Source organism: Achromobacter mucicolens, from assembly GCF_902859725.1.
GTDB classification, from domain to species: domain Bacteria; phylum Pseudomonadota; class Gammaproteobacteria; order Burkholderiales; family Burkholderiaceae_B; genus Achromobacter; species Achromobacter mucicolens.
Map to the genome: position 1 here is coordinate 57,672 of NZ_CADIJP010000020.1, position 55,816 is coordinate 113,487.

Consider the following 55,816-nt stretch of genomic DNA (forward strand, 5'->3'; position numbering starts at 1 on the left):
TACCAGCAGCAGCGTGGGGATCATGCCCAAAAGACGTTTGACGATGTAGGTCAGCATTGAAATTCCTGCAACATCGGCGGGGACACCGCGTCCCCGCCGTATGTGGCCTTACAAGGGCCCGAAGGCCCCGAGAGTTACTGCTTGGTTTACTGCTTCAGGTCGATGTCGCCGAACCAGAACGAGGTGTCCGGCTCCACGTACACGCCCGACAGGTTCTTCGACTTGACGTACAGGTTGTTCTGGGTCACCAGGAAGGCCCACGGGGCGTCCTTCCAGATGGTTTCCTGAACGTTCTTGTAGATCTCGGTCTTCTTCTCGCGGTCGGTCGTGGCCAGCGCTTGCTGGACGCCTTCGTCAACCGACTTGTTCGAGTAGTACGACACGTTGTTCAGCACCGGCGGGAACGCGGCGGTGGTCAGCAGCGGACGCAGGCCCCAGTCGGCTTCACCGGTCGAGGACGACCAGCCGGCGTAGTACATGCGGACCTTGGCGTCTTCAGGCTTTTGCACCTGTTGGACGCGCTGCACGCGCTGGCCGGATTCCAGAACTTCCACGGAAACCTTGATGCCGACCTGGGCGAGCTGCTGCTGCAGGAACTGAACGACCTTCACCGAGGTGCCGTCGTTATAGGCGGACCACAGCGTGCTTTCGAAGCCGTTGGGGTAGCCGGCTTCGGCCAGCAGGGCCTTGGCCTTCTTGATGTCGTAGGGCCATGCGCCGATCTTGTGCGCGTAGTCCACGCCTTGCGGCACGACGCCGTCGATGACGGTGGCGTAGCCCGAGAACGCGACCTTGGCCAGGGCGTCCTTGTTGATGGCGTAGTTGATGGCTTCACGCACCTTGACGTTGTCGAAAGGCTTTTGCTGCGTGTTCATCGACAGGTAGCGGGCCATGATCGAGTTCTTGTGATCGACCACGTCCAGCTTTTCGTTCTTCTTCAGCACGGCGGCCTGCTCGAACGGCACCGGGAAGGCGAAGTGCGCTTCACCCGTCTGCACCACGGCGGCGCGGGTGTTGTTGTCGGTGACGGTGCGGAAGGTCAGCGTGTCGACCTTCGGGTAGCCCTTCTTCCAGTAACCGTCGAACTTCTTGACCTTCAGGTATTCAGCCGGCTTCCATTCGACGAATTCGAACGGGCCCGTGCCGACCGGGTGAAAGCCGATTTCCTTGCCGTACTTGGCCAGAGCAGCGGGCGAGATCATCATGGCGGCCGGGTGGGCCAGCGCGTTGATGAAGGCCGAGAACGGCTTCTTCAGCGTGATCTTGACGGTCATCGGATCGACCACTTCGGTCTTCTCGATGACGCTGAACTGGATGTAACGCGACAGGCGGTTGTCCGGGTTGGCCGGACGATCGAAGTTGATCTTGACCGCTTCGGCGTTGAAGTCGGTGCCGTCGTGGAACTTCACGCCGGGACGCAGCTTGAACGTGTAGACCAGGCCGTCTTCGCTGACCGTGTAGTCGGTCGCCAGGACCTTCTGCACCTTCAGGTCCTTGTCGAACTCGAACAGGCCTTCGTAGTAGGCCTTGCCAGCCGCCTGGTTCAGCGTGCTGTTGGTGTTGTAGGGATCAAGCGTTTCCAGCGCGATGGAAACGGCGAACGTCACGTCCTTGGCGGCATGGGCCATCGGCGCGGCGAGCACGCCGAAGGCCAGCGCGGCAGCGGCCATCAGCTTGGTGGGGCGCAGAACTTTCATCATTGCAACTCCTGGTTCCAAAAAAAGGTCAACTACTGAGTCAATACGCGCCGCCGACGGGATGGCGGGCTACAAAATGATCCGTACCGACCTGCACCAGCGGCTGCACCACCGGTTCGTCGTTCAGTTTGCGGATCGGGCTGGGGATTTCATCGGACAGCAAGGTGCGCTTCATGTGACGGCGCGCCGGATCGGCGATCGGCACGGCCGACATCAGCTTCTTGGTGTAGGGATGCTGGGGATTCTCGAAGATCGCGCGGCGCGGACCGATCTCGACGATCTGGCCCAGGTACATCACCGCCACGCGGTGGCTGACGCGTTCGACCACGGCCATGTCGTGCGAGATGAACAGGAACGAGATGCCCATGTCGCGCTGCAGGTCGATCAGCAGGTTCACGATCTGCGCCTGGATCGACACGTCCAGCGCCGACACGGATTCGTCCGCGATCACGACCTTCGGATTCAGGGCCAGGGCGCGCGCAATGCAGATGCGCTGGCGCTGGCCGCCCGAGAACTCGTGCGGATAGCGCTGCGCCATTTCCGGCGGCATGCCCACGCGCTCGAGCAGTTCGGCGACGCGGCGCTCGGCATCCTTTCCCTTGGCCACGCCGTGCACCAGCAGCGGCTCCATGATCGAGAAGCCCACGGTCACGCGCGGATCGAGCGACGCGAATGGGTCCTGGAACACGAACTGGATGTCGCGGCGCAGGGACTGCAATTCGCTGTTCTTCAGGCGCACGATGTCGCGGCCGCCGAAGCGGATTTCGCCGCCCTGGCTTTCCACCAGGCGCAGCAGCGAGCGGCCGGTCGTGGACTTGCCGCAACCGGACTCGCCGACCAGCGACAGGGTCTCGCCCGGGTACAGATCGAAGCTGACCTTTTCCACGGCGTGCACGCGGCGCTGGACGCGGCTCATGATGCCGCCGCGCAAGTCAAAGCGCGTCACCAGGTTGCGCACGCTCAGGATGGGCTCGCGCTTGCCGGCGGGCACTTCCTGCGTGCTGACGGCGCCGGCCTCGGCCACGGGCTGGGCCTTGCCATCGACCTGCAGCAGCGGGAAGCGCGCGGGCAGGTCCGTGCCCTGCATTGCGCCCAGCTTGGGCACCGCCGACAGCAGCGCCTTGGTGTAGCTGTGCTGGGGCGCGGCAAACACGCGGTCCGACGGGCCTTCCTCGACCTTGTCGCCGCGGAACATGACCAGCACGCGGTCGGCCACTTCGGCCACCACGCCCATGTCGTGGGTGATGAACACCACGCCCATGTGCATTTCATCTTGAAGCTGACGGATGAGCTGCAGGATCTGGGCCTGGATCGTCACGTCCAGCGCGGTGGTCGGTTCGTCGGCGATCAGCAGCGCCGGCTTGCAGGCCAGCGCCATGGCGATCATGACGCGCTGGCGCATGCCGCCCGACAGTTGATGGGGATAGCGGTCCAGCACCGACTTGGCTTCGGGAATGCGGACCTGTTCCAGCATGCGCAGCGCTTCGGCGCGCGCCGAGGCGCCATCCATGCCCTGGTGCTCGCGGATCGATTCGGCGATCTGGTCGCCGGCCGTGAACACCGGATTCAAGGAGGTCATCGGCTCCTGGAAAATCATGGCCATGTCGGCGCCGCGCACATCGCGCATCACGCGCTGGCTGGCATTGGCCAGGTCGATCACGGAGCCGTTGCGCCGGCGCAAGGCCATGCAGCCCTGGGCGATGCGGCCACCGCCATGTTCCACCAGACGCATCAGCGCCAGCGACGTCACTGACTTGCCCGAACCCGATTCGCCCACGATGGCCAGGGTCTCGCCCCGGTCCACATGAAACGACAGATTGCGCACGGCTTCGACCGTGCGCTCGGAACCCACGAAGCGCACCGTCAGGTCGTCGACCTGGACCACGCGGTTATCCGGCAGCGCCAGGCTGTTTGCGCGATCAACCATCTCTTCTCATTCCCAAAATAAACCTACTGATCCAAACCGCCGCCGCTCATCGGTAGATGGCGGTTACCGGCTTCTCGCCTACGCGGGCGTAACCCCGGTACATGCCTTCCGTGTTGAACGGCAAGGCCACATTGCCCTGGGCGTCGACGGCCACCAGGCCGCCTTTGCCGCCGATGGTGGGCAGTTTTTCCATTACGACGCGGTCCGCCGCCGCTTCCAGCGAGGCGCCGCAGTATTCCATCTGGGCGGCCACGTCGTACGCGGCAACCATGCGGATGAACATTTCGCCCGTGCCCGTGGTGGACACGGCGCAGGTCTTGTTGCTGGCATAGGTGCCGGCCCCGATCAGAGGCGCATCGCCCACACGGCCGACCTGCTTGTTGGTGATGCCGCCGGTGGAGGTGGCGGCGGCCAGGTTGCCCTGCGCATCGACGGCCACTGCGCCCACGGTGCCGAACTTCTTGTCGGCGTCCAGCGGATCGGCGGGCGCGGGCTGGCCGCGCGCGACCATGGCCTGGCCGTCGTGATCCAGCACGGCGGCGTCCGGCGTTTCGCGCTGCACGCGCAGCAGCTGCTCGCGGCGGGCTTCGGTCGAGAAGTACGACGGGTCGACGAGTTCCACGCCTTCCTGGGTGGCGAACGCTTCAGCGCCCTCGCCCACGAAGAACACGTGCTTGCTGTTTTCCATGACCTTGCGCGCGGCAAAGATCGGATTGCGCACGCGGTTCACGTTGGCGATGGCGCCGGAACGCAGCGTGGCGCCGTCCATGATGGCGGCGTCCAGTTCATGAGTGCCGGCACTGGTGAACACAGCGCCGTGGCCGGCGTTGAACAGGGGGCAATCTTCGAGCAGGCGCACGGCCTCGGTGACGGCGTCCAGGGCGCTGCCGCCCTTGGCCAGCACGGCCTGGCCGGCGGTCAGGATCGACTCCAGCGCCGCGAGGTATTCCTGTTCTTTCTCGGCAGACATGGCCGCGCGGGACATCGCGCCGGCGCCACCGTGAATGGCAATCACGGGTTGAATCATCGTTTACCTACTCCATGGATGAGCCACGGCATCACGGACTGGGTCACCCCAGCGGCGGCCGCAACGGAATTCTTGGCCCGATAGGCCACCGCCGCGGACAGGGCTTCAATGAGCCCCAACGCGGCGGTTTCGGAATTGGGAATGAGCTGGCGCGCCGAAAAGGCGTACAGCACGACGGACGCCGTGGGCGCCAGCGGCGAGGTGGGCTTGTCCGTCAGCACCAGCACCGGCACCCCGGCCTGCTTGGCCGCGCCGGCCAGCGTCACGGTATCGGCCAGGTAACGCGGAAAACCGATGGCGATCACCAGATCGTTGCTGGTCATGCGCGACATCTGACGCGCCGCGTGCGACACGCCGCCGGGACCGGCCAGCGATTCGACCGAATGCAGGTGCATGCACAGGCCGCGCTGCAAGAGGCCTGCGAGAAACCCGCTGGCGCCGAAACCGATGATGAAGACGCGCTCGGCGGCCAGGATGGCGTCGACCGCCTGTTCACAGGCAGCGGAATCCAACGCCTGCAGGTTGCGCTGCGCGTTGCGGATGTCTTCTTCGAGGGTTGCGGCAAAGATCTGGACGGCGCTGGCCGAGTGCGCCAGCTCGGTGCGCAGCTTCTCGACGGGCTCAAGCGCCGCTTCGAAGCCGCGGGCCAGTTCGGCGCGGAACTGCGGATAGCCCGGCAGGTCCAGGGCGCGCGCAAACCGGTTGGCCGTGGCGACCGACACGCCCACCGCCGCCGCGAACTCATCGATGGTCATGGTGGCGACGCGGAACTGGTGCGCCAGCACGTACTCGGCCATCTTGTGCTGGGTCCGGCTCAGCGCGGGCTGGGCCCGGGCGATCCGATCAGCGATCGTAATGGCGGACTTGGTCATCGAACAGCGTGGTGGAAATCAGGCGGCGGGTTTATGTAAATCTGTTTACACACAAATTTTAGTTAAGAAAATAGATTTTCATACTAAGGGTATACCCGTGAATAGATGTAACAATCGAGCCTGAAAATCGGGGCCGGTTTGCGTTACGCTTGTTGCCCTGATTTCTGTCCCGCTATCTGGAATGACCCGAATGACGCCCGTTTGGACCTGCAAGCCCCACGCAAACCTGACCCCTGACGAGCTCTACGCCATCCTGCGGCTGCGCTCGGAGGTATTCGTGGTGGAACAGAACTGCGTGTTTCTCGACATGGACGGCAAGGACCTGCAAGGGCAGACCGAGCATCTGATGGCCTGGCACGATGGCGAACTGGTGGCGTATTGCCGCCTGCTGGAGCCGGCCCTGAACGACGGCCGCGCCGTCATCGGCCGCGTGATCACCGCCCCCGCCGCCCGCGGCACGGGCCTGGGCCACGAACTCATGCGCCGCGCCAAGGAAGAAGTGCAGCGTTTGTGGCCGGATCAGCCGGTGTACCTGGGCGCGCAGGCGCGATTGAAGGGTTATTACGGCGGCCACGGCTTCGTGCCGGTCACCGAGGAATACATGGAAGACGGCATCCCGCATGTGGGGATGCTGTTGCAGGAGACGGCGTAGCGCGCGGCGCCCTCCTCTGCGTCAAGCAGGAACAAAAAAAGCGCCCGTCTTGAACGGGCGCTTTGATTTTGGCTGCCGGCGGCCGGCATCATCAGCCGGCCTGACCAGCCTGGCGTTCAGCAAGCGTTACTGCACCGCAGACACGTCCAGCTTCGCCGCCGTCTTGGACTTGATCTCGTCCACCGTCACGCCGGGCGCCGTTTCCAGCAGCTTCAGGCCGTTTTCGGTGACTTCCATCACCCCCAGGTCGGTGATGATGAGATCGACCACACCCACACCGGTCAGCGGCAGGTTGCACTCGGGCAGCAGCTTGATGTCCTCGGTGCCGTCCTTTTTCTTGGCCACGTGTTCCATCAGCACGACCACGCGGCCGACGCCGGCCACCAGGTCCATCGCGCCGCCCATGCCCTTGACCATCTTGCCCGGGATCATCCAGTTGGCCAGATCGCCCTTCTCGGAGACCTGCATCGCGCCCAGGATCGCCAGGTTGATCTTGCCGCCGCGGATCATCGCGAACGAGTCGGCCGACGAGAAGATCGAGGAGCCGGGCAGCGTCGTGACGGTCTGCTTGCCGGCGTTGATGAGGTCTGCGTCGACCTGATCGTCGGTGGGGAACGGGCCGATGCCCAGCAGGCCGTTTTCGGATTGGAGCCACACTTCCACGCCCGCGGGGACGTGGTTGGCAACCAGCGTGGGCAGGCCGATGCCCAGGTTCACATAAAAGCCGTCTTGCAGCTCGCGCGCGGCGCGCGCCGCCATTTCATCGCGGGACCATGCCATGTCGTCTTCTCCTTAGGCCGGGCGAGTGGTGCGTTGTTCGATGCGCTTTTCGGGCGTGGCGTTCAGCACGATCCGTTGCACATAGATGCCGGGCAGGTGGATCTGATCCGGGTCCAGGCTGCCGGTGTCGACGATTTCCTCGACTTCGACCACCGTGAACTTGCCCGCCATGGCGACGTTCGGATTGAAATTGCGGGCCGTCTTGCGAAACACCAGGTTGCCGCTGCGGTCGGCGATGTGCGCCTTGACCAGCGACACGTCCGGCACCAGCGAGCGTTCCATCACGTACTGCTGGCCGTCGAACTCACGGATTTCCTTGCCCTCGGCCACGATGGTGCCCACGCCGGTCCGGGTGAAGAACGCCGGAATGCCAGCGCCGCCGGCACGCAGCTTTTCGGCCAGCGTGCCCTGCGGCGTGAATTCAAGCTCGAGTTCGCCCGACAGGTATTGGCGTTCGAATTCCTTGTTCTCGCCCACATAGGACGCGATCATCTTGCGCACCTGGCGCGTGTTGAGCAACTGGCCCAGGCCAAACCCATCGACGCCCGCGTTGTTGCTGATGCAGGTGAGATCCTTGACGCCCGAATCGCGCAGCGCGGCGATCAGCGCCTCGGGAATACCGCACAGGCCGAAACCGCCCACGGCGATCATCTGACCGTCCTTGACGATGCCTGCCAGCGCCTCCTGGGCGCTTGCATAAACCTTGTCCATCGCTCCAACTCCTAGTTAAGGTCTAACCAAAGTGAGCCCGCCCCGCCGCTACCCGCGCACGGGTCCCGGAAAAATTGGGGAATCGGGACAAGCCCAGTCGTTCCTTGGGGCGCGGCTGTTGGCGCCCGCTACCCGGGCATCGCGGCGAGGCCCGATTTCCGTGAAGCGGCGGCGCCGAGGGTGGCGCGCCCTCATTGCTTTTCTGATTTTGCGCTAGATTTTACCGGCATGACCGGCCAAAGCACGCGCTATTTTGGCCGGTGCGCGGCCCGCGGCCGCGCGCGCTTACTCAGCCGGCGTGAACTGCGTGGCCATCTGCGCCAGGACTTCGGGCGGCCACGGTGCGGACGCATTGGCCACGTAATCCATCCAGACCAGCACATTGCGGCCGCGCGCATAGGGGCCTGCGTCGTCGCCGACCTTCTCGAGCAGCAGTTCGAATTCGGCGCTGGAGCGGCCGATGCGCGTTACCTTGTGCGTCACGCGCACGGTGGCAGGATAGGTCAGCGGACGCAGGAAATCGCACGACGCATGCGCCAGGATCGCGCCATCGTCGGCCGGCAGCTTGAAGCCCGCGTTATACAGAATCTGCATGCGGGCCTCTTCCATGAGGCGGAAATACAGCGTGTTGTTCAGATGGTTCAAGGCGTCTGAATCGCCCCAGCGCAAAGGCAATTCGAGCTGATGGGTGTCGCCCACCGATAGCAGCCGCGCAGACAGATTGTCCGGGTTCACCAATAACTCCTGAAGGCTGAAAGAAATGCGAAGGCATACAGGACCCTCGCCTGCAATACAATCGCCGATAATACTTCCAGCCATATATGGAATACATACGGGGAGCTTTGCAAATGTCTGAACGCGAGTCGATGGAATATGACGTGGTCGTGGTTGGCGGTGGTCCCGCCGGCCTGGCCACAGCAATCCGTCTGAAGCAGCTGGCCGCTGAGAAGAATCAGGAGATTGGCGTCTGCGTACTTGAGAAGGGTGCGGAACTGGGCGCGCACATCCTGTCCGGCGCCGTGATGGACCCGCTGGCGCTGACCGAGCTCATTCCCGACTGGAAGGAAAAGGGCGCGCCGCTGAACGTGGCCGTCACGCAGGACAAGTTCCTGTTCCTGTCCGAGACCGGCGCGCGCGCCACGCCCAACTGGCTGCTGCCCCCCTGCTTTCACAACGAAGGCAACTACATCGTCCGACTGGGCGACGTCGTCAAGTGGATGGGCGAGCAGGCCGAAGCGCTGGGCGTGGACATCTTCCCCGGCTTTGCGGCCGTCGAAGTGCTGTACGACGAGAACGGCGCCGTCCGCGGCGTGGCCACGGGCGACATGGGCGTGGCACGCGACGGCAGCCACACCGACCACTATCAGCCGGGCATGGAATTGCACGCCCGCTACACCGTGTTCAGCGAAGGCTCGCGCGGCCAGCTCGGCCGCCAGCTCATCGAGCGCTTCAAGCTGGATGACGGCCGCAATCCGCAGTCGTACGGCATCGGCATCAAGGAAATGTGGGAAGTCGATCCGGCCCAGTCCAAGCCCGGCCTGGTGATCCACACTGCCGGCTGGCCGCTGGATTCGGACACGTACGGCGGCTCTTTCCTCTATCACCTGGACAACAACCTCGTCGCCGTGGGCATGATCGTCGGCCTGGATTACGCCAATCCGTGGCTGTCGCCCTTCGATGAGTTCCAGCGCTACAAGACGCACCCCGCCATCCGCGGCACGTTCGAAGGCGGCAAGCGCATCGCCTACGGCGCCCGCGCCATCACGGCGGGCGGCCTGCTGGCGCTGCCCAAGCTCACGTTCCCGGGCGGCGTGCTGGTCGGCTGCGAAGCTGGTTTCCTGAATGCCTCGCGCATCAAGGGCAGCCACGCCGCCATCAAGTCGGGCAAGCTGGCCGCCGAGGCCGCGTTCGACGCCCTGGTTGCGGACCGCCGCCAGGACGAACTGACCGCATACCCCAAGGCCTTCGAGGCCTCGTGGCTGCACGCGGAATTGAACAAGGCGCGCAATTTCAAGCAGTGGTTCAAGAAGGGCCGCACGGTCGCCACGCTGATGACCGGCATCGAGCAACTGCTGCTCAAGGGCAAGATGCCCTGGACGCTGCGCCATAACAAGCCCGACCACGCCTGTCTGCAGCCCGCGTCGCAATGCGCGCGTATCGACTATCCCAAGCCCGACGGCAAGCTCACGTTCGACAAGCTGAGTTCGGTGTTCATCTCCAACACCAACCACGACGAGAACGAACCCGTCCACCTGACCCTCAAGGATCCGTCCGTGCCGGTGAAGGTGAACCTGGCCAAGTACGGCGGTCCCGAGTCGCGCTATTGTCCGGCCGGCGTGTACGAGTTCGTCAAGGACGACCACGGCGACGACCGTCTGCAGATCAACGCGCAGAACTGTGTGCATTGCAAGACCTGCGACATCAAGGACCCCACGCAGAACATCGTCTGGGTGGCGCCGCAAGGCGGCGAAGGGCCGGTCTACAGCGGCATGTGATACCCCGGGCGCATTGCGCCCACCCGAAAGGCGCCCCGCGGGGCGCCTTTTTTCCGACTGCCTGGAGCGACACCATGCGCGAACGCGTACTTCTCATCGGCTGCGGCGACCTGGGCCAGCGCGCGGCGCAACGCTTTCTGGCGCGCGGCGACGAGGTCCATGCCCTGCGCCGCCATCCCCCCGCCGGCGACACAAGCGGCATCCAGTGGCTGCAGGGCGACATCACCCGCCCCGACACGCTGAACGCGCTGCCGCAAGGCGTGACCCGGCTCATCCACCTGCCCTCGCCCGGCGCGCGCGATCCGCAAGCCTACCGCGGCGTGTTCGTCGATGGGCTGGCTAACGTGCTGAACGCGCTGGATCGATCGCAGCTCAAGCGCATCGTGTTCGTCTCGTCCAGCGCGGTGTATGGCGAGCATCATGGCGCCTGGGTGGACGAGGACACGCCGCCCGCTCCGCAAGGCTTCAACGGCCGCGTGCTGCTCGAAGCCGAAGCTGCGCTGGCGGCGCAGCCGGTCTCGTCAACGGCATTGCGGCTGGCGGGCCTGTATGGGCCCGGCCGCATGCAGCTCATCGAGCGGCTGCGCAGCGGCGCGGCCGGCGCGCCGGTCCAGCCCGAACATTGGGCCAACCGCATCCACATCGACGACGCGGCAGCCGCGGTGGTGCATCTGGCGCTGCTGCCGCAGGTCGCGCCGGTGTACGTGGGCTGCGACGACACGCCCCTGCCGCTGCACACGCTGTATGCCGAACTGGCCGCGCTGATTGGCGCCCCCGCGCCGCGCGAGGCGCCCGCGCCGGCCAACGTGGGCAGCAAGAAGCTCAGCAATGCCCGGTTGCGCGCCAGCGGCCTGTCGCTGCAATGGCCGGACTCGCGTCAAGGCTACGCCGCCCTGCTGGCTGAGGACGGCGCTTCGCAGGCATAGTTCGGCCCTCGCCGAATCGTTGCCGACGGCGCGGGCGGATACTGGTGGCCGTCTCCACTGCCCGCCGTCACCATGCCGCCCGCCCACCCCCTGGCCGCCATCACACACCCCGATCCGTATCCCTACTATGCCGAGCTGACGCGCAAGCGTCCGCTGTACCGGGATACGGCACTGGGCATGTGGATCGCCTCGCATCCCGACACCATCGCGACCATCCTGCGGCATCCCGGCGCACAGGTGCGTCCCGCGGATGAGCCCGTGCCGCGCGGCTTGTGCCCAGGTCCTGCAGGAGACCTGTTCGGCCGGTTCGTGCGCATGAACGACGGCGCGGCGCATGCGCGCCTGAAGCCGTTGCTGACGGCGTTCATCGCGCGCCGGGCGTCGGAACAGTTGAAAGCGCATCACGACGGACCATCGCCCCGCCTGCCGCAGCAACCAGCCGTCCTGGCCTCGCAGGATTGGCTGGCCGCCGCGCCGCGCGACCCCGCCGCCGTCGACCGCTATCTGTACACGGCCCCCGTGCACGCGCAGGCGGCGTTCCTGGGACTATCCAAAGCCGTCCATGCGGATTGCGCGGCCGATATCGCCGCTTTCCTTTCCGCCCTGCCCGCCGATGCGGGCGCAGACCGGACCTCGGCGGGCCACGCCGCCGCCGCGCGCCTGCAAGCCCGCATGCAGGCACATCTGGCGGGACCCGAGGCCTCACCGGCGCTAAGCGCATTGCATGCAGACGCGCTGCAAGCGGGCATCGCGCCCGAACAGCTGGCCGCCAACCTGGCGGGCCTGCTGTTCCAATCTTGCGAAGCGGGCGCGGGACTGCTGGGCAATGCGCTCATCATGGCCGGCCGGCGCGGCGCGGCGTGCGTGCAGACACGCGAGGATGCCCTGTGCCTGATCGACGACACCGTGCGCCGCGATCCGCCCGTGCACAACACGCGGCGGTTCATGGCCGCGCCGCTTGATGTTGGCGGACAGCGCATCGAAGCCGGCCAGACCGTCCTGCTGGTGCTCGCCGCCGCCGCCATGATCGAACCCGAGGCGGGATGGATCTTTGGCGCGCACCGCCATGCCTGCCCGGGCGCGTCGCTGGCGCGACGCCATGCAGCCGATGCGCTGCTGCACGTGTTGCGGCAGGGCATGGACACTGCCGCGCTGGCGGCGCGCTTTCGCTATCGTCCGCGGCCCAACGCCCGCGTGCCCCAATTTGATTTTCCCGAGGACCACAACCGATGATTGCCGTGATATTCGAAGTCGAGCCCGCCCATGGCGACCCCGTCCCATACCTGGACATCGCCGCCGGCCTGATCGATGAACTGCGCACCGTGGACGGATTCATTTCCGTCGAACGCTTTCAGAGCCTGTCCACGCCAGGCAAGCTGCTGTCGCTGTCATTCTGGCGCGACGAGGCGGCAGTCAAGCGCTGGCGCTCGCTGGAATCGCACCGTCGCGCCCAGCAGGCCGGGCGCGGCGGGGTGTTTCAGAACTACCGCCTGCGCGTTGCGCAGGTGCTGCGCGACTACGGCATGCAGGAGCGGGACGAGGCGCCCGCCGACAGCCGCCAGCGCCACGGCTAAATACTGCCGGGACGCCATCCCTTTGCCCCCGACCGCCTACCGCAGCAGACGGCCCACCGTCTCGACCACGCGCCGCACGTCCTCGGCCGACACGTCCAGGTGCGTCACCAGGCGGGTCGGACCGCCGTAGACGGCGCGCATCAGGATGCCTTCCTTGCCCAGCGCTTCGGTCAGCGCGTCGCAGCGCGACGGCTCGAACCGCGCGAACACCATGTTGGTGTCCTGGCTCAGCACGTCCACGCCCGGGATGGCGCGCAGGCCTTCGGCCAACAGGCGCGCATTGTCGTGATCCTGGGCCAGCCGTTGCACGTTGTGCTCCAGCGCGTACAGGCACGCGGCAGCCAGCACGCCCGCCTGGCGCAGCCCGCCGCCCAGCATCTTGCGCCAGCGATGGGCGCGTTCGATCAGTTCCTTGCTGCCGACCAGCACAGACCCGATCGGCGCGCCCAATCCCTTGGAAAAGCAGATGGACACCGTATCGAAGGGCGCGCAAAGCTCAGCCACGGGCTTGCCGCTTGCGACCGCCGCATTGAACACGCGCGCGCCGTCCAGGTGCGTGCCAAGCCCTTGCTCGCGCGCCCACGACGTGGCGGCCTGGATGTAGGCGGCCGGGATCAGCTTGCCGTGAAAGGTGTTCTCCAGCGCCAGCAGACGCGTGCGCGCAAAGTGCGGATCGCCTTTGGGCTTGACGGCCGCGGCCAGCTTTTCCAGCGGCAGCGATCCGTCGGGCGCGTGCTCGATGGGTTGCGGCTGGATGCTGCCCAGCACCGCCGCGCCGCCGCCTTCGTATTTGTAGGTGTGCGCCAGTTGGCCGACCAGATACTCGTCGCCCCGCTCGCAATGCGCCATGAGCGCGGCCAGGTTGCTTTGCGTGCCCGACGGAAAGAACAGGCCGGCAGCCTTGCCGGTGCGCTCGGCCAGGGTTTTTTGCAGGCGGATCACGGTGGGGTCGTCGCCCATCACGTCGTCGCCCACGGGGGCAGTGGCCATCGCCTGCAACATGGCGGCGCCGGGGCGGGTGACGGTATCGCTACGCAGATCAATCATGAAGGTTCCAGGAAAACAGGGAAACGGGAATTCGGAAGGGTCAATCGGCTTTCGCTGCCGGCGCCGCGCGGCTGACGACAAAAATGCCCGCCAGGATCAGCACCATGCCGCCCAGCTCGACCGGCGTGGGCCGCTCGGACAGGAACGCCCAGGCCAGCAGCATGGCCACAACCGGCACACCGAGGCTGGACAGGCCGGCGATCGACGCGGGCACGCGGCGCACGACCTGCAGCCACAGCAGCCAGCCTGCCGCGGTGGCGATCAGCACAATGTATGTCATGCCGGCCCAAAGCTGCCAACCCCATTGGGCGGTCATCTGCGGCACCAGCCAGGCCACTGGTGTCATGACCAGGCCGCCGAACAGCATCTGCCAGGCGGTGAACGTCATCACATCCGGCGCATGGCGGTCGAACATGCGCTTGGACAACACCGTGCCCACGCCCCAGCACAGGCCGCTGCCCAGGCCCAGCAGCACGGGCCGGATGTCGCCCAGGCCGTTCCAGGGCTCGACGAAACAGACCAGGCCGACAGCAGCCAGCGCGATGCCGGCCGCGTGCCGGGCAGTGGGCCGCTCGCCCAGCAGCCACCAGGCAAACAGCACCACCCAGAACGGCATGGTGTAGGCCATGAGCGACACCTTGCCCACCCCGCCGTCCACCAGCGCGGTCTGCACGAAGCCCTGGAATCCCGCGGTCTGCGTCAGGCCGATCAAGAGGGTCAGTTTCCACGGCGGCATCGACAGCGGCCGGCGCGTTGCGATCGCCAGCGCGAAGAGCACCAGGCTGCCCACCACGTAGCGCAGCGCCACGAAGTCGAAGGGGCCGATGTAGGGGACGATCAGCTTCATCGCGATCCAGCTACCGGCCCAGACCAGGATGGTGCTGAACATCAGGGCAAGCCCTGCGCGATCGAAACTGCTGCTCACGGGTGTGGCTCCATGCGTGGGGATCTGGCGATCAGGAATGAAGACGCCCGTGCCGCAACATGCCGGCACGGGCGTCTTCATTATGCGCCTGTCGCGATGCTAATGGCCGGTGGGATCCGGCCCGATGCGTTTAGAGCGGCTTGGAGAGCTGCTCCAGGATGGCGGGGTTCTCCAGCGTCGAGACGTCCTGCGTCACTTCCTCGCCCTTGGCTACCACGCGCAAGAGGCGGCGCATGATCTTGCCCGAACGCGTCTTGGGCAGGTTGTCGCCAAAGCGGATGTCCTTGGGCTTGGCGATGGGGCCGATCTCGCGGGCCACCCAGTCGCGCAATTGCTTGGCGATGGCCTGAGCCTCCTCGCCCTCCGGACGCGAACGCTTGAGCACCACGAAGGCCACCACGGCCTCGCCGGTCGTGTCGTCGGGACGGCCCACGACGGCGGCCTCGGCCACCATTTCGTGCGCCACGAGCGCCGATTCGACTTCCATCGTGCCCAGGCGGTGGCCCGACACGTTCAGCACGTCGTCGATGCGGCCCATGATCCAGAAGTAGCCGTCCGCATCGCGCTGCGCGCCATCGCCCGCCAGGTAATAGCCGCGCAGTTCAGGCGGGAAGTAGCTTTTCTTGAAGCGCTCCGGGTCGCCCCAGATGTTGCGGATCATGGCGGGCCACGGACGCTTGATGACCAGGAATCCGCCATTGCCCTTTTCGACGTCGCCGCCGGTTTCATCGACGATGGCCGCGGCAATGCCCGGCAGGGGCAGCGTGCACGAGCCCGGCTTGGTGGGCGTGGCGCCCGGCAGCGGCGTGATCATGTGGCCGCCGGTCTCGGTCTGCCACCAGGTGTCCACGATGGGGCAGCGTTCGCGGCCCACGTTCTTGTGATACCAGATCCACGCCTCGGGATTGATGGGCTCACCCACCGTGCCGATGATGCGCAACGAGTCCAGGTCGAAGTTCTTGGGGTGCGCTTCCGGCGTGGCCTCGGCAGCCTTGATCAGCGAACGGATCGCGGTGGGCGCGGTGTAGAACGTGGTGACCTTGTGGCGCGCGATCATGTCCCAGAAGCGACCGGCGTTCGGATAGGTGGGCACGCCTTCAAAGACGATCTGCGTCAGGCCGGCGGCCAGCGGACCGTACGTGATGTACGTGTGGCCGGTGACCCAACCCACGTCCGCGGTGCACCAGTAGACGTCGTCCTTGCGCGCGTCGAAGGTCCATTTGACCGTCAGCAGCGCCCACAACAGGTAGCCGGCGGACGAATGCTGCACGCCCTTGGGCTTGCCGGTCGAACCGGAGGTGTACAGGATGAAGAGCGGGTGCTCGGCATTGACCGGAACCGGCTCGCAGGTGTCGGGCTGGCCGTCCTCGACCTCGTGCATCCAGAGGTCGCGGCTGTCGTTCCATTGCACCTTGCCGCCCGTGCGGCGGTACACGACGACCTTCTTGACGGCCTCGCAGCCGCCCATGGCGATGGCCTCTTCGACGGCGGGCTTGAGCGGGATGGTCTTGCCGCCGCGCACCTGCTCGTCGGCGGTGATGATGAGCGAGGCGCCCACGTCGACGATGCGCTCCTGCAGGCTCTTGGCCGAGAAGCCGCCGAACACCACCGAGTGCGTCACCCCCAGGCGCGCGCAGGCCTGCATGGCCACCACGGCTTCGATGGACATGGGCATGTAGATGATGGCGCGGTCGCCCTTCTTGTAGCCCAGCGCCGCCAGCCCGTTGGCGAAGCGGCACACGCGCGCCAGCAGTTCACGGTAGGTCACCTTGTTGACCTTGCCGTCGTCGGATTCGAAGATGATGGCGGTCTTGTCGGCGTTGCCGTTGGTCAGGTGGACGTCCAGGCAGTTGGCCGAGACGTTCAGTTCGCCATCGCCGAACCAGCGGTAGAAAGGCGCGTCGGATTCGTCCAGGACCTGCGTGAACGGCTTGGTCCATTGCAGATTGTCGCGGGCCTGGCCGGCCCAGAATCCGTCGAAGTCGTTCTCGACCTGCGCGCACAGCGCGTTGTAGGCGTCCATGCTGGGAATCGCGGCGCCCTGCGCGGCGCGCTCGGGCGGCGGAAACACGCGGTTTTCCACCAGGACGGACTGAATAGCGTTCGACATGATCTTGTCTCCAAACGGTGATTCTGTTGTTTATGCTGCTTTTTTATTACCCACCTGCAACCGTATCGCCGCGCTCTTACGGGCACCTTACGCAAAATGCGGGCCAGAGCCCGCAGATTGACGAGGCCCAAGGCGATGCGTCTGCGCCGGATCTGGGCAGGAAGACGCCCCAAGGCGCCAACCGGGCAGCATCCACAAGCCAACGACGCGCCGTCACGCGGCGCGCCAACAATGCCAAGCAATCAGCATGCGCCGCCGCATCGAAACGCGCCGGCGCAAGGCAGTCCATAAGGATAGCAGCCGCATCAGGCTTGACGAATACGGCATTCAGCCGGTCTGCCGGGCGAGGCCGCGTTTCATGTCCACCCGCGACAACAGGGCCAGTCCTCCGACGAAGAACAATCCTGTGACGAGGATGGCCAGGCGGTGATTGCCGTCCGTGCCCCACGTCACCAGCCCGTACGTCAGCGGACCGATCACGGCGGCAAGCTGCACCGCAAAGGTCCACAGCGAATAGAACTCGGCCAGCCGGCCTGCAGGCGCCAAGGCGCCGGTCATGGCGCGGCCCGCGCTTTGCGTGGTGCCCATGCACAGTCCGGCCAGCGCGGCCGCCACCCAGAACACGGGTGCGGTCACGGCCGAGTAGGCCACCAGCACCATCACGATCCACCCGGCCAGCGTGATGGCCAGCGCCGGTTTGTGGCCGATGCGGTCCTGCACGTAGCCGAACGAAAACGCCCCCGCCGCCGCGCCGATGTTCACCGTGAACACCAGCAGCATGATCTGCGGCGTGGTGAAGCCCATAACTTCGGACGCATACACGGCCGCCAGCGTGATCACCACGGAGATCCCGGCCTGGTAGCAGGCAATGCACATCAAGAGGCGGCGGAATTCCGGAAAGTGCAGGCCCGTTTCACGCCACGCGTACGCCAGCCGCCTGAGCATGTGCAGCGCGGCCGGATTGCCCGGCTGTGGCCGCGCGCGCTCGCGCAGCAGGAAGAACGACGGCAGCGCAGCCAGCGCAAAGACAGACGCCGTGACCACGATCACCCACGGCACGAATTCTTCGGCGGTGGCGCCGCGGGCCTCGGCCAGCGTCACCACGACGAGCGACAGGCCCAGCGTCAGCATGCCGCCGCAATAGCCGAAGCTCCAGCCCCAGCCCGACACGCGGCCCAGCGCCTGCGGCCGGGCGAGTTCGGGCAGGAAGGCGGCGACCACGGACTCGCCGACGCAATAGCAGTAGTTGGACACGACAATGGCGGCCAGCGCGAGCCATACGTCTCCCGGCCCAGCCTGCGTGAGCACCAGCGTGGCGGCCACGCAGCCGATCGTGCTGGTGTAGAGCAGCCGCCGCTTGCTGGCCCGCGCATCGGCGCGCGCGCCCAGCGTGGGCATGGTCAGCATGATGAGCAGGTACGACAGCGACAGCGCCGCCGTCCAGGCCAGCGTGGCCCACGAGGCGCGGCCGCCCACCACGCCGACGAAATAGGTGCTGAATACCGCCGTGAGGATCACGGTGGTGTAGCCGGAGTTCGCGAAGTCGTACATGGCCCAGGCCAGGACTTCGCGCCGGGTGACGCCCGGGTTGAGCGGACCGTCGCCCGCCCCCCGGGGTTCCTGCGCGGAAACGCCGGCCGGCGTTTCCGGCGGCTGCGCCTGGCTCATAGGCCCAGCGCGGCGATGCCTGCTTGTGCAATCTGCACGTCTTCGGTCGACTTCACGCCCGAGACGCCCACCGCGCCGATGACCTGGCCGTCGGCGCTGACAGGAACGCCGCCCTCGAGCATGCCTTCGATCAGGGGCGCCGACAGGAACGAGTAGCGGCCGTTGTTGATGAGTTCTTCGTAGATGCGCGATTCGCGGCGGCCCAGCGCGGCCGTCTTGGCCTTGGCCGGCGCGATGTGCGACGAGATGGGAGCCGCATCGTCCAGCCGCAGCATGCCCAGCAGATGGCCGCCATCGTCGGTCACGGCGATGGTGACGGCCCACTTGTTCTGCAAGGCGTGTGCTTCGGCCGCGGCCAGGATCTTTTTGACGTCGTCGGCGCTCAGCACGGGTTTGGTTTTCATTGCAGTGACTCCTTGATCTGTTCGAGGGCGTTAGGGTCTTCCATGGTGGTCAGGTCGCCGGGATCGCGCGACTCGCATACCGCGACGATCGCGCGGCGCAGCACCTTGCCGGAACGGGTCTTGGGCAGCGCGCCCACGAACCGGATCCTGGCCGGCCTTGCCACCGCCCCAAGCTGTTCTTCCACCAGGCGCATGATATCGCCTTCCAGCTGCTTTGCCGCTTCCGGCGTGTCGGCGCCGGCGGGATTCTTCAGCACGGCAAATGCCATGGCGACCTGCCCCTTCAGCGGATCGGACACCCCCACCACCGCGCATTCGGCAATGCCGCTGTGGCTGTTGACGGATTCCTCGATTTCGCGCGTGCCCAACCGGTGTCCCGCCACGTTGATCACGTCGTCCGTGCGGCCCAGGATGAACCAGTAGCCGTCGGCATCCACCCGCCCCCAGTCGAAGGTCGAATACACCTGCCGGCCCGGAATCGACGTGAAATAGGTCTCGACGAAGCGCGCGTCGTCGCCCCAGATGGTGGACATGGCGCCGGGCGGCAGCGGCGGCACGATGGCCACCACGCCCTTCTGCTCGGGGCCCAGGTCTTCGCCGGTGGACTCGCTGACGATGCGCGCGTCAAAGCCGTAGACGGGGAACGAGGGGCTGCCGAACCGGGTGGGGACTTTTTCGATGCCGGGTTGCGCCGACAGGATTGGCCAGCCCGATTCCGTCTGCCAGTAGTTGTCGATGATGGGCTTGCCCAGCCCTTCGGAGATCCATTGCGCGGTCGGCTCGTCAAGCGGCTCCCCGGCCAGGTAGACAGCGCGCAGGGTGGACAGGTCGTGCCGCTTGAGCAGCGCGGGATCCTGGCGTTTGAGCACGCGCACGGCCGTGGGCGCCGAGAAGAGCGTATTCACGCCGTACTGCTCGACCAGCTTCCAGAGGATCGCGCCATCCGGGCGGACGGGCGTCCCTTCGTACAGGATGGTCGACTGTCCGCCGATGAGCGGCCCGTAGACAATGTAGGAATGCCCCACTACCCAGCCGATGTCGCTGGTGCAGAAATAGGTGTCGCCGGGGCGGCCGTCGAACAGGTACTCCATCGACGAGGCCAGCGCGACGGCATAGCCGCCTGTGTCGCGCTGCACGCCCTTGGGACGGCCGGTGGTGCCGGAGGTGTAGAGGATGTAGCTGGGCTCGGAGGATTCCAGCCATGCGACAGGCACCCGGGCGCCGCGGTGGCGTTCGCGCAGCGTCGCGTAGTCCAGGTCGCGCCCGGCCACCGGCTCGAACGGCGCCAGGCCGCGATCGAACACCACCACCGACGCGGGCGGCGACTTGGCCAGGCCCAACGCACGGTCCAGCAGCGGCTTGTACGGCACGACCTTGCCGGCGCGCGAGCCGCCGTCCGTGCACACCACCACCTTGGGCGCGGCGTCGTCGATGCGCTGCGCGAGGTTAACGGATGCAAACCCGCCGAACACCACCGAGTGGACCGCGCCGATCCGGGCGCACGCCAGCATCGTGAACACCGCTTCGGGCACCATGGGCATGTAAAGCAGGACCCGGTCGCCGCGTCCCACCCCCAGTTCGCGCAGCATGGCGGCGGCGGCGTTCACTTCTTCAAAGACGTCCTGCCGCGTATAGACCCGTTCGCGATCCACTTCCGTGGACACCCAGATGAGGGCCGGCTTGTCCGCCTGCGTGGGCAGCCAGCGGTCTACCGCGTTGTGGCACAGGTTGGTGCGCCCGCCAACGAACCACCTGGCGAAGGGCGGACGCGAGAAGTCCAGCACACTGTCAAATGGCGTTTCCCAGTGAATGCGGGTGGCCTCTTCGCGCCAGAACGCGTCGCGGTCATGAACCGAGCGATAGTGGAAATCCCGGGTTCTTTGCATGTTTGTCTCCTGGTATTGTTCATAGGCCTTAAGGCTGATTGATTTTTTGTCTAATCTTTTCAGTCATTCTGGTAGGCAAACCTTGCACGAGGCTTGCCGCAAGTCAAAAAATTCTTCCAGATGTCCACGCTGCATGGATATTTAGGGCCGCTACGTCACGAATCGGCCTTAAAAGTTTGGTAGAATCCCCGCGAAGTTGCACATAATTGTTGAATTTGCTGACATTTCGGCCTCATCCGCGGCTAATGCGCGGGTTTTTGCTGTCATTCAGTAAATCATCCCCAGGCGAATGCATCGACACTCCAACCCCGCGCGATTCAATTCAACCACTGGCCATGCAAAGCGCGGTCTGCGCATGCTCGCGTTGGTTGCTTGCTTTGCGGGTCTGGCCGGATGTGCAAGCACTAGTCAAAAGTCAACCGCCCATACGTCCGAGATCGATCCCTACGAGATGGAATGGGTTGCCACCGCCGATGACCCGATCGGCATGCTGGTGGTCCAGAAATTCAAGCGTGAACGCCAACGCACCCATTCGGGTGTCGGCAGCGACAACGCCATGGTCAGCGAAGCCCTGAACCACCTGGGCATCCGCTACCGCTTCGGCGGCAGCACCCCCGAAACCGGCTTTGACTGCAGCGGCCTGGTCGCTTACTCGGCCGAACGCGGTCTGGGCCTGAAGCTGCCCCGCAACGCCGCCGAAATCGCCCAGCAAGGCGTGTCGGTCGCCAAGAACGAACTGCAGGTCGGCGACCTCGTCTTCTTCAACACCATGGGCCGCCGCTATTCCCACGTCGGCATCTACCTGGGCGACGACCGCTTCGTGCATTCGCCCAGCGCCGGTGGCGTGGTGCGCGTCGAAAGCATGACCATGGCCTACTGGTCCAAGCGCTACAACGGCGCCCGCCGCCTGGACAACACCCTCATGGCGTCGGCCCGCGCGGCCAACTGACCGCCCTTCCAGATCACCACCCGTCTTCTGGGCAACATCTTCGCACGCAGGCCAACCCGCCGCCATCGTCCAAATGCAAAACGCCGCCCGACTTTCCGTCCGGCGGCGTTTTCGTTTTTTCTCTTCGCGGCGATCAGGCCGCAGGCCGTATCGGCCTCCCCAGTTTGTCTTGGATGCGCGGCAAGACGCGTCCCGTCAATGAACGGTGCCGGCGCGCGGGCACAAGCCGCATTGCTGCAGGGCTTGTTGCATGCTGCACACGGAACGGCGACAAGCCACGACCCGGATGCCGCCGCGCTGCGCCGCGTTGCGGAAAGTCTTCATGACGTTGTGGCCAAGAAAATCGGTCAGCAGAATGACCAGTTGCGTGCCGGAAGGCAGTTGCAACGTCTTCTTTTGATGCGAGGGATCGCGCCCGCTGATGTGGTGCGTGATCGAGATGTTGTGTCCTTTGAGCAGATCGGGAATATTGCCGAGGCGGTCGGCGCCCACTACCACTGCACTAAGTCCTGCCGTCATGATTTACCTCACTGGGTCGTTGAGCCTGGATGTAATGATAATGATTCCTATTTTTTCGTCAACTTAAATGAGATCAGTTCTTATTTAATTATTTTTATGAGCTTGTCGAAAGGGATAGCCGTCTCACCCTTCCCGCCTGAATCGCAGGCAAAAAAAACGCGACGTCGTAAGGACGTCGCGCTTTTTCACGCATGCTGCGGGGATGCGGGCTACTTCGGCGTGCCCTGCACCGCGTCGGTGACGACGGCCCGGGTCAGCGACGGCGCCAGCATCTCCAGGAAGGTGTAGACGTAGTCGCGCAGGAACACGCCCGCCTTCACGCCCACGCGCGTGGTATGCGTGCCAAACAGGTGTCCCACGGGCAGGCCGACCAGATTCGAGTCGCGGCGCGGATCATAGGCAACGCCCGCGATGATGCCGATGCCCAGGCCCACGTCCACATAGGTCTTGATCACATCGGCGTCGATCGCTTCGAGCACGATGTCCGGATGAATGCCCTGGTTGGCGAAGATCTCGTCGATCGTGCTGCGGCCGGTAAAGGCCCGGTCGTAGGTCACGATGGGGTATTCGGCCAGTTGCGCCAGCGACAGGCGCTTGGCGGCGCTGGAGGTCAGCTCGGCCAGCGGATGATCGGGCCGCACCACCACCGTGTGCTCCCACGCGTAGACCGGCAGCGTGGCCAGGCCCGGCGTCAGCGCCAGCGACTCGGTCGCCAGCGCCAGATCCGCCTGTTCATGCAGCACCATCTCGGCCAGCTGGGCGGGGCTGCCCTCGGCCAGCGACAGGTGAACCTTGGGGAACTGCTTGCGAAACGCGGGGATCACGCGGGGCAGCAGATAGCGCGCCTGCGTGTGGGTGCAGGCAATGACCAGGCCGCCCTCGTCGCGGCGTGCGAATTCGTCGCTGACTTTTTTCAGGTTGTCGACCTCGCGCATGATGCGGTCGATCACCTGCGACACGGCCAGGCCGGGCTTGGTCAGCCCCTTGATGCGCTTGCCATGACGTTCGAAGATCTTGATGCCCAGCTCGTCCTCGAACTCGATGATAGCCTTCGAAACGCCGGGCTGCGACGTGTAGAGCATCCGGGCGGCTTCAGTCAGGTTGAAGTCGCGCCGGATGGTTTCACGCACGAAACGAAATTGCTGGAGGTTCATTAATTGGCCCCTGATAGACGGGCCAATTATAAGTAATAAGAACGCCTTGCTATATGAATTATCGATATAAGCTTAGGAGCAAGGCGTCCCTTTTTCAGCGCATTGAGATCGTGGTGTTCACAGTCTTGGCGTGTGCCGACCAGCGCGCGGTCACCGTCTTGGTCTGCGTCCAGAACTGCACCGCCTGCTTGCCGTTGGGACCCAGGTCGCCCAGCTTGGAGCCGCGCGAACCCGTGAAGCTGAACCACGCCACCGGCACGGGGATCGGCACGTTGATGCCCACCTGCCCCACGTCGATGTTGTTCTGGAAGTAGCGCGCCGCGCCCCCGTCCTGCGTGAATAGCGCGACGCCATTGCCGTTGGGGTTGCGGTTGATGAAGGCCACCGCGTCTTCCAGGGTATCGACACCGACGCAGCACAGGACCGGCCCGAAAATCTCTTCCGTGTAGATGGTCATGTTCTCGGCGACGCCGTCGAACACGGTCGGGCCGACGAAGTTGCCTTCCTCGAAGCCAGCCACCTTCAGGTTGCGGCCGTCCAGCAACAGCTTGGCGCCTTCGTCCACGCCCTTCTGGATCAGGCTTTCGACGCGCTTCTTGGCGTTGGGCGACACCAGCGGACCCAGGTCGGCTTCGCGATCCGTGCCCGCGTTGACCTTGAGCTTCTTGGCGCGCTCGACAAAGTCGGGCAGCCAGTTGCGGGCCTCGCCCACCAGCACCGCCACGGACGAGGCCATGCAGCGCTGGCCGGCCGCGCCAAAGGCGGCGCCCAGCAGCTGGTTCAGGGCCACTTCGGGATCGGCATCCGGCAGGACCACGCAGTGGTTCTTTGCGCCCATCATGGACTGGCAGCGCTTACCGGCGGCCGACGCGCGGTTGTAGATCTCGGTGCCCACGCGGGTCGAGCCGATGAACGACACCGCCTTGATGTCGGGGTGCTCGCACAGGCCGTTGGCCGTTTCGGGACCGCCGTGCACCACGTTCAGCACGCCCGGCGGCAGGCCGGCTTCCAGCGCCAATTCCGCCAGGAACAGCGACGACGTCGGATCCTGCTCGGAAGGCTTCAACACGAACGTGTTGCCGCACGCCACGGCAATGGGGAACATGAAGCAAGGCAGCATGACCGGGAAGTTGAACGCGGTGATGCCCGCGCACACGCCCAGCGGCTGGATCAGGGTATAGACATCGATGCCGGACGCCGCGTTTTCCGCGTACTCGCCCAGTTGCAGGTTGGCGATCGAGCAGGCGTGCTCGACCACTTCCAGGCCGCGACCGACTTCACCCTCTGCGTCCGGCAGCGTCTTGCCGTGTTCTCGGGTGATCATCTCGGCCAGCTTGCCGGTATTGGCGCGCAGCAGTTCCTGGAACTTGAGCATGACGCGCATGCGCGTGCCCTGCCCGGCGTTGCGCCAGGTCTTGAAGGCCTCCTTGGCGTTGGAGACGGCCAGGTCCAGTTCCTCGCGCGTGGCGAAGGGCACCTTGGCAACGACCTCCTGGGTGGCGGGGTTGATCACGTCTCGCCATTCGGTGGTTTTGGACTGCACAAGCTTGCCGCCGATCAGTAGCGGAACGCGCGGGACTTCACTCATTTTGTTGCTCCTCACACTGCGTAGTCGATGCGGATGGAAATCCGCGTTCTTGGATCGAGCCGCACCCGCGGGACAGCGCCCGCGGGCTTGGCGCTATTTCTTCACCAGCGGGCAGGTCGAATCGGCCAGGGGCTGGAAGGCTTCGGCCGCCGGAATGGTGGCCACAAGCTTGGAATAGTCCCAGCCACCCTTGGAGTCCGCGGGCTTCTTGACTTCGTACAGGTACATATCGTGGATCACGCGGCCGTCAGGGCGAATCGACGCATTGCGCATGATGGGATCCTTGATGGGAATCTCGCGCATCTTGTCAGCGACGACCTTGCCGTCGGTGCTGTTGGCGGCGGCCACCGCGCGCAGGTAATGCAACACGCTGGAATACACGCCCGCCTGCGTCATGGTGGGCTTGAGCCCGCGGAACGCCTTCTCGAAACGGCCCGACCACTCGCGCGTCGCGTCGTCGTGATCCCAGTAAAAGCCGTCCACGTAGGACAGTCCCTGGGCGTTCTCCAGGCCGAGCGCACGCAGGTCCGACAGGAAGATCAACAGGGAAACCAGCCGCTGCCCGCCGGCCACGATGCCGAACTCGCGCGCCTGCTTGACCGCATTGACCGTGTCCTGGCCGCCATTGGCCAGCGCCACTACCTGCGCCTTGGAGCTCTGCGCCTGCAGCAGATAGGACGCGAAGTCGGGCGCGTTCAGCGGGTGGCGCACATTGCCGGCCACCGTGCCGCCCAGCGCCTTCACCGCCTTGGCCGTGTCGGCCTCCAGCGAGTGGCCGAACGCGTAGTCGACGGTGATGAAGAACCAGGACTTGCCGCCCTCGCGCACGGTGGCCTTGGCGCCGCCCGCGGACTGCGAGTAGGTGTCGAACATCCAGTGAAAGCCGACCGGCGAGCAGTCCTTGTTGGTCAACGCCGTGGTGGCCGGGCCGGAGAACATCACGACCTTGTTCTTTTCGCGGGCAATGCCCTGCACGGCGAGCGCGACCGCGGAATTGGTTAGGTCGGCAATGGCGGTGACGCCGTCGCGGTCGAACCATTCGCGCGCCCGGGCGGCGCCCACGTCGGCCTTGTTCTGGTTGTCCGCGGACACCAGATCGATCTTCATGCCCTTGCACTCCGCGGCAAGGCAGTCGTCGATGGCCAACTGCGCCGCGGCGACCGAGCCTGCGCCCCCCATGCCGGCGTAGGTGCCGGACATATCCGTCAGAATGCCGATCTTCACTGGCGGCTTGTCCGCCGCATGGGCCTGCCCAAGCAAACCGGCGCCCAGACACAAGCCTGCGGCGAGCCCGCGTGCGTGCAATTTCATGGATTTGTCTCCTGAGTTTTTATGCGCTGAGTAGTAGCGTTGTGGCGCCGTCTTCGCGGCTTGCGGTCCCAGGGCATAGCCCAAGGCCAGCCGAACCAGTGTAGATGTGTGAAAATCAACAAGCAACACCAGAAATGCACATTCCTTGTGCATTCATGCACATACAAAAATGTCGCTGGCGCAACGTGCCGCCGGGGGCCTGGAGCGACGGATCTTGCTTGATTGGGACAGCCTGCGGTATTTCCTGGAAGTGGCCCGCACCCAGCGCGTCAGCGCCGCGGCGCGCAAGCTGGGCGTGGAGCACACCACCGTATCGCGCCGGATCCGGGCGCTGGAAACCGAGCTGGATACGCTGCTATTCGAGAAGTCGCGCAGCGCGGGGTTCGTGCTGACGGACGACGGCCAGCGCCTCTTCGTCCACGCCGAGCAAATGGAAAGCGTGGTGCACACCGCGCGCGAAAACCTGTCCGGCATCGGACAGGCGTTGTCAGGGCACGTGCGCATCGGCGCCACCGAAGGCTTCGGCAGCTACGTGTTGACCCCGCTTGCGGCCGACTTCCAGCGGCGTTATCCGCACATCACGCTGGACATCCTGCCCGTGCCGCGCTTTGTCAGCCTGTCCAAGCGCGAAGCCGACCTGGCCATCACCATCGAACGGCCGCAGCGCGGCCCGTACGTGTGCAGCAAGCTGTGCGACTACACGTTGCGGCTGTACGGCACGCCGGGTTATCTGGCCAACCATGCGCCCATCACTCGCCGCGAAGACCTGGCGGATCACACATTCATTGGGTATGTGGACGAGCTGTTGTTCAGCGAGCGCCTGCGCTATCTGGAAGACCTGCTGCCGGCAAGCAAGGTGGTGTTGCGCAGCACGAGCGTCGTGGCCCAATATCACGCGGCGCTGCAGGGCCAGTCGCTCGCCATCCTGCCGTGCTTCATCGCGGCTCAGGATCCGCGGCTAAAGCCGGTGCTGGAAGACGAGATCGCCATCACGCGCTCGTTCTGGATGTATTGCCATGAAGACCTGCGCAAGCTCAAGCGCGTGACCGCGCTGTGGGAGTTCATCCGCAAATCGGTCTTGAGAAACGCCGACCTGCTGGCAGGCCGGCGCGGGACGATGAAGTATCTGCCCTGACAGACGCGCCCTGACAGCGCCTGTCTTGCTAGGTGTTGTTCTTGGGCGCCTTGACGCGCAGGCGGCGCATCAGCAGGAAGACGGTCAACAGCGCGACGGCGCCGTGGATGGCCCATACCCCCAGACCAAAACTGAGCTTGCCGTTGGAGATCCAGGCGCGCGACAGGTTGATCAGGTTCATATAGAGCAGGCCGACCAGACCGGCGATGAGCAGGTCGCCCGAACGCCCCAGCCGCGGATTCACCGCGCCAAGCGGAATGGCCAGCAGCGCAAGATTCAGCGCCGCGAGCGGCAGCGAAATCCGCCACATCACCTGCGACCAGCTGCTGTTGGTGTTGTCCTCGATCAGTTGCGGCGTGCTGCGCGCCTTGGAGGAACGCTCTGCCGCCGCGCGGGCCTCGGCCACCGGGTCGCCGCCCCCCTTGCTTTCCAGGCGCAGACCGTATTTTTCGAAGTGCACGAGGCGCAGCTCCGGCGTGCCAGGCTTCAGGTCGTAGCGATGCCCTTCGCCCAGCACCAGGAAGCGGTCGCCGTTAGGCAAGGTTTCGATATGCGCGCTGCTCGCGGTCAGCACGCTCAGCCATTCGGGACCGATCTCGCGCGCGAACACATTGCCAAGTTCGTCCGTGGGATTGACCGGGTCTTCGGCAAAGAACACGCGGTTGCCGCCCGAGGACTCGGCGAATTGGCCAGCAGTGACCTTGGACAGGTCCGAGCGCTGCTCGAAGCGTTCGTGGTACTCGCCGATCTGGCGGTAGGCCCAGGGCGAGGCCACCAGCGTAAGACCCGCCACGGCGATCGCGACAGGGACCGCCACGCGCAGCACGGGCTTGAGCCAGTCGGCCAGCGACAGGCCGCTGGCAAACCACACCACCATTTCGGATTCGCGGTAGTTGCGCGTGACCGTGGTCAGCACGGCAATGAAGATCGATACAGCCAGAATGGTCGGCAGCGCGGTGATGGTAGAGAGCGCGGCAAGCACCACCACCACGTCCGCTCCGATGTTGCCTCCCGCGGCCTCGCCGAGCAGGCGCACGAGAAGCACGCTGAGCCACACGACGAGCAACGTGGAAAAGACAACGCCAGCGTGACTGGTGATCTCGCTGACGACAGAGCGTTTGAATAGAGACATGGGAGAATATGCGGGATAATCGACCGCATCATACACAGACGCACACGGGAAACCCTCATGGAATTTAGCACACAGACCACTGCTTCCCTGCACCAGGTCAAAACCGCCGCCCTCGCCGTCGGCGTGTACGCGGACGGCGTGTTGAGCCCCGCCGCCGACATCATCGACCGCGCCTCGAATGGCGCCGTCCGTGCGGTAGTCAAAAGTGAATTCCGCGGTCGCGCTGGCTCGACCCTGACGCTGCGCACGCTGCCGGGCGTCTCCGCGCAGCGCGTCGTCCTGGTTGGCCTGGGCAAGCAGGATGAATATTCCGCCCGCACTCACGCGTCGGCCGAACAGGCATTTGCCTCGGCCTGCGTCTCGGCCCAACTCACCGAAGGCGTGTCCACGCTGGTCGCCAATCCCATCGCCGGCATCGACGTCATTACGCGCGCCCGCAGCGCCGCGATCGCGGCCGGCGGCGCGGCCTACTACTACGACGCAAGCTTCGGCAAGCCCGACCGCGACGCGCGCCCCAAGCTCAAGAAGATCGTGCAGGTCGTCGAGCGCGCCGATGCCACGCAAGCCCAGAAAGGCCTGCGCGAAGGCAGCGCCATCGCCAACGGCATGGAACTGACCCGCACGCTGGGCAACCTGCCGGGCAACATCTGCACCCCTACCTATCTGGGCGACACCGCCAAACGCCTGGCGCGCGAATTCAAGTCGCTGAAGGTCGAGGTCATGGACCGCAAGCAGGTCGAAGCGCTGGGCATGGGCTCGTTCCTGTCCGTCGCCCGCGGCTCCGAGGAAGCGCTGCGCTTCATCGTCCTGCGCCACGCCGGCGCCAAGACCGCCAAGAAGGGCGCCAAGTCCGCGCAGGGCCCGATCGTGCTGGTCGGCAAGGGCATCACGTTCGACGCCGGCGGCATCTCGCTCAAGCCCGCGGCCACCATGGACGAAATGAAGTACGACATGTGCGGCGCCGCCAGCGTGCTGGGCTCGTTCCGCGCCCTGGCCGAACTGGAACTGCCGCTGGACGTCGTCGGCCTGATTCCCGCTTGCGAGAACCTGCCCAGCGGCAAGGCCAACAAGCCTGGCGACGTCGTCACCAGCATGGCCGGCCTCACCATCGAGATCCTGAACACCGACGCCGAGGGCCGCCTGGTCCTGTGCGACGCCCTCACCTACGCCGAACGCTTCAAGCCGTCTGCCGTGATCGACATCGCCACGCTGACCGGCGCCTGCGTCGTCGCGCTGGGCAACGTCAACACAGGCCTGTTCTCGAAGGACGACGCGCTGGCCGACGCCCTGGCGTCCGCGGGCCGCCGTGCGCTGGATACCGCCTGGCGCATGCCCATGGACGACGCCTACCAGGAACAGCTCAAGTCCAATTTCGCCGACCTCGCCAACATCGGCGGTCCTCCGGCCGGCGCCGTCACCGCGGCCTGCTTCCTGTCCCGCTTTGCCAAGGCTTACCCCTGGGCGCACCTGGACATCGCCGGCACGGCCTGGCGCGGCGGCAAGGACAAGGGCGCAACCGGCCGTCCGGTGCCGCTCCTGATGCAATACCTGCTGGACCAGGTTTGAAGCGACTGACGCCGAAAGCCCCATGACGCGCATCGATTTCGCATTCGGCGCGCCCGACCGCCTGCGCATGGCCTGCCAGGTCGTGCGCAAGCGCGTCCTGGCAGGCCAGCGGCTGGTGGTGTACTGTAAAGACGGTTCGCGCCTGGCGGCGTTCGACCGGATGCTGTGGGCGTTCGACGACACGGCGTTCGTGCCGCACGTATTGGCAAACGATCCGCTGGCCCCTGAAACGCCGGTCGTGCTTACCGCCGGAGAACCGCTGCAGGCCTTGCAGGCGGCAGGGCAGCCCGATCAGCCGCAGCCCTGGCTGCTGAATCTGGACGACGATTGCCCACCCGGCTTCGACGCTTTCGAACGCCTCCTTGAAATCGTCTCGGACGATCCGGACGACAAGCAGGCGGCCAGGCAGCGCTGGCGTACCTACCAGACGGCCGGTCATGTGCCGCAAAGCCACGACCTGAGCCGCAAGGCCCAAGGCGGCTGAACCGTCCCCCCACGCGCGCCCGCGCGCCGCGTCCACCAGAATCTCGGGAGTTTCCATGCCCGCTCGCACACCCGACCCCGGCATCCCCACCCTGACTCATCGCGCCGAGCCCTCGTTCCACGACCCGGCGGACGACGACGCCGATGCGCCGCTCTTGACCGAACTGGCCGACGAGGCCGGCCCGGTTTACGAGCACGACCCGTTCCCCGTGCTGACGGACGTGGCCGACGACGACGGGCCGCCGGAGCCAGCCGCCGCCCCTGCACTGCGCGCCCTGCCGGACGCCACCGTGCTTGCCGCCCGCTTGCAGGCCGAGGTGGAACAGGTCATGCGACAGGCGCTTGCCGACGCCGTGACGCAATTACAGGCGCGCATGGATGCGGAATTGCCTGCTATTGTTTCCCGTGTGCTCAATGAGGTCAGGCAAGGCTGACTGGATTCTTCAGGGAACTGTAAGGTATCCTTCGCATCTAAGCCTTCTAGGCAATCACCATACTTGCCGTATACAGGAGTTCTCCATGAACGAATATCGTCCGTCCCCTTTTAACCGTTCCGGCGGTGTCGCCGGCGCGCCGGGCGAGGTCGCTCGCAACCAGGTCCTGCGCAATACGTACTGGCTCCTTGCCCTGTCGCTGATCCCGACGGTGCTGGGCGCGGCCGTCGGCCTCTACACCGGCATCAACCGCGTCATGGGCGCCAGCCCCGGCCTGTCGGCCATCGTCTTCCTGGTCGGCGCCTTCGGCCTGATGTTCGCCATCGAGAAGAACAAGAACAGCTCGCTGGGCGTGGTTCTGCTTCTGGCGTTCACGTTCTTCATGGGCGTCATGCTTTCGCGTCTGCTTGGCTTCGTGATGGGCATGAGCAACGGTTCGCAGCTCGTCATGACGGCGTTCGGCGGCACCGCGATCGTGTTCGGCACCATGGCCACCCTGGCCACGACCATCAAGCGCGATCTGTCGGGACTGCAGAAATTCCTGTTCATCGGCGCGGTCGTGATCCTGGTCGCGGCACTGGCCAACATCTTCCTGCAATTGCCGGCCCTGATGCTGACCATCTCGGTGCTCGCCATCGTGATCTTCTCGGCGTTCATGCTGGTGGACCTGCAGCGCGTGGTCAACGGCGGTGAGACCAACTACGTCTCGGCCACCCTGGCCATCTACCTGGACGTCTACAACGTCTTCTCGAACCTGCTGATGCTGCTGGGCATCTTCGGCGGCAACCGCGAGTAACGCGCCGTCGTCAGACCAGCACTGAAAGGGCCTGCATGCACATGTAGGCCCTTTTTCATTGGGCCGCCCCCTTTCCTCTTGAATAGCCGGAGCCTTGCCATGCCTGACCGCCGCCGCTTCCTGCAGACCACCGCCAGCGCAGCCCTATTCGGGGCCGCGTGGCCGGCATGGGCAGCCACACCGGGGCAGGCCATGCTCAAGCGCCCGATTCCGTCGTCGGGCGAGACCCTGCCCGTGGTGGGCCTGGGCACCGCGGACACGTTCAACGTGTCGCCCGGCGACGCCGCGGCCATGACGCCGCTGGCCCAGGTGCTTGAAACGCTCATGAAGGCGGGCGGCAGCCTGATCGACACGGCGCCCAGCTATGGCGAGGCCGAAGCCGTCACCGGCGCCCTCGTGGCCCGCGAAGGCGGCCTGCGCGAGCGCGTGTTCCTGGCGACCAAGATCAGCACGCGCGGCCACGAATCCGCGATGCGCCAGGTCCGGGAATCGCAACAGGCACTGCGCAGCGACAAGCTGGACCTGATCCAGGTCCATAATCTGATCGACACCCGCAACCAGCTCGCCTTGCTGCGCGATCTGAAACAGCAGGGGGTGACGCGCTACATCGGCATCACGCATTACACGGACCATGCGCACGACGACCTGACCGAGCTGGTCGAAAAGGAAAAGCCCGATTTCCTGCAGGTGAACCTGTCGATCGCCTCGCGCAGCGCCGAAAAACGCCTGCTGCCCGCGTGCCAGGCCAACGGCGTCGCGGTGTTGATCAACCGGCCGTTCGAAGACGGCGCGCTGTTCCGCCAGGTCAAGGGCGTGGCGCTGCCCAAGCTGGCCGCCGAGATCGATTGCACCTCCTGGGCGCAGATCTTCCTGAAGTTCATCATTGGCCATCCCGCCGTCACGGCTGTCATCCCCGCCACGTCCAAGCCCGCCAACATGGCGGACAATGCACGCGCCGGCTTTGGCCGCCAGCCCGACGCCGCCCTGCGCGACCGCATCGCCGCACTGCTCGCCTGACGCGATGGCGGCCGCTCCTCTGTCCTGGCGTGCCCGTGCCGCACGGGCGCTGAGCATCCAGGAAACCGAGCTCGCGCCTGCCGCGTGCGGCTTCGCGTTCTTCTTTTTCCTTTTCTGCGGTTATTTCATGCTGCGCCCCATTCGAGAAACGATGGGGATCCAGGCGGGCGTGAACCAGCTGCAATGGCTGTTCACCGCCACCTTCCTAGCCACGCTGGCCGTCGTGCCGCTGTTTGGCTGGATATCCAACCGCGTGCCGCGTGCCACGCTGGTGACCTGGGTCTACGCCATCTTCGCGCTGACGATGGTGGGCTTTGCCGCCCTGCTCCACCTGCAACCCGGCAGCGTCTGGGCCGCGCGCGCGTTCTACGTCTGGCTATCGGTGTTCAACCTGTTCGTCGTCTCCATCGCCTGGAGCCTCATGGCCGACGTGTTCCGCATGGAATCGGCCAAGCGGCTGTTCGCGCTGATCGCCGCGGGCGCCAGCGCGGGCGGCCTTTGCGGCCCGCTGCTTGGCGCCCTGCTGGCAGGCGTGCTGGGCCCGCCGGGCTTGCTGGTGCTGTCGGCCCTGCTGCTGACCGCCACGCTGCCGCTCAAGCAATGGCTGCTGGCCTGGCGCGCCGCATCCCGGCCCGGCGTCGGCCTTGCAGACATGCAGCGTCCCATCGAAGGCGGCATCCTGGCCGGGCTGTCGCGCATCTTCCAGTCCCGTTACCTGCTGGGCATTTCCCTGCTTGTCGTGCTGCTGGCCACCCTGAACACCTTTCTCTACATGGAACAGGCGCGGCTGGTCGCCGACGCGTTCCCCGACACCGCCCAGCGCATCCGGGTCTTCAGCGCGCTGGATTTCACCGTGCAGACGCTCGCGCTGCTGTCGCAGATCTTCATCACCGGGCGCGTGGCCGCCCGCCTGGGATTGCGGTTCCTGCTGACTGCCGTCCCGCTGGCGGTGGCGGTCGCCTTTCTGGCGCTGGCGGCCTTCCCCGTGTTCGCCGTGCTGGCAGCCGCCATGATCCTGCGCCGCGCCGGCGAGTATGCGCTGATCCGGCCAGGGCGCGAGATGCTGTTCACCGCAGTCTCGCCCGAGGACAAGTACAAGACGAAGAACGTCATCGACACCGTGGTCTATCGCGGCGGCGACGCCGCCAGCGGCTGGGTCAAGGCCGGCATCGACACGCTGGGTTACGGCGCGGCACTGATCGCCCTATTGGGCGCAGTCGTGGCGCTGTGCGCGGCTGCGGTGGGTCATGGTTTGGGCAAGCAGGCCGATAGGCGAAACAGCGACCTTCATTAGATTTAAATAAACAACCATGTGATTCAACCAAACGGCAGCCGCGGCGTGCGGTCGCACAATGGCGCAGCCCTCAACGCCTCGGGAATCGTCATGAAACGCTCTGCCTGCCTTGCCGCCCTGTTGCTTTGCCTCGCCGCCCCTCTTGCGCACGCCGATTACCCCGAACGCGCCATCACGCTGATCGTGCCGGCCGCCGCGGGCGGCAATGCCGACATCACGGCCCGCCTCATCGGCCAGGAAATGAGCCGCCTGCTTGGACAGCCGGTCGTCGTTGAAAACCGCGTGGGCGCCGGCGGCCGCATCGGCACGCAAGCCGTGGTCCGGGCCCCCGCGGACGGTTACACCATCGGCTATGCCCACGTAGGCACGCTGGTGCTGCACCGTTATCTCTTCAAGCAGCAGATGTACGACCTGGACCGTGACCTCAAGCCGATTGGCCTGGTCGCCGAGACGCCCAACGTGATCGTCGTGAACGCCGCCTCGCCGTATCGGGACCTGAAAGGCTTCATCCAAGCCAGCCGCGCCCAGCCGGACCGCCTGACCATGACCTCGGCGGACCCGGGCACGACCAGCGAAGTGGGCGTCAAGCTCTTCATTGCCCAGACCGGCGCCGCCGTGCGCCAGATTCCGTACAAGGCCACCGCCGCGCAGCTCTCGGACCTGCTTGGCGGCCATGTGGATTCCATGATGGAAAACCTGCCGCCGTTGATCGGCAATCTGAAGGACGGGCGCCTGCGCGCGCTGGCCGTCACGACCCGCAAGCGCGCCGCCTCCAACCCTGACGTGCCGACGGTGGCCGAACAAGGCTATCCCGATTACGAGCAGTCGGCGTGGAGCGCGCTGGTGGCGCCGGCAGGCACCCCGGCCGCCGCGATCTCGCGGCTGAACGCCGCGCTGAATCAGGCGCTGCGCTCCGACGCCGTGAGCCGGGAATTGCGCAGCCGGTCCCAGGAGCCCCTGGGCGGCACGCCGCAGGATGTTCAGGCCCAGATCAATAAGGAGCTGCCCAAGTGGGAAAGCATCATCAAGGCCGCCACGCTGGATTGACCCGCGCCCCCGTGCGCCCGACGCCTTCCCCCGGAGCCGCCGCATGGCCAGCGTAACCCGCGAGGATTTTTCCGTTGCCGCCGCCACCAACGCGTCGGCTTACCGGCGCATCACGATTCCCGTCCTGCGGATCGAGGCAGGCCCGGGACCCGCCGTCGCGCTGATCGCCGGCGTGCACGGCGACGAATGGGAAGGCCAGGCAGCCATCCTGGATTTGTGGCATCAGTTGCCCGACATCCTGCAGCGCGGCACCGTCTATCTGCTGCCCGCGGTCAACGCGGAAGCATCGCTTGCCGGCACCCGGCTGTCCCCCTCCGACGGCGGCAACCTGAACCGCGCCTTCCTCGGCGAGCCGGCGCGCGGCTACACCGAAAGCGTGGCAGCCGCCCTGGAAGCGCGGCTGTTGCCTCGCGTGCAGGCCCTGGTGGACGTGCACAGCGGCGGCGCGTCGCTGCGCTACCTGCCGTCGTCGGTCATCACCCGCTACGGCAACGATCCCTACGACGAACGCCTGCCCGCGCTCGCGCGCGCGTTCGGGCTGCCCGACTGCGTGTTCTTTCGTGGCGGCGAAGCCGGTTCCATGCCCGCCGCAGCCAGCCGGCACGGCGTGCTGCGCCTGTCTGCCGAGATCGGCGGCGGCCGAGAGACCAGCCAGTTGCTGGCGGACCGTTGCCGAGACGGATTGCTGGGCTGCCTGGCCGAACTGGGACTGCTGCATGACCGGGCGCCCGCCTCTGCCGCGCAAGTCCGCCTCTACGACCTCGACACGCCCGCCGCGACGCTGCGGTCACGTGAGTCCGGCGTCTTCGTCCCCGCCGTGGAACTGGGACAAGCCGTGGCCGCGCACCAGCGCATCGGCCGCCTGATCGAACCGGCACGGCCCGACTCCCCGCCGCGCGCCCTGCTCAGCCCGCAAGCCGGCACGGTGGTATGCCTTCGACCCATCGCGCGCAGCGACGACGGCGATTGCCTGCTGCAGGTCGCCCCCGCCCTCCCCTTGGACGCTCTTGCAACAAGATACTGACTCATGCAGATGAACCCCAGATTGACCGGCCTGCGCTGCATCCGCTGCGCAACCCTTTGGCCAGCGGGCGACTACCCCGAAGGCTGCCCCGCTTGCCTGGCGGCCGGCCACCCCGCCACGCTGGAGTGCCAGTATGACGCGCACGCGGTGGACGAGGCCATGCCCCTGCCCATCCTGTCGCCCGTGACGTTGGGCGAAGGCGGCACACCTTGCCTTGCCGCGCCCGACCTGGCGCGTGATGAAGGCCTGGGCGCGTTGTGGCTCAAGTGCGAAAGCGCCAATCCCACAGGCAGCCACAAGGACCGCATGTCGGCGCAGCTGGTATCGCGCGCGCGGCTGGCCGGCGCCACCCGCGTGGCGGCGGCTTCCAGCGGCAACGCGGGCGTGTCGCTGGCCGCCTACTGCGCCGCGGCAGGCTTAGAGGCCGACATCGCCATCACCCGCAACTGCCCGCCACTGCAACGCGAAGCCATGGAGCGCTTCGGCGCGCGGCTGCGGGCGTTCGAAGACAGCCTGGGCCGCTGGCCCTACGTGGCCGACCTGTGCCGCAACCACGGCGCGTTCGCGGGCACGAACTACCTGAATCCGCCGGTGGGCACGCATCCCTACGGCGTTGAAGGCTACAAGCCCATCGCCCAGGAGATCCTGGACGACTGCGGCGTGCCCACGGACATCATCGTGCCGACGGCGCGCGGCGACCTGCTGTGGGGCATCTACCTGGGCTGGCAGCATCTCTTGGCGGCCGGCCGCATTACGCGCCTGCCCCGGCTGCACGCCGTGGAACCCTACGCTCGTCTGTCGCGCGCACTCACGACCGGCGATGCCCGAGGCCAGTGGGAAAGCGCGACACAGCAGTACTCCATTGCGGGCGGCACCTGCACGCTGCAGGCCCTGGAGGCGCTGTCGCGCTCGGGCGGCATGCCGGTGGAGACGTCCGATGCGCAAGCCGGCGACGCGCGCCTGCGCCTTGAACGCATGGGCCTGGGTGCGGAACTATCGTCGGCCGCCGCATTGGCGGCCGTGGCGCGGCTCAGGCGCGCCGGCAAGCTCGATGCGGAGTCGGCGGTGGTGTTGATGCTGACCTCGGACGGGCGCCGGGGCTGACCGCCACCGCTACACGCCGAATCGATCGATCAGCGGGGCCAGGGCGGCGCGCAGGCACGTCGCCCAGAACTTGCCGGCTTCGGACAAGGGGCGGCTGCCATGCACGATCATGTGGCATTCGAAATGCACGGAGGCTTGAAGCGGCCGGAAGCTGAGTCCCGCGGCCTCCATGCCTAGCGCCGTCGCCGGATTGGCGATGCCCACGCCATGCCCCGCCAGCGCAAGCTGACAGACCGTGCTGGAATACGGCGTCTCGATCGCGACACGCAAGCTTTGGCCGGCCTGACGCAACAGCGCATCCAGCCGCTTGCGCGACCCGTCCTCGGCGTTCAGCGCAATCACATCGACTTCGGCCAGTTGCGAGAAATTCACCGATTCCAGACGCGCCAGCGCGTGTCCGGCCGGAAACACCGCCACCGCCCGCAAGCTTGCTAGACGATGCCCGCGCAGCCCTTCCAGTTCGGACTCGTCGGCCACTGCCGCCAGATCCAGCTCGCCAGACACCACCATGTCGCGCAAGGTATTGGAATCGCGTATCTGCAAGTAAAGCGGCGTATCGGGGTAGCGCACGCGAAAGCGCGAGATGGCATCGGTGACGATGGCGCCGCTGTAGGCGTGGATGCAGCCGATCCGCAGCCGCGGCTGCGCGGCGCCGCGGATCGCCCGGATCTTGCGTCCCAGGCTTTCCAGTCCAACATTCAGGCGGCGGATCTCTTCGTACAGAAGGGTAGCCTCGGGCGTGCGTTGCATTCGCTGGCGCACGCGCTCGAAAAGGCGCAGCTCGATGCTGGCTTCCAGCGCGGCCAGCGTCGCGCTGACGGTTGCGGGCGACACGTCCAGACGCCGAGCGGCAGCGGTCACGCTTTCGGTTTCGTAGACCGTGCGGAAGGTTTCGACCTGCTTGAGCGTGAACGTCATGAGGCCGGGCCGCAATCAGATGCGCTGCAGGTCCAGCAGCACGCGCCGCGTGGAAAGCGGACGGCCCGCCAGAATTTCGGCCAGGCGCGCGCGCAGATCGCTGCGCAGCGCGGGCTCGATCACCGGATCGTCGAAATCGGGAGGCGCTTCGTCCACGCCGTAGCCCGTCTCGCGCAGCAGAGTCCACTCAAAGCGGCGCAGCGCACCGGCCGCGCGGGTGCCGGCGGACAATTGCTGCAGGGCCATGTCATACGCATCGAACAGCAGCGGGTGGGCGTCCTCGCGGGGCAGAAGGCGCAGCAGCAGTTCGTTCATGTACCACGCCGACATCAGCGCGGCGCCAGCCAGCGGCCGGATGCCGGCGATCTCGGCGCGGGTCAGCGTCTTGACCTCGCCGTTGCCGGTCCATGACAGCAGCAGCGGCTGAAAGGCTGACAGGACGGGGCGCAAAACGGAATAAGGGCGCTTGGCGCCCTTGGCGACCATGGCGACGCAGCCATGATCGCGAGAGAAGGTCTGAACAATCAGGGAGGTTTCACGCCACGCCGTGGCGTGGAGCATGAACCCCGGGCGATCCTGGACGCGTGGCGCCCGTCTACTCATAACCCAGATCGCGCAGCGCACCCTCGCGGTCGGACCAGCCCTTGCGCACCTTGATGTAGACCTCCAGATGCACGGGTTTGTCCAGCAGCTTGGCGATGTCCTGCCGCGCCTCCGTGGCGATCCGCTTCATGTGCATGCCGCCGGTGCCCAGCAGGATCGGCTTGTGGCTGTCGCGTTCGACGACGACACAGGCATTGATGGTGGCGCCCTTGGCAGTCTCTTCCCATTGCTCGATGACGACCGTGCAGCCATACGGCAGTTCGTCGCCCACCAGGCGGAAGATCTTCTCGCGCACGAGTTCGGCCGCGATGAAGCGCATGGGACGATCGGTGAGCGTATCTTCCTCGAACATCGGCTCGCCTTCCGGCAGGCGCGATGCGATTTCGTCGAGCAGTTGATCCAGTTGCTGGTTCTTGGTGGCGCTGACAGGCACCACCGCGCCGAACGGATGCTGCGCCATGATCTTGGAGACGAACGCGAACAGGTCGTCGCGGTTCTTCAGGGCGTCGATCTTGGACACCACCAGAATCGTGCGCTCGGGATTGGGCAGGAGCGGCAGCAGCTTGGCGTCGCCCTCAGACCACTTGCCGGCTTCCACCACATGCACCACCACGTCGACGTCGGCCAGCGCCTGCGTCACGACGCGGTTCATCATGCGGTTCATCGCCCCCCCGTGGCGGGTCTGGAAACCCGGAGTATCGACGAACACGAACTGTTCGTGCTCGCGCGTGAGCACACCGTGGATGCGGTGGCGGGTGGTCTGCGCCTTGCGCGACACGATGGAGATCTTGGAACCGATCAGGGCGTTCGTCAGCGTGGATTTGCCCACATTGGGGCGGCCAACGATGGCAACGAAGCCGGTACGAAAAGGGGTATCGCTCATTTAGTCTCTTGAGCCACTGCCACGGGCAGCGACAATTGCGCGGTTTTGCGCGCCTTGCCCGATTTGCGGGCAGCCTTGGCGGCCGGGCTGACGGCCAGCGCGGCCTCGAGCGCCAGCTTGGCCGCAGATTGCTCGGCGGCGCGACGGCTGGCGCCAGGCGCCATCACCTTGATATCGAGCGCCGGAATGGCGCATTCGACTTCGAACTGTTGGCTGTGAGCCGCGCCGTGCGTGGCCACCACCGTATACAGCGGCAGGGCCATCTTGCGGCCCTGCAGGAATTCCTGGAGCAAGGTCTTGGCGTCCTTGCCAAGCGTCTTGGGATCCACCGACGCCAGAACCGGCTGATACTGGCGCACGATCACGCGGCGCGCCGCGTCAAAGCCCGCATCCAGGAAGACGGCGCCGAAGATGGCCTCGACCGTGTCGGCCAGGATGGAAGGCCGGCGGAATCCGCCGCTCTTGAGCTCGCCCTCGCCAAGGCGCAGGTACTGGGACAACTCCAGCCGCTGGGCGATGTCGGCCAGCGATGCCTGTTTGACCAGGTTGGCGCGCAGGCGCGACAGATCGCCTTCGTCGATCTTCGAGTAGCGTTCGAACAGCATCGCCGCCACGACGAAGTTCAGCACGGAATCCCCAAGGAATTCCAATCGCTCGTTATGGCGCGCCCCGTGACTGCGGTGCGTCAGCGCCTGTTCAAGCAAGGCTGGATCACCGAAGTGGTGATCCAGGCGGTTTTCTAGCGTGGCTAGCGACATAATCAGTTGAATCGGCCGATGCGGCTCAGATCGCTGAAGTTCATCCAGATGAAGAAGGCGCGGCCGACGATGTTGGCTTCCGGGACAAACCCCCAATACCGGCTATCCGCGCTGTTGTCCCGATTATCGCCCATGGCGAAATAATTCCCTTCGGGTACTTTGCAGCGTACCCCATTGTGGCTGTATTGGCAGTTTTCGCGGTAGGGAAAACGCCACTCCTGCGGGGTATAGCGCTGAGGAACGTTCTCATCGAGCAGGATCTTGTGCTCAACGTCGCCCAACTTCTCTTTATATTGCGCAATATAAGACACACGATCCGGTTCAAAATAGTCGCCATCGCGCACATGCGGCACCAGCTCACCATTGACATACAGCTTCTTGTCGATGTATGCGACCTCGTCGCCGGGCAAGCCCACCACGCGCTTGATGTAATCGACGTCCGGATCCACCGGATACCGGAACACGAACACGTCGCCGCGCTGCGGCGAGCCGATGGGGACGATCTTCTTGTCGATCACCGGCAGGCGAAGGCCATAGCTGAATTTGTTCACCAGAATCAAATCGCCCGATTGCAGCGTGGGCAGCATCGATCCGGACGGAATGCGAAACGGCTCGACGACGAACGAGCGCAGCATGAACACGAACAGAATGACGGGGAAAAAGCTGACCGCGTACTCGACCCACCAGGGCACGCGCCGGGCGGTGTCGCCAGCTTCGCGCCGCAGGCGCTCGGCCTCTTGCGCGTCACCCACCAACGCCGTGTCGTACTGCGCCATCGCGGCCTGCGCCCGGCGCTCTCGCCCCTTGCGCAGCACGGCCAGATCGAGCGCCCAGATGACGCCGGTAACCACCAGCAGAATAAAAAGGATCAGGGCAAAGTTCCAACTCATCAGCTAATCGCCTTCTGGGGTTCTATTTGTCTTCCACTTGCAGGATGGCAAGGAACGCCTCCTGCGGAATTTCCACGCTGCCCACCTGCTTCATGCGCTTCTTGCCCGCCTTCTGCTTTTCAAGCAGCTTCTTCTTGCGCGAGATATCGCCGCCGTAGCACTTGGCCAACACGTTCTTGCGCAGCGCCTTCACGTTCTCGCGCGCAATGATTTCCGCGCCAATGGCGGCCTGGATGACCACGTCGAACATCTGGCGCGGGATCAGGCCGCGCATGCGCGTGACCACATCGCGCGCGCGGTGGCGCGCATTGCTGCGGTGGACGATGACGGCCAGCGCGTCGACGCGGTCGTTGTTGATCAGCAGGTCGACGCGCACCACGTCCGCGGAGCGATACTCCAGGAATTCGTAGTCCATCGACGCATAGCCGCGCGATACCGACTTCAGCTTGTCGAAAAAGTCGAGCACGATTTCGGCCAGCGGGATCTCATACACCAAATGGACCTGGCGGCCGTGGTAGCTCATGTTGACCTGCACGCCGCGCTTGTTGTTGCACAGCGTCATGACCGGGCCCACATAGTCCTGCGGCATGAACAGCGTGACCTTCACGATGGGCTCGCGGATGTCCTGGATCTTGCCGATCTCGGGCATGCGCGAGGGGCTTTCCACGGTGATCACGGACCCGTCGCGCTGCTCGACCTCGTACACCACCGACGGCGCGGTGGTGATGATGTCCATGTCGAATTCGCGCTCCAGGCGCTCCTGCACGATTTCCATGTGCAAGAGGCCCAGGAAGCCGCAGCGGAACCCGAAGCCCAGCGCTTGCGACACCTCGGGCTCGAACATCAGCGCGGCGTCATTGAGCTTGAGCTTTTCGAGCGAATCGCGCAGTTGGTCGTATTCGGAGCTTTCGACCGGATACAGGCCGGCGAACACCTGCGGCTTGACTTCCTTGAAGCCCGGCAGCGGGTTGGCGGCCGGCTTGTTGGCCAGCGTCACCGTGTCGCCGACCTTCGCGTCTTCCAGTTGCTTGATGCCGGCAATGATAAAGCCCACCTCGCCCGCCGACAGATGCGGACGCTGCTGCGACTTGGGCGTGAACACGCCCGTCTGCTCGCACAGGTGGGTGGCGCCGGAAGCCATCAGCAGGATCTTGTCCTTGGGCTTGAGCACGCCGTTGATGATGCGCACCAGCATGACCACGCCGACGTAGTTGTCGAACCACGAATCGATGATCAGCGCCTGCAGCGGCGCATCGGGATCGCCTTTGGGCGCGGGAACGCGGGCAACGATGGTTTCCAGGATCTCGTCGATGCCCATGCCGGTCTTGGCGCTGGCCAGCACCGCGTCCGAGGCATCAATGCCGATCACGTCCTCGACTTCCTGGCGCGCGCCTTCGGGATCGGCCTGTGGCAGGTCCATCTTGTTCAGGACCGGCACGACTTCCACGCCCAGCTCGATCGCGGTGTAGCAGTTGGCCACGGTCTGCGCTTCCACGCCCTGCGACGCGTCCACCACCAGCAGCGCGCCTTCGCAGGCGGACAGGGAACGGCTGACTTCGTACGAGAAGTCCACGTGCCCCGGGGTGTCGATCAGGTTCAGGTTGTAAATCTTGCCGTCCTGCGCCTTGTAATGCAGGGCAGCCGTCTGGGCCTTGATGGTGATGCCGCGCTCGCGCTCGATTTCCATGGAATCGAGAACCTGCGCCGACATCTCGCGATCCGCCAGTCCGCCGCAGCGCTGGATCAGGCGATCGGCCAGGGTCGACTTGCCATGATCGATGTGGGCAATGATGGAAAAGTTGCGGATATGCTGCATGCTTGAATTTATAAGGGACGGAACAGACGGCATATTGCCGGGAGACACCGCCGCCGGAGTGTGCACGGCCGACGTGTGAGGCGCTGACGGGCTAGGCCCGGACAAAACTGAGGGGGCGCCTGGCGCCCCCTCTTGCGGCAACCAGCCATTTTAGCCGGTCTTGAGCCATTTTATTTGTCACGGCTGCGCCCCGGGACAAAAAGCGCCCTGAGATGCCAGCGCCCGGCTGTTTCGACCGAGCCGCCGGCCGGACCTGGCGCCCACGGGCACCGGCCGGCAGGGCTGTCACATCACTTGCCGGCAGGCACCGCCACCCATTGCGTCTGGTCGCCGCGGCGCACCAGCAGACCCGTCGCGCGGCTCTTGTCCAGCTTGGCAACCAGTTCGCCGAACTGCTTGGCGCCGGTCACGTCGGTGTCGTTCAGGGCCAACACGATGTCGCCTTCCTGCAGGCCCGCCTTCCCGGCCGCGCCATCGGCAACCTTCACCTGGACGCCGCCCTTGATGCGCAGCTTCTTCTGGACATCGGCCGGCACGTCGATGACGCTCAGGCCCAGCGCGTTGGTGACTTCGGGCTCGGGCGCGGGCTTCTTGCCGGCGCCTGCCGCCTTCTCGGCCGGGATCTCACCGACCTTGACCGACAGCGTCATGCTCTTGCCCTTGCGCCAGATTTCCATGTCGGCGCGCGTGCCCGGCTTGGTCTCACCGACAATGCGCGGCAGATCGGACCAGCGCTTGATGGGTTCCTTGTTGAACTTCAGGATCACGTCGCCCGGCTGCACGCCCGCCTGCTCGGCAGGGCCTTCAGCTTCGACGCTGCTGACCAGCGCGCCTTCGGCCTTGGGCAGGCCGATGGCCTCGGCCACATCCTTGCCGACTTCGCCGATCTGCACGCCGACGCGGCCGCGCGTGACCTTGCCCGTCGTGCGCAGTTGCTCCACGACGCGCATGGCTTCGTCGATCGGAATGGCCAGCGAGATGCCCATGAAGCCGCCGCTGCGCGAGATGATCTGGGAGTTGATGCCCACGACCTCGCCGTCCAGGTTGATGAGCGGGCCTCCCGAATTGCCGGGATTGACCGCAACGTCGGTCTGGATGAACGGCAGGTATTCGCCGGTATCGCGGCCGATGGCGCTGACGATGCCGGAGGTCACGGTGGAGTCCAGGCCGAACGGCGAGCCGATGGCCAGCACCCACTGCCCCTTCTTCAGCGTCTTCGGGTTGCCGATAACCAGCGGCGTCATGTCCTTGGCTTCGATCTTGATGAGCGCCACGTCAGTGCGCTCGTCCGTACCGATGACCTTGGCCTTGAACTCGCGTCCGTCGGTCAGCGTGACATAGATGTCCGTCGCGTCGACCACGACGTGGTTGTTGGTCAGAATATAGCCGTCGGCTGAGATGAAGAAGCCCGACCCCACGCCGCGCGGAACCGTACGCTCTTCAGGCGGCGTCGGCTGCGGACGCTGGCGCGGATTGGGCGATTGGCCGGGCGGCTGGAATTCGGGACCGAAGAACCAGCGGAACAGCTCGTAGGGATCGCTGCCGCCGGGGCCATTGCCCCCGCGCACGGGCACGGTGGCCGTGGTGCGGATGTTGACGACGGCCGGATCGGCCTTTTCAACGATGGCCGTGAAATCGGGCAAACCGACCGCGGCGGGCGCCGTCGTCTGCGCCACCGTCACGGGCACGTAGGCGGTGGACAGCATGGTCCCCGCCGCGACAGCCGCCAGAAAGCGCCGGAAAAAAGCGTTCGAGACCGTCATTGCTTTCATATGTCACTCCGAAATTGCTGCTTGCGGAACGGCGGGAATCATTTGGCCCCGCCCTCCGCGGGTGCGGCTGCCGCGGGTGCGGGCGGCACGTACTCAGTGGCTTGCGCAAGTTGTTCCAGCGTGGCGGCGGGCACTTCGCCAACCGCCGTCAACCAGAAGTCCGCGATGCGCGCGCCATAGACGTTGATCGCGCCGCGCTGCGACGCGCCATGCAACGGCTGGTGGTTGCGCTGGCTGTCGTAGGGCTCGATGAAGACCGAAATCGCCGCCAGGCCGTCGGACAGCACCATCTGGCTGACGGGCGATCCGCGCTTCATGGCGCGCGACACCTGCATGATCGTCTTGAAGCCATCAGGCGCCGGAATGCGCCACCCCTGGGCCGCAAGGTCCACGGGCTTCATGTTGGCCTCGAGCACCTTCCAGTCACGCGTGTTCCAGCGCGAAGACAGCGACTGCGGATCCACTTCGGAACCCAATCGCAGCGAAGTGAACGAAACCTGCTCGACCACGCCGCGCGCGGCGTTCAGCGTCTGGGCCTTCAGCAGCAAATTGGTTTCGACGTCCGCGCACAGGCGATAGCCATAGCGCAGCTTGTCCAGCGGTTCGATCGTGATGAGCCGGCATTCGCGGCCCGCGACGCGATGCGGCGTGGGCTCGGTGCGGATCTTGTAGTGTTCGGACAGATTGGCGGCGTCGCCCAGCAGCAGGCCGGGAAAGCGATCGCCGCGGCGGCGCTCGATCAGCACCGTCTTGCGCTCGGGGATCAGGCACTGCACATCGTCGTTGTGACGCAGGTATTCGCGCGGCTGGCCGTCAAGGATCTCGAGGCGTTCGCGCTCACCGGTGCCGTCAAGGACATGCACCAGGCGCGAGGACTGGATCACATCGCCCTGCTGATACATGAAGACGCCGGCGTAATCCTGCTTGCGGGCCGCCTGCTGGATGCGCGTGAGCAGTTGCACCACGTCTTCGGTCTGGCCGGCTGGCGTGGCGCCGGCGGCGGCCGCGGGACCGTGCGCGGCAAGCAAAGCAGTCAGGAGCGTGGCGGCGAACCAGCCGGCGCGGTGAGCGTGCCACGAGGCAGCGCGTCCCAATACCGGCCAGCGTGATGCAAGCACAAGCGCCATCAGCGTCCCGCTCCGACATCGAACGACACCTGGCGGACCGCGCTGGGGCCGGCCATCTGGCGATGGGCCTCCAGGTAATCACGCAGGCCCGAGTCGTCGGACGCCGAGGCCGAGCCCGACGAACTGGCGTCGGCCAGCACGCGGACGTCCGTCGAAGGCGAGCCGGTGACGTACGGCTGCGCCACCCATGCGACCGTGGCCACGGCGGCGGCGACCGCCAGGCCCGACAGGCCCATGCGCAAAGGAGAGCGGCGCCGAGGCGCCGCTACGATGGGCAATTCCGCGTCCAGCGCGCGCGCCAGCCGGGCCGAAAAGGCCGCGCTGGGCGTCAGCGCCAGATCGGCGTTGCGCAGGGAATCACCAATCAGATGATAGGTGTCCCAAGTCTGACGTCCCTCTTTGGACAACAGACTGGGAAGAATATCGTCGGAATCCTCTCCGTCCATCCAGGCGGAAACCGATTCTTCCCAGGAAGACTCGGTGATTTCAACGGATTTGGCTGCTATTTGCATGACTGCCACTCCTTACCAGCGACGCTCGACATCGGTGTCGAGCAATGGACGCAACTTGGTGGCAATGGCTTCACGCGCACGAAAAATGCGGGAGCGCACCGTACCGATCGGGCAGTCCATGCTCTGGGCGATGTCTTCGTAACTCATACCTTCGATTTCACGCAGGACAATTGCGGTGCGCAATTCTTCAGGCAATTCCTCAATGGCCGCGTTCACCGTCTCGGCGATTTCGCGGCTGGCAACCATGGATTCCGGCGTGCTTATATCCGTTAGGTTGTCGGTTTCGTTAAAAGTTTCACCGTCTTCCGTTTCAATCGCATTGGGCGCGCTGGGGCGGCGCCCCTGCGAGGCCAGCCAGTTGCGCGCGGTGTTGATGGCGATGCGGTAAAGCCAGGTGTAGAAGGCGCTTTCGCCACGGAATTGGGGCAAGGCGCGGTAGGCCTTGATGAAGGCTTCCTGCGCCACATCCTCGATTTCGGCCGGATCGCGGATCATGCGGGCGAGCAGGCGGAGGATCTTGCGCTGGTATTTCAGCACCAGGAGATCGAAGGCCTTCTTGTCGCCCCGCTGCACGCGCGCTACGAGCTGCGCGTCAACTTCGCGTTCGCTCATGAGGCCTCCCGCAAACGACGCGCAGGTTGTGCCTGCCGCGCCGTGCCCGCGACGAGGCGCAGACGGCGCCAGGATTCGGGTCGCAACGTGTGCTTCCAGACGGTGAGGGTGATTTTGCTGGTGGTAAAGGCCGTACTCCCGGTGGGCAAGGGCTGCAAGACAAGCGTCAGCCACGCTGGCCCCCGTTGCTGATCCAGCAGCAGCGCATCCTGCCAGCCTTGCGGCCGGCGTAGCTGCCAATGGTCAGCCCCGGTCGCAGTGCGTAGCGCCGTTACCGGGGACGGGGTGCTCCGTGCCGAGTGTAACAGCCCGGCCAACAGAAACAGAAGCGCAAGCAACGCGGCGGCCATCCAGGCATGACCCTGCCAGGATGCCGCCGTCAGCACGCAGGCCACGGCCGCGGCCAGAGCCAGCCCGAAGAGCGCGACGGCGCTTCTGGGCGGCGAGACTGGCACGCGGAATGACCAGCGCCCCCCGACCGAGCCTTCCAAATCAGACCCGGCGAACGGCCATCGAGCCGTTGGTGCCGCCAAAGCCGAACGAATTGGACAGGCCCACGTCGATCTTCATCGGCCGCGCCTCGTTGGCGCAGTAATCCAGATCGCATTCCGGATCCTGATTGAAGATGTTGATCGTCGGAGGCGAGACCTGGTTGTAGACGGCCAAGGTCGTGAACACGGCTTCGATGCCGCCGGCCGCGCCCAGCAGGTGGCCCGTCATGGACTTGGTCGAGTTGACCACCAGCTTCTTGGCATGGTCGCCGAACGCCAGCTTGAGCGCATCGGTTTCGTTCTTGTCGCCCAGCGGCGTGGAAGTGCCGTGCGCGTTGACGTACTGGACGTCTTCGGGATTCAGGCCGCCGTTGCGCAGCGCGTTGATCACGCCGCGGCGCGGGCCGTCCTTGTCCGGCGCGGTGATGTGGTGAGCGTCGGAGCTCATGCCGTAGCCAGCCAGTTCACCGTAGATGCGCGCGCCGCGCTTCTTGGCGTGCTCGTACTCTTCCAGAACCAGGACGCCTGCGCCCTCGCCCAGCACAAAGCCGTCGCGGTCGCGGTCCCAGGGACGCGAAGCGGTCTGAGGGTCATCGTTGCGGGTCGACAGCGCGCGCATGGCGGCAAAGCCGCCGATGCCCAGCGGCGACACGGTCGACTCGGCGCCGCCGGCCACCATGACGTCGGCATCGCCGTATTCAATCAGGCGGGCTGCATCGCCGATGCAGTGCAGGCCGGTCGTGCAGGCCGACACCACGGCGTAGCTGGGGCCCTTCATGCCATAGGCGATCGACAGATGCCCGGAAATCAGGTTGATCAGCGAACCCGGCACGAAGAACGGCGAAATGCGCCGCGGGCCCTTGGCAAGGTACTCGACCTGGGTTTCCTCGATGCGCGGCAGACCGCCGATGCCGGACCCCACGATCACGCCGATACGCTCGGCGTTTTCTTCGGTGACTTCCAGGCCGCAATCGCGCCAGGCCTGCATTCCGGCAGCCAGGCCGTAATGGATGAACGTATCCATCTGGCGGGCTTCCTTGGCCGAAATATAGGTACTGATGTCGAAGTCTTTGACTTCGCCAGCAATGTGGGTGGTGATGGCCGAGGGATCGAAACGGGTGATGCGGCTGATGCCAGAACGTCCGTTGACGATATTGTCCCAAGCGGTGGTCAGATCATTTCCTACAGGGGAAACGATACCCAGGCCGGTGATGACGACACGTCGCTTCACGGATGACTCCTCAAACAGACAAAAGAAAGGCGGTTTTCGGGATGCGCTGCGCGTGTGGACCACATGAAGGCAGGCGAGGCGTTATAACGCCTTGCCCGCCGGTGGACCACACGGCACTCCTGAAACCGCCCTGATTCCAGGTTGGCCGACGATATCGGGCAACCAGGACGATATAGGCTGAGCTTACTGCTTACCGTGCGAATTGATGTAGTCAATCGCTTGTTGCACGGTCGTGATCTTTTCGGCCTCTTCGTCGGGGATCTCGGTCTCGAATTCGTCTTCGAGGGCCATGACCAGTTCGACCATGTCGAGCGAATCGGCACCGAGGTCGTCAAGGAAGGAGGACTCGTTCTTGATCTCGGCTTCGTTGACGCCAAGTTGTTCAGCGACGATCTTCTTGACGCGCTGTTCGATGCTTTCCATGCAGATCTCCAATTGGGAAAAATCCCGCGAATTATAGCCAAGCGCGGAGTGATGCAACGCCTGACCGTGACAAAAATAACACCGCGCATTTGTTCTGTCGCCGAGAGCGGCGCAGGAAGACCATGTGCGGCGTTTCCGGAGAATCGCGCCCCGCCTTGCCGGTTGCCCGGCGGCGACGCGCGATTCGTGATTTATTGCATGTACATCCCGCCGTTGACGTGCAGGGTGGTGCCGGTAATGTAACCCGCCTGAGGCCCGGACAAAAAGGCCACGGCATGCGCAATGTCAGTCGGAGAGCCCAGACGGCCCAGCGGAATCTGCTGCAGCAGCGCCGCGGTCTGGTTTTCGCCCAGCGCACGCGTCATGTCGGTATCGATGAAGCCAGGGGCCACGCAGTTCACGGTGATGTTGCGGCTGCCCAGTTCACGCGCCAGCGCACGCGACATGCCCGCCACGCCGGCCTTCGCGGCCGCGTAGTTGGCTTGGCCCGCGTTGCCGCTGGAACCCACCACGGAAGTCACATTGATGATGCGTCCCCAACGAGCCTTCATCATGCTGCGCAGCACGGCGCGCGACAGGCGGAAGACCGACGCGAGGTTGGTGTCAATGACCGCCGACCAGTCGTCGTCTTTCATGCGCATCGCCAGCGTATCACGGGTGATGCCAGCGTTATTGACGAGGATGTGCGGACCGCCGCCTTCCTTGCCCAGCGCGTCGATCAGCGCATCGCAAGCGGCAGCGTCGGTCACGTCGAGCACCACGCCGCGGCCGCCAAACGGCGCCAGCGCTTCGGTGATGCCGGCCGCGCCCGATTCGGACGTCGCAGTGCCGACGACGGTTGCGCCGCGAGCGGCCAGTTCCAGGGCGATCGCCCGGCCAATGCCGCGCGTGGCGCCCGTGACGAGCGCGATCTTGCCCTGCAGTTCGGTCGAGGTGTTGTCCATTGATCAGTTTCCGTTGACGGCAGCCAAAGCCGCTTCCAGCGAAGCGGGATCGGTGATGGCCAGGCCGGTGAGTTCGGGGTCGATGCGTTTGGTCAGGCCGGCGAGCACCTTGCCGGGACCGCACTCGATGACGTGCGTGACGCCTTGCGCCTTCATGGCGCGCAGGGTTTCGACCCAGCGCACAGGATGCCACGCCTGGCGCACCAGCGCATCGCGGATTGCCCCGGGTTCCGTGGGCGAGGCCACATCGACGTTGTTGATGACCTGCACCTGCGGCGCGGACACGGCGGCGCTGGCAAGCGCGCCAGCCAGCACGTCGGCGGCCGGCTTGAGCAGGCTGGAATGGAACGGTGCGGAAACGGGCAGCAGCAAGGCACGCTTGGCGCCAGCCGCCTTGGCCAGTTCGCAGGCGCGCTCGACGGCGGCCTTGTGGCCGGCGATCACGACTTGCGCCGGCGCATTGAAGTTGACGGCTTCGACGACTTCGCCTTGCGCGGCTTGCGCACACGCGGCGCGCACGGCATCGTCGTCCAGACCGAGGATTGCGGCCATGGCGCCGGTGCCGACCGGCACGGCGGCCTGCATGGCATCGGCGCGCACGCGCACCAGACGCACGGCGTCTTCCAGCGTCAGCGAGCCAGCTGCGGTCAGCGCGGCGTATTCGCCCAGGCTGTGGCCGGCCACGACATCAGGCTTGCGGCCGCCCGCGGCAACCCATGCGTTATAGAACGCCACGCCAGCCGTCAGCATGGCCGGCTGGGTGTTGGTGGTCAGGTTCAGTTGTTCCGCGGGACCCTGCGCGATCAGCGCGCCCAGGTCCTGCCCCAGGGCCTCGGAGGCACGCGCCACGGTGTCGGTGACCGCCGCCACGCCGGACCAGGCGTCCAGCATGCCGACAGCTTGCGAACCCTGGCCAGGAAAGACAAAAGCGATTTTCATGATTGAGCGTGTGGATTGATTCAGTGTCTGTGTGGGATGCCAGGCGCGCTCTCAGGCCGACGGCGGCACACGTGCCGCCGCAGCCCGGGCACGCCCTTACATGCGGGCCAGTACCGAGCCCCAGGTGAATCCGCCGCCGACGCCTTGCATCAGGATGAGCTGGCCCGGCTTGACGCGGCCGTCGCGGCGCGCGGCATCGAGCGCGAGCGGCACGCTGGCCGCGGACGTGTTGGCATGACTGTCGACGGTGATGACGACCTTCTCGACCGGCACGTCCAGCTTGCGGGCAAGGAAATTCAGGATGCGCACGTTGGCCTGATGCGGGATCAGCCAATCGACGTCGGCAACGGTGACGCCGGCCTCGGCGCAGGTGTCGCGCGCGGAGCGGTCCAGGACGGTGACGGCCTGCTTGAAGACGGCCTGGCCGTCCATGCGCAGGAACGGATCGCCCGTGACGTCGCCATAGGCCACGTTGCCGGCCGCGCTCAGGATCTTCATCTGGCTGCCGTCGGCGTGCAGTTGCGCGGCCATGATGCCGGGCTTGTCGGACGCCTTGAGCACCACGGCGCCCGCGCCGTCGCCAAACAGCACGCAGGTGCTGCGATCGTTCCAGTCGAGGATGCGCGAGAACACTTCGGCGCCGATCACCAGCGCGCAGCGCGCGCGGCCCGCGCGGATGAAGCTGTCGGCGGTGGTGATCGCGTAGACGAAGCCGCTGCACACGGCCTGCACGTCGAACGCGGCCGAGCCCTTGGCGCCTAGGTTTGCCTGCACCAGGCAAGCCGTGCTGGGGAACACGAAATCGGGGGTGGACGTGGCCACGATGACGAGGTCGATTTCGGAGGCGTCAACGCCCGAATCGGCCAGCGCGCGGCGCGAGGCCTCGGTGGCCAGCTGGCTGGTGGTCACCCCACGCTCGGCCAGATGGCGCTGGCGGATGCCCGTGCGCTCGACAATCCATTCGTCCGAGGTGGCGATATCGCGCGTCGCCAGTTCCGCAGCCAGTTCGTCATTCGAAACCACGCGTTCCGGCAGGAAGCTGCCGGTGCCCGCGATCACGGAGTATTTCATTGCGGTATCCATCAAGCGGTATCCCCAGCCACGTTGGGCGACGCCGCCGAGGGGCGATCGCCGGATTGAACGCGCTTGGTAATTTGAGCGACCGTCTGCGCGGTGCGCTCAAGCAGTTTACTCACTACGGCTTCGCGGGCGCGTTGCAAGGCAAAACCGAAGGCGTAAACGTCCGCGGAACCGTGGCTCTTGATGACCACGCCGCGCAAGCCCAGCAAGGCTGCGCCGTTGTACCGGCGGTTGTCCACGCGGCTGCGCAGGCGGTTCAGCACAGGCTTGGCCACCGCACCGGCGATCAGCGTGATCAGATTGCGCTTGAACTCTTCACGAATGATGCTGGACAGCATCTTCGCCAGTCCTTCGACGGACTTGAGCACGACGTTGCCGACAAAGCCGTCGCAGACGACGACGTCGACCGTGCCCTTGAAGATGTCATTGCCTTCGACGTTGCCGTAGAAGTTCAGCGGGCTGCCGCGCAGAAGCTCGGCGGCTTCCTTGACGACTTCGTTGCCCTTGATGACTTCTTCGCCAATGTTCAGCAAACCCACGGTGGGGTTGTCGCGATGGTCCACCGCCTGCGACAGCGCGGCGCCCATGATGGCGAATTGCAGCAGGTGCTCAGCCGTGCAGTCCACGTTCGCGCCAAGGTCCAGCACCGTGGTGGCGCGGCCCGTCTGGTTCGGAATGGACGTGGCGATCGCCGGGCGGTCGATGCCGTCCAACGTCTTGAGCACATAACGGGAAATGGCCATCCAGGCGCCGGTGTTGCCCGCGGAAACGCAGGCGTCCGCCCGCCCATCCTTGACGGACTGGGCAGCGAGGCGCATGGAGGAGTCTTTTTTGCGGCGCAGGGCGACCTCGACCGGGTCGTCCATGGTGACGACTTCGGAAGCCGCCACGATCTCAATGCGATCGCGCGCCACGTTGCGGTGCTCGGCGAGCGCCGCTTCGATGGCGTCTGGAAGCCCGACCAACAATAGCCGGGTGTCCGGAAATTGCCGGGCGAACTCGATCGCAGCCGGAATCGTGACGGGCAGACCGAAGTCTCCGCCCATACAGTCTATGGCGATGCGTATCACGGGTGCCAGGTATCAGCGCTCAGCCGAAATGGTCCGAGTACGAGTTCGGCCCGGGGGCCTTATTCGTCGGCCTTGGTCTTCAGGACCTTGCGGCCACGATAGAAGCCGTTGGGGCTGATGTGGTGACGCAGGTGCGTTTCACCGGTGTTGGGTTCGATGGCGGTCGACGGGGCCACCAGAAAATCGTGCGAACGGTGCATACCGCGCTTGGAGGGGGACTTCTTGTTTTGTTGAACGGCCATGATGACTCCTAGAAACGGGGCGCATTGTACGCGATGCGGCCCGATGTTGATCTCAATCTTTGTGCTTCAGTTGTTCCAGCACCGCAAACGGCGACGGACGCTTGACAGCGGGCTCCTCTTCAGGAGCTTCGCTGGCCTTGGCCTGCGCGCCCGGGCATACATCATGCTTGGGCACATACGGAATGCTCAGAATGAGCTCATCTTCGATCTGGGCCAACAGATCAAAATGATGCGAACCCACCACCTTTTCAGGCAGGTGGGCCACAGAATCCCTTCCTACGCCTTCGTCGCCCTCGTCGTCGTCATCGTCGCCGTGATCGGCAAAGGAATGATCGTCGTCGAGGTCGTCTTCGGATTTGACCAGTTGCAGCACGACTTCGCTGTCCACCGGATAGGCAAACGGCACATTGCACCGCTGGCACATCACCACCGGATTGGCCCGCACATGCAGGCGCAAAATCGGCTGGCCCAACAGCAAGCCGGTCTTGCCTTCTTCGCCTTGCACGGACCAGGTCACAAGCCCGGCCTCGCCCAGCGGTTGATCGGGCAAGCCGTCAACCACGCGGCCAAGCCGCACCAAGGCGATGGCGCCCTGCGCGCTTTTGCCCATTCGAGCAAAGGCAAAGGCGTCGATGCGCTTCACACCGGTTTCCACCGGCGCGGCTTCCGGTCCGTTGTCGGCCAGCGATTTGTTGGCCAGCGATTTGTTGGCCAGGGCTTTGTCGTCCAGCGCTGCATTCACCGGCGCTGCATTCACACCAGCACCGGCCGATCCGTCCGCGCGGCGACCCAAGTCGCCAGGCTTTCCCTTCGGTGTCATGTTGATGTTCCTGCAAAAATGCCGCAAAACGTTAGATAATACTGTGACTTACGTATTACCGTCAAATGCCGCATGCCCTCAAAGCCTAGCCTGATCCTCGCGTCCAGCTCGCGATACCGCAAAGAACTGTTGTCGCGCCTGCGCCTGCCCTTCACCGCGATTTCCCCCGATGTAGACGAAACGCCACAATCCGGCGAAACCCCCGAGGCGCTGGCGCTGCGTCTGTCCGTTGCCAAGGCGATGGCGGTGGTCTCCACTAACCCGGGCAGCATCGTGATCGGCTCTGACCAGGTGGCGACCGTGGATGGAACCCCCATCGGCAAACCGGGCGACTTCACGCGGGCACAGGCGCAACTGCGCTCCCTCTCGGGCCGAATGGTCGAATTTCACAGTGCGCTTGCCGTGACCGATGGCCACCGGGTGGAAAAGGCCGACATCATTACCCGCTGCCGGTTCCGCCAGTTGCCTGATCATGCCATCGACGCCTATCTGCGGGCCGAGGAACCTTACGATACCGCAGGCAGCGCCAAGGCGGAAAGCCTGGGCATTGCCCTGATGGAAAGCATCCAGAGCGACGATCCCACCGCCATCATAGGCCTGCCGCTGATCGAACTGACGCGCATGCTAGCCACTTTCGGACTGGATCCGCTCGACACCCCGGGAGCGCCCGCATGACCGGCGCCCTGCACCTGATTCCCGTCAGCCTGGGCGAAGCCCCGCCCGAGCGCTGGCTGCCCGCCGACGTGCGCGCACTGGCCGGCCGGCTGGACACGTATATCGCCGAGAACGCCAAGACGGCTCGGGCCTTTCTAAAGCTTGTCGGAACCACCCGGCCGCTGCAGGAAATCACCATCCACACGCTGACCGACAAGGCCGATGCCGAGCAGATCAAGGCATGGCTCGAACCGGCCAGGCGCGGAGCGGAAATCGGGCTGGTTTCCGAGGCAGGCTGCCCGGCCGTGGCCGACCCCGGCGCCAAGGTCGTGGACGCGGCCCATCGCCTGGGGATTCCCGTCAAGCCTTGGGTGGGACCCTCTTCCATCCTGCTGGGCCTCATGGCCAGCGGCCTGGACGGGCAGCGCTTCGCCTTTCATGGCTACGCGCCCGTGGACCCCGGCGAGCGCGCCAAGCAGTTGCGCGCCTGGGAGCAGCACTCTGCCCGCCACAACCAGACGCAGCTCCTGATCGAAACGCCGTACCGCAACGCCGCGATGTTCGCCACGCTGATCGCCACCCTGAAGGGCGACACCAAGCTCTGCGTGGCACGCTCGATGACGACGGCGGACGAATGGGTGGTCACGCACACGGTGGCCGACTGGAAGAAGCTGCCCGCGCCCCAGCTGGACAAGCTGCCCACGCTGTTCCTGTACCTGGCCCGCTGACCATGATCCGCCTTTCCTGCACGCTGCTTGCCGCGGCGCTCCTGGCGGG

Annotated in this window: 56 protein-coding genes (2 of these 56 only partly in view); 19 read left to right on the plus strand and 37 right to left on the minus strand. The window is 65.5% G+C overall.

The window, feature by feature from the left end; all coding sequences use genetic code 11:
- From gsiC to HV786_RS22300, 5 genes are all read right to left on the minus strand, one after another.
- On the minus strand, positions 1-57 hold the beginning of the coding sequence (gene gsiC / locus HV786_RS22280) for a glutathione ABC transporter permease GsiC (RefSeq protein WP_056322028.1). Its footprint begins 864 nt before the window's first position; the window shows 57 of its 921 coding nt (coding positions 1-57); it begins with the start codon at positions 55-57; its stop codon lies off the left edge, out of view.
- Positions 58-146: 89 nt separating this feature from the next.
- Positions 147-1,700, minus strand: a complete 1,554-nt coding sequence (gene gsiB / locus HV786_RS22285; RefSeq protein WP_063955287.1) for a glutathione ABC transporter substrate-binding protein GsiB — start codon at positions 1,698-1,700, stop codon at positions 147-149.
- Between the two features lie 37 nt (positions 1,701-1,737).
- On the minus strand, positions 1,738-3,624 hold the full coding sequence (locus HV786_RS22290) for a dipeptide ABC transporter ATP-binding protein (RefSeq protein ID WP_128827689.1): 1,887 nt from the start codon (positions 3,622-3,624) through the stop codon (positions 1,738-1,740).
- A 46-nt stretch (positions 3,625-3,670) separates the two neighbouring features.
- Positions 3,671-4,651, minus strand: coding sequence for an isoaspartyl peptidase/L-asparaginase family protein (locus HV786_RS22295; RefSeq protein ID WP_063955283.1), 981 nt, complete (start codon positions 4,649-4,651; stop codon positions 3,671-3,673).
- Complete coding sequence (locus tag HV786_RS22300) at positions 4,648-5,523, minus strand: MurR/RpiR family transcriptional regulator (RefSeq protein ID WP_062840578.1); 876 nt, start codon at positions 5,521-5,523, stop codon at positions 4,648-4,650. Before HV786_RS22300 ends, HV786_RS22295 begins: the two co-directional genes overlap by 4 nt.
- Positions 5,524-5,713: 190 nt before the next feature.
- Here HV786_RS22300 and HV786_RS22305 point away from each other — a divergent pair, with 190 nt between their 5' ends.
- The gene (locus HV786_RS22305) at positions 5,714-6,175 is read left to right on the plus strand and encodes a GNAT family N-acetyltransferase (RefSeq protein ID WP_128827687.1); all 462 of its coding nucleotides are present in this window, start codon (positions 5,714-5,716) and stop codon (positions 6,173-6,175) included.
- A 126-nt stretch (positions 6,176-6,301) separates the two neighbouring features.
- On the opposite strand, the gene HV786_RS22310 is transcribed toward HV786_RS22305, so the two are convergent.
- From HV786_RS22310 to HV786_RS22320, 3 genes are all read right to left on the minus strand, one after another.
- A complete protein-coding gene (locus HV786_RS22310) occupies positions 6,302-6,955 on the minus strand; it encodes a CoA transferase subunit B (protein WP_056322014.1) in 654 nt (217 codons plus the stop codon).
- 12 nt (positions 6,956-6,967) lie between these two features.
- Positions 6,968-7,666 carry a CoA transferase subunit A gene (locus HV786_RS22315; protein WP_056322011.1) on the minus strand — a complete coding sequence of 233 codons (699 nt, stop codon included), beginning with the start codon at positions 7,664-7,666 and terminating at the stop codon, positions 6,968-6,970.
- 285 nt (positions 7,667-7,951) lie between these two features.
- The gene (locus tag HV786_RS22320) at positions 7,952-8,404 is read right to left on the minus strand and encodes an acyl-CoA thioesterase (protein ID WP_128827686.1); all 453 of its coding nucleotides are present in this window, start codon (positions 8,402-8,404) and stop codon (positions 7,952-7,954) included.
- A 110-nt stretch (positions 8,405-8,514) separates the two neighbouring features.
- Between HV786_RS22320 and HV786_RS22325 the strand changes: the two genes are divergently transcribed.
- The 4 genes from HV786_RS22325 to HV786_RS22340 all read left to right on the plus strand — a co-directional run bounded on the left by HV786_RS22325 (position 8,515) and on the right by HV786_RS22340 (position 12,661).
- Entirely contained in the window at positions 8,515-10,161 is a 1,647-nt protein-coding gene (locus HV786_RS22325; protein WP_056322006.1) for an electron transfer flavoprotein-ubiquinone oxidoreductase, read from the plus strand.
- Between the two features lie 74 nt (positions 10,162-10,235).
- Positions 10,236-11,087 carry an NAD-dependent epimerase/dehydratase family protein gene (locus HV786_RS22330; protein WP_175211879.1) on the plus strand — a complete coding sequence of 284 codons (852 nt, stop codon included), beginning with the start codon at positions 10,236-10,238 and terminating at the stop codon, positions 11,085-11,087.
- Positions 11,088-11,159: 72 nt separating this feature from the next.
- Complete coding sequence (locus HV786_RS22335; protein ID WP_175211880.1) at positions 11,160-12,320, plus strand: cytochrome P450; 1,161 nt, start codon at positions 11,160-11,162, stop codon at positions 12,318-12,320.
- Positions 12,317-12,661, plus strand: coding sequence for an antibiotic biosynthesis monooxygenase family protein (locus HV786_RS22340; protein WP_128827685.1), 345 nt, complete (start codon positions 12,317-12,319; stop codon positions 12,659-12,661). Before HV786_RS22335 ends, HV786_RS22340 begins: the two co-directional genes overlap by 4 nt.
- Positions 12,662-12,697: 36 nt before the next feature.
- On the opposite strand, the gene ltaE is transcribed toward HV786_RS22340, so the two are convergent.
- From ltaE to HV786_RS22370, 6 genes are all read right to left on the minus strand, one after another.
- Complete coding sequence (ltaE, locus tag HV786_RS22345; RefSeq protein WP_128827684.1) at positions 12,698-13,708, minus strand: low-specificity L-threonine aldolase; 1,011 nt, start codon at positions 13,706-13,708, stop codon at positions 12,698-12,700.
- Between the two features lie 40 nt (positions 13,709-13,748).
- Positions 13,749-14,633 carry a DMT family transporter gene (locus HV786_RS22350; RefSeq protein ID WP_472924690.1) on the minus strand — a complete coding sequence of 295 codons (885 nt, stop codon included), beginning with the start codon at positions 14,631-14,633 and terminating at the stop codon, positions 13,749-13,751.
- Positions 14,634-14,763: 130 nt separating this feature from the next.
- Positions 14,764-16,743: an acetate--CoA ligase gene (gene acs, locus HV786_RS22355; RefSeq protein ID WP_128827683.1), complete on the minus strand. Its 1,980-nt coding sequence runs from the start codon at positions 16,741-16,743 to the stop codon at positions 14,764-14,766.
- 327 nt (positions 16,744-17,070) lie between these two features.
- Entirely contained in the window at positions 17,071-18,411 is a 1,341-nt protein-coding gene (locus HV786_RS22360) for an MFS transporter (RefSeq protein WP_128827682.1), read from the minus strand.
- Entirely contained in the window at positions 18,408-18,815 is a 408-nt protein-coding gene (locus HV786_RS22365; RefSeq protein ID WP_128827681.1) for a GlcG/HbpS family heme-binding protein, read from the minus strand. Before HV786_RS22365 ends, HV786_RS22360 begins: the two co-directional genes overlap by 4 nt.
- The gene (locus HV786_RS22370; RefSeq protein WP_256387857.1) at positions 18,812-20,740 is read right to left on the minus strand and encodes a propionate--CoA ligase; all 1,929 of its coding nucleotides are present in this window, start codon (positions 20,738-20,740) and stop codon (positions 18,812-18,814) included. Before HV786_RS22370 ends, HV786_RS22365 begins: the two co-directional genes overlap by 4 nt.
- Positions 20,741-20,990: 250 nt before the next feature.
- Between HV786_RS22370 and HV786_RS22375 the strand changes: the two genes are divergently transcribed.
- On the plus strand, positions 20,991-21,650 hold the full coding sequence (locus HV786_RS22375; RefSeq protein ID WP_175211881.1) for a C40 family peptidase: 660 nt from the start codon (positions 20,991-20,993) through the stop codon (positions 21,648-21,650).
- Between the two features lie 195 nt (positions 21,651-21,845).
- On the opposite strand, the gene HV786_RS22380 is transcribed toward HV786_RS22375, so the two are convergent.
- From HV786_RS22380 to HV786_RS22395, 4 genes are all read right to left on the minus strand, one after another.
- Positions 21,846-22,169, minus strand: a complete 324-nt coding sequence (locus tag HV786_RS22380) for a DUF2325 domain-containing protein (protein ID WP_035212827.1) — start codon at positions 22,167-22,169, stop codon at positions 21,846-21,848.
- A 209-nt stretch (positions 22,170-22,378) separates the two neighbouring features.
- The gene (locus HV786_RS22385) at positions 22,379-23,323 is read right to left on the minus strand and encodes a CysB family HTH-type transcriptional regulator (protein ID WP_056321979.1); all 945 of its coding nucleotides are present in this window, start codon (positions 23,321-23,323) and stop codon (positions 22,379-22,381) included.
- Between the two features lie 94 nt (positions 23,324-23,417).
- Entirely contained in the window at positions 23,418-24,911 is a 1,494-nt protein-coding gene (locus tag HV786_RS22390; RefSeq protein WP_175211882.1) for a CoA-acylating methylmalonate-semialdehyde dehydrogenase, read from the minus strand.
- 93 nt (positions 24,912-25,004) lie between these two features.
- Complete coding sequence (locus tag HV786_RS22395; RefSeq protein WP_128827678.1) at positions 25,005-26,222, minus strand: ABC transporter substrate-binding protein; 1,218 nt, start codon at positions 26,220-26,222, stop codon at positions 25,005-25,007.
- A 214-nt stretch (positions 26,223-26,436) separates the two neighbouring features.
- Here HV786_RS22395 and HV786_RS22400 point away from each other — a divergent pair, with 214 nt between their 5' ends.
- Positions 26,437-27,357: a LysR family transcriptional regulator gene (locus HV786_RS22400; protein ID WP_128827677.1), complete on the plus strand. Its 921-nt coding sequence runs from the start codon at positions 26,437-26,439 to the stop codon at positions 27,355-27,357.
- Positions 27,358-27,385: 28 nt separating this feature from the next.
- On the opposite strand, the gene lptF is transcribed toward HV786_RS22400, so the two are convergent.
- Positions 27,386-28,489, minus strand: a complete 1,104-nt coding sequence (lptF, locus tag HV786_RS22405; RefSeq protein ID WP_056321967.1) for an LPS export ABC transporter permease LptF — start codon at positions 28,487-28,489, stop codon at positions 27,386-27,388.
- A 57-nt stretch (positions 28,490-28,546) separates the two neighbouring features.
- Between lptF and HV786_RS22410 the strand changes: the two genes are divergently transcribed.
- The 9 genes from HV786_RS22410 to HV786_RS22450 all read left to right on the plus strand — a co-directional run bounded on the left by HV786_RS22410 (position 28,547) and on the right by HV786_RS22450 (position 37,254).
- The gene (locus HV786_RS22410; protein WP_128827676.1) at positions 28,547-30,055 is read left to right on the plus strand and encodes a leucyl aminopeptidase; all 1,509 of its coding nucleotides are present in this window, start codon (positions 28,547-28,549) and stop codon (positions 30,053-30,055) included.
- Positions 30,056-30,077: 22 nt separating this feature from the next.
- Positions 30,078-30,539 (plus strand): DNA polymerase III subunit chi, encoded by a 462-nt coding sequence (locus tag HV786_RS22415; RefSeq protein ID WP_056321960.1) that lies wholly within the window; start codon positions 30,078-30,080, stop codon positions 30,537-30,539.
- 55 nt (positions 30,540-30,594) lie between these two features.
- The gene (locus HV786_RS22420) at positions 30,595-30,972 is read left to right on the plus strand and encodes a hypothetical protein (protein WP_175211883.1); all 378 of its coding nucleotides are present in this window, start codon (positions 30,595-30,597) and stop codon (positions 30,970-30,972) included.
- 85 nt (positions 30,973-31,057) lie between these two features.
- Positions 31,058-31,768 (plus strand): Bax inhibitor-1/YccA family protein, encoded by a 711-nt coding sequence (locus HV786_RS22425; protein ID WP_105237808.1) that lies wholly within the window; start codon positions 31,058-31,060, stop codon positions 31,766-31,768.
- A gap of 99 nt (positions 31,769-31,867) precedes the next feature.
- Entirely contained in the window at positions 31,868-32,785 is a 918-nt protein-coding gene (locus tag HV786_RS22430; protein WP_128827675.1) for an aldo/keto reductase, read from the plus strand.
- Between the two features lie 4 nt (positions 32,786-32,789).
- Positions 32,790-34,079, plus strand: coding sequence for an NTP/NDP exchange transporter (locus HV786_RS22435; protein WP_175211884.1), 1,290 nt, complete (start codon positions 32,790-32,792; stop codon positions 34,077-34,079).
- A gap of 90 nt (positions 34,080-34,169) precedes the next feature.
- Entirely contained in the window at positions 34,170-35,126 is a 957-nt protein-coding gene (locus HV786_RS22440; RefSeq protein ID WP_128827674.1) for a Bug family tripartite tricarboxylate transporter substrate binding protein, read from the plus strand.
- Between the two features lie 43 nt (positions 35,127-35,169).
- Positions 35,170-36,150, plus strand: coding sequence for a M14 family metallopeptidase (locus tag HV786_RS22445; RefSeq protein WP_175211885.1), 981 nt, complete (start codon positions 35,170-35,172; stop codon positions 36,148-36,150).
- Positions 36,151-36,153: 3 nt separating this feature from the next.
- Positions 36,154-37,254, plus strand: a complete 1,101-nt coding sequence (locus HV786_RS22450) for a pyridoxal-phosphate dependent enzyme (protein ID WP_175211886.1) — start codon at positions 36,154-36,156, stop codon at positions 37,252-37,254.
- A gap of 9 nt (positions 37,255-37,263) precedes the next feature.
- Here HV786_RS22450 and HV786_RS22455 read toward each other — a convergent pair whose 3' ends face one another.
- From HV786_RS22455 to HV786_RS22540, 18 genes are all read right to left on the minus strand, one after another.
- Positions 37,264-38,172, minus strand: coding sequence for a LysR family transcriptional regulator (locus HV786_RS22455; protein ID WP_128827673.1), 909 nt, complete (start codon positions 38,170-38,172; stop codon positions 37,264-37,266).
- A 15-nt stretch (positions 38,173-38,187) separates the two neighbouring features.
- Positions 38,188-38,775: a DNA repair protein RecO gene (recO, locus tag HV786_RS22460; RefSeq protein WP_056321935.1), complete on the minus strand. Its 588-nt coding sequence runs from the start codon at positions 38,773-38,775 to the stop codon at positions 38,188-38,190.
- The gene (gene era / locus HV786_RS22465; protein WP_056321933.1) at positions 38,768-39,658 is read right to left on the minus strand and encodes a GTPase Era; all 891 of its coding nucleotides are present in this window, start codon (positions 39,656-39,658) and stop codon (positions 38,768-38,770) included. The genes recO and era overlap by 8 nt, the downstream gene beginning before the upstream one ends.
- Positions 39,655-40,416 (minus strand): ribonuclease III, encoded by a 762-nt coding sequence (rnc, locus tag HV786_RS22470; protein WP_056321930.1) that lies wholly within the window; start codon positions 40,414-40,416, stop codon positions 39,655-39,657. The genes era and rnc overlap by 4 nt, the downstream gene beginning before the upstream one ends.
- Before the next feature lie 2 nt (positions 40,417-40,418).
- Positions 40,419-41,306 (minus strand): signal peptidase I, encoded by an 888-nt coding sequence (lepB, locus tag HV786_RS22475; RefSeq protein WP_128827672.1) that lies wholly within the window; start codon positions 41,304-41,306, stop codon positions 40,419-40,421.
- 22 nt (positions 41,307-41,328) lie between these two features.
- Positions 41,329-43,122, minus strand: coding sequence for a translation elongation factor 4 (gene lepA, locus HV786_RS22480; RefSeq protein ID WP_062840561.1), 1,794 nt, complete (start codon positions 43,120-43,122; stop codon positions 41,329-41,331).
- A 290-nt stretch (positions 43,123-43,412) separates the two neighbouring features.
- Positions 43,413-44,894: a DegQ family serine endoprotease gene (locus HV786_RS22485; protein ID WP_056321921.1), complete on the minus strand. Its 1,482-nt coding sequence runs from the start codon at positions 44,892-44,894 to the stop codon at positions 43,413-43,415.
- Between the two features lie 38 nt (positions 44,895-44,932).
- A complete protein-coding gene (locus HV786_RS22490; RefSeq protein WP_128827671.1) occupies positions 44,933-46,021 on the minus strand; it encodes a MucB/RseB C-terminal domain-containing protein in 1,089 nt (362 codons plus the stop codon).
- Positions 46,021-46,533, minus strand: coding sequence for a sigma-E factor negative regulatory protein (locus HV786_RS22495; RefSeq protein WP_128827670.1), 513 nt, complete (start codon positions 46,531-46,533; stop codon positions 46,021-46,023). The genes HV786_RS22490 and HV786_RS22495 overlap by 1 nt, the downstream gene beginning before the upstream one ends.
- 12 nt (positions 46,534-46,545) lie before the next feature.
- A complete protein-coding gene (rpoE, locus tag HV786_RS22500; RefSeq protein WP_063955961.1) occupies positions 46,546-47,145 on the minus strand; it encodes an RNA polymerase sigma factor RpoE in 600 nt (199 codons plus the stop codon).
- A gap of 492 nt (positions 47,146-47,637) precedes the next feature.
- Positions 47,638-48,867 carry a beta-ketoacyl-ACP synthase II gene (gene fabF / locus HV786_RS22505; RefSeq protein ID WP_056321908.1) on the minus strand — a complete coding sequence of 410 codons (1,230 nt, stop codon included), beginning with the start codon at positions 48,865-48,867 and terminating at the stop codon, positions 47,638-47,640.
- Between the two features lie 183 nt (positions 48,868-49,050).
- Positions 49,051-49,290 carry an acyl carrier protein gene (acpP, locus tag HV786_RS22510; RefSeq protein WP_003813816.1) on the minus strand — a complete coding sequence of 80 codons (240 nt, stop codon included), beginning with the start codon at positions 49,288-49,290 and terminating at the stop codon, positions 49,051-49,053.
- A 191-nt stretch (positions 49,291-49,481) separates the two neighbouring features.
- Positions 49,482-50,234: a 3-oxoacyl-ACP reductase FabG gene (gene fabG / locus HV786_RS22515; RefSeq protein WP_056321905.1), complete on the minus strand. Its 753-nt coding sequence runs from the start codon at positions 50,232-50,234 to the stop codon at positions 49,482-49,484.
- Positions 50,235-50,237: 3 nt separating this feature from the next.
- On the minus strand, positions 50,238-51,173 hold the full coding sequence (gene fabD / locus HV786_RS22520) for an ACP S-malonyltransferase (RefSeq protein ID WP_056321901.1): 936 nt from the start codon (positions 51,171-51,173) through the stop codon (positions 50,238-50,240).
- A gap of 96 nt (positions 51,174-51,269) precedes the next feature.
- Complete coding sequence (locus tag HV786_RS22525; RefSeq protein WP_128827668.1) at positions 51,270-52,256, minus strand: beta-ketoacyl-ACP synthase III; 987 nt, start codon at positions 52,254-52,256, stop codon at positions 51,270-51,272.
- Positions 52,256-53,323 carry a phosphate acyltransferase PlsX gene (gene plsX, locus HV786_RS22530; RefSeq protein ID WP_128827667.1) on the minus strand — a complete coding sequence of 356 codons (1,068 nt, stop codon included), beginning with the start codon at positions 53,321-53,323 and terminating at the stop codon, positions 52,256-52,258. Before plsX ends, HV786_RS22525 begins: the two co-directional genes overlap by 1 nt.
- 59 nt (positions 53,324-53,382) lie before the next feature.
- Complete coding sequence (gene rpmF, locus HV786_RS22535) at positions 53,383-53,565, minus strand: 50S ribosomal protein L32 (RefSeq protein WP_006218037.1); 183 nt, start codon at positions 53,563-53,565, stop codon at positions 53,383-53,385.
- A 52-nt stretch (positions 53,566-53,617) separates the two neighbouring features.
- Positions 53,618-54,175 (minus strand): YceD family protein, encoded by a 558-nt coding sequence (locus HV786_RS22540; RefSeq protein ID WP_128828357.1) that lies wholly within the window; start codon positions 54,173-54,175, stop codon positions 53,618-53,620.
- Between the two features lie 282 nt (positions 54,176-54,457).
- Here HV786_RS22540 and HV786_RS22545 point away from each other — a divergent pair, with 282 nt between their 5' ends.
- The 3 genes in view from HV786_RS22545 to HV786_RS22555 are tightly spaced (at most 2 nt apart) and all read left to right on the plus strand, a layout consistent with a single transcriptional unit that may run on beyond the window.
- Entirely contained in the window at positions 54,458-55,060 is a 603-nt protein-coding gene (locus HV786_RS22545) for a Maf-like protein (protein WP_128827666.1), read from the plus strand.
- Positions 55,057-55,767, plus strand: a complete 711-nt coding sequence (locus HV786_RS22550) for an SAM-dependent methyltransferase (protein ID WP_128827665.1) — start codon at positions 55,057-55,059, stop codon at positions 55,765-55,767. Before HV786_RS22545 ends, HV786_RS22550 begins: the two co-directional genes overlap by 4 nt.
- A 2-nt stretch (positions 55,768-55,769) precedes the next feature.
- Positions 55,770-55,816 carry the beginning of an N-acetylmuramoyl-L-alanine amidase gene (locus tag HV786_RS22555; RefSeq protein ID WP_128827664.1) on the plus strand. 739 nt of this gene lie beyond the right edge of the window, so the window shows 47 of its 786 coding nt (coding positions 1-47); it begins with the start codon at positions 55,770-55,772; its stop codon lies beyond the right edge, outside the window.

What these genes read in the sequence shown, in the direction of transcription:
- HV786_RS22360 (WP_128827682.1), bottom strand. Translation starts at nt 18,411, where the DNA reads ATGAGCCAGGCGCAGCCGCCGGAAACGCCGGCCGGCGTTTCCGCGCAG.
- rnc (WP_056321930.1), bottom strand. Translation starts at nt 40,416, where the DNA reads ATGTCGCTAGCCACGCTAGAAAACCGCCTGGATCACCACTTCGGTGAT.
- HV786_RS22525 (WP_128827668.1), bottom strand. Translation starts at nt 52,256, where the DNA reads ATGGATACCGCAATGAAATACTCCGTGATCGCGGGCACCGGCAGCTTC.
- HV786_RS22300 (WP_062840578.1), bottom strand. Translation starts at nt 5,523, where the DNA reads ATGACCAAGTCCGCCATTACGATCGCTGATCGGATCGCCCGGGCCCAG.
- HV786_RS22540 (WP_128828357.1), bottom strand. Translation starts at nt 54,175, where the DNA reads ATGGGCAAAAGCGCGCAGGGCGCCATCGCCTTGGTGCGGCTTGGCCGC.
- fabD (WP_056321901.1), bottom strand. Translation starts at nt 51,173, where the DNA reads ATGAAAATCGCTTTTGTCTTTCCTGGCCAGGGTTCGCAAGCTGTCGGC.
- HV786_RS22365 (WP_128827681.1), bottom strand. Translation starts at nt 18,815, where the DNA reads ATGAAAACCAAACCCGTGCTGAGCGCCGACGACGTCAAAAAGATCCTG.
- era (WP_056321933.1), bottom strand. Translation starts at nt 39,658, where the DNA reads ATGAGCGATACCCCTTTTCGTACCGGCTTCGTTGCCATCGTTGGCCGC.
- lptF (WP_056321967.1), bottom strand. Translation starts at nt 28,489, where the DNA reads ATGTCTCTATTCAAACGCTCTGTCGTCAGCGAGATCACCAGTCACGCT.
- HV786_RS22305 (WP_128827687.1), top strand. Translation starts at nt 5,714, where the DNA reads ATGACGCCCGTTTGGACCTGCAAGCCCCACGCAAACCTGACCCCTGAC.
- HV786_RS22385 (WP_056321979.1), bottom strand. Translation starts at nt 23,323, where the DNA reads ATGAACCTCCAGCAATTTCGTTTCGTGCGTGAAACCATCCGGCGCGAC.
- HV786_RS22410 (WP_128827676.1), top strand. Translation starts at nt 28,547, where the DNA reads ATGGAATTTAGCACACAGACCACTGCTTCCCTGCACCAGGTCAAAACC.
- HV786_RS22325 (WP_056322006.1), top strand. Translation starts at nt 8,515, where the DNA reads ATGTCTGAACGCGAGTCGATGGAATATGACGTGGTCGTGGTTGGCGGT.
- HV786_RS22440 (WP_128827674.1), top strand. Translation starts at nt 34,170, where the DNA reads ATGAAACGCTCTGCCTGCCTTGCCGCCCTGTTGCTTTGCCTCGCCGCC.
- HV786_RS22485 (WP_056321921.1), bottom strand. Translation starts at nt 44,894, where the DNA reads ATGAAAGCAATGACGGTCTCGAACGCTTTTTTCCGGCGCTTTCTGGCG.
- lepA (WP_062840561.1), bottom strand. Translation starts at nt 43,122, where the DNA reads ATGCAGCATATCCGCAACTTTTCCATCATTGCCCACATCGATCATGGC.
- HV786_RS22395 (WP_128827678.1), bottom strand. Translation starts at nt 26,222, where the DNA reads ATGAAATTGCACGCACGCGGGCTCGCCGCAGGCTTGTGTCTGGGCGCC.
- HV786_RS22455 (WP_128827673.1), bottom strand. Translation starts at nt 38,172, where the DNA reads ATGACGTTCACGCTCAAGCAGGTCGAAACCTTCCGCACGGTCTACGAA.
- HV786_RS22450 (WP_175211886.1), top strand. Translation starts at nt 36,154, where the DNA reads ATGCAGATGAACCCCAGATTGACCGGCCTGCGCTGCATCCGCTGCGCA.
- lepB (WP_128827672.1), bottom strand. Translation starts at nt 41,306, where the DNA reads ATGAGTTGGAACTTTGCCCTGATCCTTTTTATTCTGCTGGTGGTTACC.
- acs (WP_128827683.1), bottom strand. Translation starts at nt 16,743, where the DNA reads ATGTCGAACGCTATTCAGTCCGTCCTGGTGGAAAACCGCGTGTTTCCG.
- acpP (WP_003813816.1), bottom strand. Translation starts at nt 49,290, where the DNA reads ATGGAAAGCATCGAACAGCGCGTCAAGAAGATCGTCGCTGAACAACTT.
- HV786_RS22295 (WP_063955283.1), bottom strand. Translation starts at nt 4,651, where the DNA reads ATGATTCAACCCGTGATTGCCATTCACGGTGGCGCCGGCGCGATGTCC.
- fabG (WP_056321905.1), bottom strand. Translation starts at nt 50,234, where the DNA reads ATGGACAACACCTCGACCGAACTGCAGGGCAAGATCGCGCTCGTCACG.
- ltaE (WP_128827684.1), bottom strand. Translation starts at nt 13,708, where the DNA reads ATGATTGATCTGCGTAGCGATACCGTCACCCGCCCCGGCGCCGCCATG.
- gsiB (WP_063955287.1), bottom strand. Translation starts at nt 1,700, where the DNA reads ATGATGAAAGTTCTGCGCCCCACCAAGCTGATGGCCGCTGCCGCGCTG.
- HV786_RS22340 (WP_128827685.1), top strand. Translation starts at nt 12,317, where the DNA reads ATGATTGCCGTGATATTCGAAGTCGAGCCCGCCCATGGCGACCCCGTC.
- HV786_RS22315 (WP_056322011.1), bottom strand. Translation starts at nt 7,666, where the DNA reads ATGGACAAGGTTTATGCAAGCGCCCAGGAGGCGCTGGCAGGCATCGTC.
- HV786_RS22415 (WP_056321960.1), top strand. Translation starts at nt 30,078, where the DNA reads ATGACGCGCATCGATTTCGCATTCGGCGCGCCCGACCGCCTGCGCATG.
- HV786_RS22490 (WP_128827671.1), bottom strand. Translation starts at nt 46,021, where the DNA reads ATGGCGCTTGTGCTTGCATCACGCTGGCCGGTATTGGGACGCGCTGCC.
- HV786_RS22425 (WP_105237808.1), top strand. Translation starts at nt 31,058, where the DNA reads ATGAACGAATATCGTCCGTCCCCTTTTAACCGTTCCGGCGGTGTCGCC.
- HV786_RS22330 (WP_175211879.1), top strand. Translation starts at nt 10,236, where the DNA reads ATGCGCGAACGCGTACTTCTCATCGGCTGCGGCGACCTGGGCCAGCGC.
- rpoE (WP_063955961.1), bottom strand. Translation starts at nt 47,145, where the DNA reads ATGAGCGAACGCGAAGTTGACGCGCAGCTCGTAGCGCGCGTGCAGCGG.
- HV786_RS22420 (WP_175211883.1), top strand. Translation starts at nt 30,595, where the DNA reads ATGCCCGCTCGCACACCCGACCCCGGCATCCCCACCCTGACTCATCGC.
- HV786_RS22335 (WP_175211880.1), top strand. Translation starts at nt 11,160, where the DNA reads ATGCCGCCCGCCCACCCCCTGGCCGCCATCACACACCCCGATCCGTAT.
- HV786_RS22310 (WP_056322014.1), bottom strand. Translation starts at nt 6,955, where the DNA reads ATGGCATGGTCCCGCGATGAAATGGCGGCGCGCGCCGCGCGCGAGCTG.
- HV786_RS22435 (WP_175211884.1), top strand. Translation starts at nt 32,790, where the DNA reads ATGGCGGCCGCTCCTCTGTCCTGGCGTGCCCGTGCCGCACGGGCGCTG.
- HV786_RS22390 (WP_175211882.1), bottom strand. Translation starts at nt 24,911, where the DNA reads ATGAGTGAAGTCCCGCGCGTTCCGCTACTGATCGGCGGCAAGCTTGTG.
- HV786_RS22550 (WP_128827665.1), top strand. Translation starts at nt 55,057, where the DNA reads ATGACCGGCGCCCTGCACCTGATTCCCGTCAGCCTGGGCGAAGCCCCG.
- HV786_RS22430 (WP_128827675.1), top strand. Translation starts at nt 31,868, where the DNA reads ATGCCTGACCGCCGCCGCTTCCTGCAGACCACCGCCAGCGCAGCCCTA.
- HV786_RS22545 (WP_128827666.1), top strand. Translation starts at nt 54,458, where the DNA reads ATGCCCTCAAAGCCTAGCCTGATCCTCGCGTCCAGCTCGCGATACCGC.
- rpmF (WP_006218037.1), bottom strand. Translation starts at nt 53,565, where the DNA reads ATGGCCGTTCAACAAAACAAGAAGTCCCCCTCCAAGCGCGGTATGCAC.
- HV786_RS22375 (WP_175211881.1), top strand. Translation starts at nt 20,991, where the DNA reads ATGCATCGACACTCCAACCCCGCGCGATTCAATTCAACCACTGGCCAT.
- recO (WP_056321935.1), bottom strand. Translation starts at nt 38,775, where the DNA reads ATGAGTAGACGGGCGCCACGCGTCCAGGATCGCCCGGGGTTCATGCTC.
- HV786_RS22290 (WP_128827689.1), bottom strand. Translation starts at nt 3,624, where the DNA reads ATGGTTGATCGCGCAAACAGCCTGGCGCTGCCGGATAACCGCGTGGTC.
- HV786_RS22445 (WP_175211885.1), top strand. Translation starts at nt 35,170, where the DNA reads ATGGCCAGCGTAACCCGCGAGGATTTTTCCGTTGCCGCCGCCACCAAC.
- HV786_RS22495 (WP_128827670.1), bottom strand. Translation starts at nt 46,533, where the DNA reads ATGCAAATAGCAGCCAAATCCGTTGAAATCACCGAGTCTTCCTGGGAA.
- HV786_RS22380 (WP_035212827.1), bottom strand. Translation starts at nt 22,169, where the DNA reads ATGACGGCAGGACTTAGTGCAGTGGTAGTGGGCGCCGACCGCCTCGGC.